General features: G+C 73.2%; 33 protein-coding genes, 1 tRNA gene and 2 pseudogenes. 7 read left to right on the top strand and 29 right to left on the bottom strand.

Annotation, left to right across the window (positions count from 1 at the left end; translation table 11 throughout):
- Window positions 1-27: 27 nt before the first annotated feature.
- From AB0917_RS17080 to AB0917_RS17035, 10 genes are all read right to left on the bottom strand, one after another.
- Window positions 28-1,002: an ABC transporter substrate-binding protein gene (locus AB0917_RS17080; RefSeq protein WP_366820341.1), complete on the bottom strand. Its 975-nt coding sequence runs from the start codon at window positions 1,000-1,002 to the stop codon at window positions 28-30.
- A 1-nt stretch (window position 1,003) separates the two neighbouring features.
- The gene (locus AB0917_RS17075; protein ID WP_366820339.1) at window positions 1,004-2,989 is read right to left on the bottom strand and encodes an ABC transporter permease subunit; all 1,986 of its coding nucleotides are present in this window, start codon (window positions 2,987-2,989) and stop codon (window positions 1,004-1,006) included.
- Window positions 2,989-4,110: a glycine betaine/L-proline ABC transporter ATP-binding protein gene (locus tag AB0917_RS17070; RefSeq protein WP_366820338.1), complete on the bottom strand. Its 1,122-nt coding sequence runs from the start codon at window positions 4,108-4,110 to the stop codon at window positions 2,989-2,991. The genes AB0917_RS17075 and AB0917_RS17070 overlap by 1 nt, the downstream gene beginning before the upstream one ends.
- Window positions 4,107-5,720, bottom strand: a complete 1,614-nt coding sequence (locus tag AB0917_RS17065; protein ID WP_366820337.1) for a GMC oxidoreductase — start codon at window positions 5,718-5,720, stop codon at window positions 4,107-4,109. The genes AB0917_RS17070 and AB0917_RS17065 overlap by 4 nt, the downstream gene beginning before the upstream one ends.
- A 97-nt stretch (window positions 5,721-5,817) precedes the next feature.
- A complete protein-coding gene (locus AB0917_RS17060; RefSeq protein WP_366820336.1) occupies window positions 5,818-7,320 on the bottom strand; it encodes an aldehyde dehydrogenase family protein in 1,503 nt (500 codons plus the stop codon).
- Window positions 7,321-7,530: 210 nt separating this feature from the next.
- Window positions 7,531-7,770, bottom strand: a complete 240-nt coding sequence (locus AB0917_RS17055) for a hypothetical protein (RefSeq protein ID WP_366820335.1) — start codon at window positions 7,768-7,770, stop codon at window positions 7,531-7,533.
- A 230-nt stretch (window positions 7,771-8,000) separates the two neighbouring features.
- Complete coding sequence (locus AB0917_RS17050; RefSeq protein ID WP_366820334.1) at window positions 8,001-9,254, bottom strand: cytochrome P450; 1,254 nt, start codon at window positions 9,252-9,254, stop codon at window positions 8,001-8,003.
- A complete protein-coding gene (locus tag AB0917_RS17045; protein ID WP_366820333.1) occupies window positions 9,251-10,552 on the bottom strand; it encodes a cytochrome P450 in 1,302 nt (433 codons plus the stop codon). Before AB0917_RS17045 ends, AB0917_RS17050 begins: the two co-directional genes overlap by 4 nt.
- Window positions 10,553-10,759: 207 nt before the next feature.
- A complete protein-coding gene (locus AB0917_RS17040; RefSeq protein WP_366820332.1) occupies window positions 10,760-12,514 on the bottom strand; it encodes a hypothetical protein in 1,755 nt (584 codons plus the stop codon).
- Between the two features lie 144 nt (window positions 12,515-12,658).
- Window positions 12,659-14,845 carry a regulator gene (locus AB0917_RS17035; RefSeq protein ID WP_366820331.1) on the bottom strand — a complete coding sequence of 729 codons (2,187 nt, stop codon included), beginning with the start codon at window positions 14,843-14,845 and terminating at the stop codon, window positions 12,659-12,661.
- Between the two features lie 120 nt (window positions 14,846-14,965).
- Here AB0917_RS17035 and AB0917_RS17030 point away from each other — a divergent pair, with 120 nt between their 5' ends.
- The 6 genes and pseudogenes from AB0917_RS17030 to AB0917_RS17005 form a co-directional block, all read left to right on the top strand.
- Entirely contained in the window at window positions 14,966-15,688 is a 723-nt protein-coding gene (locus tag AB0917_RS17030; RefSeq protein WP_366820330.1) for a response regulator transcription factor, read from the top strand.
- Complete coding sequence (locus tag AB0917_RS17025; protein ID WP_366820329.1) at window positions 15,681-17,738, top strand: HAMP domain-containing sensor histidine kinase; 2,058 nt, start codon at window positions 15,681-15,683, stop codon at window positions 17,736-17,738. The genes AB0917_RS17030 and AB0917_RS17025 overlap by 8 nt, the downstream gene beginning before the upstream one ends.
- A 113-nt stretch (window positions 17,739-17,851) precedes the next feature.
- Window positions 17,852-18,280, top strand: coding sequence for a hypothetical protein (locus tag AB0917_RS17020; protein ID WP_366820344.1), 429 nt, complete (start codon window positions 17,852-17,854; stop codon window positions 18,278-18,280).
- A gap of 89 nt (window positions 18,281-18,369) precedes the next feature.
- Window positions 18,370-19,005, top strand: coding sequence for a class F sortase (locus tag AB0917_RS17015; protein ID WP_366820328.1), 636 nt, complete (start codon window positions 18,370-18,372; stop codon window positions 19,003-19,005).
- A gap of 136 nt (window positions 19,006-19,141) precedes the next feature.
- Window positions 19,142-20,131 carry a sphingomyelin phosphodiesterase gene (gene sph, locus AB0917_RS17010; protein ID WP_366820327.1) on the top strand — a complete coding sequence of 330 codons (990 nt, stop codon included), beginning with the start codon at window positions 19,142-19,144 and terminating at the stop codon, window positions 20,129-20,131.
- A 77-nt stretch (window positions 20,132-20,208) separates the two neighbouring features.
- Window positions 20,209-20,787: pseudogene (locus tag AB0917_RS17005) on the top strand (N-formylglutamate amidohydrolase); the annotation flags it as partial.
- 67 nt (window positions 20,788-20,854) lie between these two features.
- Here AB0917_RS17005 and AB0917_RS17000 read toward each other — a convergent pair.
- The 12 genes from AB0917_RS17000 to AB0917_RS16945 all read right to left on the bottom strand — a co-directional run bounded on the left by AB0917_RS17000 (window position 20,855) and on the right by AB0917_RS16945 (window position 33,768).
- On the bottom strand, window positions 20,855-22,099 hold the full coding sequence (locus AB0917_RS17000; RefSeq protein WP_366820343.1) for a VWA-like domain-containing protein: 1,245 nt from the start codon (window positions 22,097-22,099) through the stop codon (window positions 20,855-20,857).
- Window positions 22,100-22,143: 44 nt separating this feature from the next.
- Window positions 22,144-23,379, bottom strand: a complete 1,236-nt coding sequence (locus tag AB0917_RS16995; RefSeq protein ID WP_366820326.1) for a MoxR family ATPase — start codon at window positions 23,377-23,379, stop codon at window positions 22,144-22,146.
- A gap of 64 nt (window positions 23,380-23,443) precedes the next feature.
- Window positions 23,444-24,922 (bottom strand): hypothetical protein, encoded by a 1,479-nt coding sequence (locus AB0917_RS16990; protein ID WP_366820325.1) that lies wholly within the window; start codon window positions 24,920-24,922, stop codon window positions 23,444-23,446.
- A gap of 167 nt (window positions 24,923-25,089) precedes the next feature.
- Window positions 25,090-25,479: a D-ribose pyranase gene (rbsD, locus tag AB0917_RS16985; protein WP_366820324.1), complete on the bottom strand. Its 390-nt coding sequence runs from the start codon at window positions 25,477-25,479 to the stop codon at window positions 25,090-25,092.
- On the bottom strand, window positions 25,476-26,402 hold the full coding sequence (locus tag AB0917_RS16980; RefSeq protein ID WP_366820323.1) for a ribokinase: 927 nt from the start codon (window positions 26,400-26,402) through the stop codon (window positions 25,476-25,478). The genes rbsD and AB0917_RS16980 overlap by 4 nt, the downstream gene beginning before the upstream one ends.
- Window positions 26,403-26,562: 160 nt before the next feature.
- Window positions 26,563-28,518 carry a substrate-binding domain-containing protein gene (locus AB0917_RS16975; RefSeq protein ID WP_366820322.1) on the bottom strand — a complete coding sequence of 652 codons (1,956 nt, stop codon included), beginning with the start codon at window positions 28,516-28,518 and terminating at the stop codon, window positions 26,563-26,565.
- The gene (locus AB0917_RS16970) at window positions 28,508-30,085 is read right to left on the bottom strand and encodes a sugar ABC transporter ATP-binding protein (RefSeq protein WP_366820321.1); all 1,578 of its coding nucleotides are present in this window, start codon (window positions 30,083-30,085) and stop codon (window positions 28,508-28,510) included. The genes AB0917_RS16975 and AB0917_RS16970 overlap by 11 nt, the downstream gene beginning before the upstream one ends.
- Entirely contained in the window at window positions 30,082-31,098 is a 1,017-nt protein-coding gene (locus tag AB0917_RS16965; RefSeq protein ID WP_366820320.1) for a LacI family DNA-binding transcriptional regulator, read from the bottom strand. The genes AB0917_RS16970 and AB0917_RS16965 overlap by 4 nt, the downstream gene beginning before the upstream one ends.
- A gap of 312 nt (window positions 31,099-31,410) precedes the next feature.
- Window positions 31,411-32,130 carry a GDSL-type esterase/lipase family protein gene (locus AB0917_RS16960; protein WP_366820319.1) on the bottom strand — a complete coding sequence of 240 codons (720 nt, stop codon included), beginning with the start codon at window positions 32,128-32,130 and terminating at the stop codon, window positions 31,411-31,413.
- Window positions 32,127-32,594: a cupin domain-containing protein gene (locus AB0917_RS16955; RefSeq protein ID WP_366820318.1), complete on the bottom strand. Its 468-nt coding sequence runs from the start codon at window positions 32,592-32,594 to the stop codon at window positions 32,127-32,129. The genes AB0917_RS16960 and AB0917_RS16955 overlap by 4 nt, the downstream gene beginning before the upstream one ends.
- 128 nt (window positions 32,595-32,722) lie before the next feature.
- Complete coding sequence (locus tag AB0917_RS16950) at window positions 32,723-33,556, bottom strand: helix-turn-helix domain-containing protein (protein WP_366820317.1); 834 nt, start codon at window positions 33,554-33,556, stop codon at window positions 32,723-32,725.
- A 124-nt stretch (window positions 33,557-33,680) separates the two neighbouring features.
- Window positions 33,681-33,768, bottom strand: a tRNA-Leu gene (locus tag AB0917_RS16945).
- 240 nt (window positions 33,769-34,008) lie between these two features.
- Between AB0917_RS16945 and AB0917_RS16940 the strand changes: the two are divergent.
- Window positions 34,009-34,218, top strand: a pseudogene (locus tag AB0917_RS16940) (DUF2254 domain-containing protein); the annotation flags it as partial.
- A 29-nt stretch (window positions 34,219-34,247) separates the two neighbouring features.
- Here AB0917_RS16940 and AB0917_RS16935 read toward each other — a convergent pair.
- From AB0917_RS16935 to AB0917_RS16905, 7 genes are all read right to left on the bottom strand, one after another.
- Window positions 34,248-35,330, bottom strand: coding sequence for a sugar phosphate isomerase/epimerase (locus tag AB0917_RS16935; RefSeq protein WP_366820316.1), 1,083 nt, complete (start codon window positions 35,328-35,330; stop codon window positions 34,248-34,250).
- Window positions 35,331-35,414: 84 nt separating this feature from the next.
- Window positions 35,415-36,842, bottom strand: coding sequence for a nucleotide pyrophosphatase/phosphodiesterase family protein (locus AB0917_RS16930; protein ID WP_366820315.1), 1,428 nt, complete (start codon window positions 36,840-36,842; stop codon window positions 35,415-35,417).
- The gene (eboE, locus tag AB0917_RS16925) at window positions 36,839-38,014 is read right to left on the bottom strand and encodes a metabolite traffic protein EboE (RefSeq protein WP_366820314.1); all 1,176 of its coding nucleotides are present in this window, start codon (window positions 38,012-38,014) and stop codon (window positions 36,839-36,841) included. The genes AB0917_RS16930 and eboE overlap by 4 nt, the downstream gene beginning before the upstream one ends.
- A 4-nt stretch (window positions 38,015-38,018) precedes the next feature.
- Window positions 38,019-38,867: a TatD family hydrolase gene (locus tag AB0917_RS16920; RefSeq protein ID WP_366820313.1), complete on the bottom strand. Its 849-nt coding sequence runs from the start codon at window positions 38,865-38,867 to the stop codon at window positions 38,019-38,021.
- Between the two features lie 80 nt (window positions 38,868-38,947).
- Complete coding sequence (locus tag AB0917_RS16915; protein ID WP_366820312.1) at window positions 38,948-39,679, bottom strand: EboA domain-containing protein; 732 nt, start codon at window positions 39,677-39,679, stop codon at window positions 38,948-38,950.
- On the bottom strand, window positions 39,673-40,533 hold the full coding sequence (locus AB0917_RS16910; protein ID WP_366820311.1) for a sugar phosphate isomerase/epimerase family protein: 861 nt from the start codon (window positions 40,531-40,533) through the stop codon (window positions 39,673-39,675). The genes AB0917_RS16915 and AB0917_RS16910 overlap by 7 nt, the downstream gene beginning before the upstream one ends.
- Entirely contained in the window at window positions 40,530-41,783 is a 1,254-nt protein-coding gene (locus tag AB0917_RS16905) for a UbiA family prenyltransferase (protein WP_366820342.1), read from the bottom strand. Before AB0917_RS16905 ends, AB0917_RS16910 begins: the two co-directional genes overlap by 4 nt.
- Between the last annotated feature and the right edge of the window lie 5 nt (window positions 41,784-41,788).

Genomic DNA, 41,788 nt, shown 5'->3' with positions numbered 1-41,788 from the left:
GTGCGCGCGCACGGCGGCGCCCCTCCCTCACTCCTTGTCCAGCCACTTCTTCCAGACGTCCGGGTGGCGCTCGATCCAGCGCTTCGCCGCCTCCTGCGGGGTGAGCCGCTGCTGGGCGATCATCTCGGAGACCTCGTTCTGGTCCTGCTCCGACCAGTGGAACTTCTTCAGGAACGAGGCCGCCTCACCGCCGCGCTCGACGAAGTCGGCGTTGAGGAACTTCTGCAACGGTGTCGTCGGGTAGGCGCAGTCGATGTCCTCGGGGTCCTTGGCCGCGCACTCGTCGGTGTACTCCGGGAGCTTCACCTCGACCATCGGGACCTCGTTGAACAGCCACTGCGGCTGGTACCAGTAGCTGAGGAAGGGCTTCTTCTCCTTGGCGAACTGCTGGATCTGGGTGATCTGGGCCGCCTCCGAGCCGGCGAAGACCACCTTGTAGTCCAGGTCCAGGTTCTTCACCAGGGCCACGTCGTTGGTGACGTAGGAGGGCGAGCCGTCCATGAGCTGGCCCTTGCCGCCGCTCTCTGCGGTCCTCAGCTCGTCCGCGTACTTGTCGAGGTTCTTCCAGTCGGTGACGTCGGGGTGCTTGTCGGCCCAGTATTTCGGGACGTACCAGCCGATGTGGCCGGTGACCCCGAGGTCGCCGCCCCGGACGATGGTCTTCTTCTCCTCGACGTACAGCTTCTCCTGGTCCGGGTGGCCCCAGTCCTCCAGGATCGCGTCGACGCGGCCCTGGCTGAGGGCGTCCCAGGCGGGCACCTCGTCGGTCTGCACCAGGTCGACGCGGTAGCCCAGCTCCTCCTTGAGGAGTTGTTCCGCCACGGCGACGTTCGCCTGGGCGCCGACCCAGGACTGGACGGAGAGCGTGACCGTCCTGACCCCGGCGGGGGCGGCGAACGGGGAGGACTGCTTGGTCATGTCGGCGGCGCCGCAGCCCGCCGTGGTGAGCAGGGCGGTGGCCGAGGCGAGCGCCACGAGCAGGCGTGTGCGGGAACGGTTCATCTCAGCTCTCCTGTCGCTGGCGGCGGGCGGTGGGCTGGGTGACCCGGTCGAGCATCAGGCCGAGACAGACGATCGCCGCTCCGGCGACGAGCCCGGTGGCCAGGTCGCCCTGGGCGAGGCCGAAGACGACGTCGTAACCGAGCGCGCCCGATCCGACGAGTCCGCCGATGATGACGACGGCGAGGACCAGCACGACAGCCTGGTTGACGGCGAGCAGCAACGAGGGCCTGGCCAGGGGAAGTTGGACCTGGCGCAGTTGCTGGCCGGGGGTGGCGCCGAGCGAGCGGGCGCACTCCATCGCGGCCGGGTCGACGCCCCGCAGCCCCTGGGTGGTGATGCGGACGACGGCGGGCAGCGCGTAGACGACGGCCGCCGCTGCGGCGGGGGCACGGCCGACGCCGAAGAGGGCGACGACGGGGATCAGGTAGACGAACTGCGGCATGGTCTGGAAGACGTCCAGGACCGGTCGCAGCAGCTTCTCCAGCCGCTCGCTGCGGGCCGCGCCGATCGCGACGGCGAAGCCCAGGACCAGGGTGACCGCCACCGCGGCGAGGACCTGGCTGAGGGTGTCCATCGACGGCTCCCACACGCCCAGGACCCCGATCGCGGCCATGGCGAGGACGGCGGTGGCGGCGGTGCGCCAGGTGCCGATGGTCCAGGCGAGGGCGGCGACGATCAGGAGCACCGACCACCAGGGCAGGCCGGTGAGTCCGCTGCGCAGCGGGTTGAGGACGCCGCTGGTGAAGTGGGAGGCCAGGTCGGCGGTGCCGCCGACGACGGGCACCCCGGTGTAGAGGTGGTCGACCATCCAGTCCTTGGCGGTGTTCACCGGTCCCGCGATGGCCACGGTGACGTCCTCGGGCCAGACCCGGCCGTCGGCGAGCCGTCCGGCGAAGGCGACGGCTGCGGTGACCACGGCGGCCAGGGCCCAGCCGCGCCAGCCCCGCAGGAGGGCCGGGCCGGTGGGCTCGGCGCCGATACGGCGGCCCGCCGCCTCCGTCGTACGGTCCAGGACGACGGCCAGCAGCACGATCGGGATACCGGCGGCGAGGGCGGCGCCCACGTCGACGGAGGACAGCGCCTGGTAGACGCGGTCGCCGAGGCCGCCGGCGCCGATCACGGAGGCGATGACGGCCATGGAGAGCGCCATCATGATGGTCTGGTTGAGGCCGAGGAGCAGCTCCTTGCGCGCCAGCGGCAGCCGGGCGGTGAGCAGCCGCTGCTTGCCGGTCGCGCCGAGCGAGGCGACGGCCTCCATGACGCCGCCGTCCGCGCCGCGCAGCCCGAGTGCGGTGAGCCGGGCCATCGGCGGAGCCGCGTAGACGACGGTGGCGAGGACGGCTCCGGGCACGCCGATGCCGAAGATCAGCACCACGGGGAGCAGATAGGCGAAGGCGGGCAGCACCTGCATGGTGTCGAGCACCGGGCGCAGCACGCGGAACGTGCGGTCGGAGAGCCCGGCGGCGAGGCCGAGGAGGAGTCCCAGCACGACGGAGGCGAGGACCGCGACGACCATCAGGGCGAGCGTCTGCATGGTCGGCACCCACATGCCGAGCAGCCCGCAGACCAGGAACGAGACGGCCGCGGTGAGGGCGAGCCTGAGGCCCGCGGCCCGCCAGGCGACGGCGGCGGCGAGCACGGTGACACCGGCCCAGCCGAGGGCCAGGAGGACCAGGTAGACCCCGCGTACGGAGAGGACGACGGCGTTGCTGATGTGGCCGAAGAAGTAGAGGAAGAGCGGGTGGTTGTCCCGGTTGGAGACGATCCAGTCCGTCACGTCGCCGAGGGGCGCGGAGAGGTCGGCGGTCAGCGCCTGCGGCCAGACTCCGCCGCCCCAGCGGCCGTGCACGAGGGGGACGAGGACGACGGCGGCGAGCGCGAGCAGGACGAGCTTGGCGGCCGCCGGGCGTTCGCGCAGGGCTGCCAGTGGTCCCCGGCGGGTGCCCGCCCGCGCGGGGCGGACCGGGGTGGCCTGGGCGGTGGCCATCAGGCGGTCACCTCGCGGGGGCCGTCCGGAGCGTCGGGGGTCCTCGCCCTGCCGGACCCGGCCGTACCGGCGACGACGTCGAGGAGGCACGCGTGGTCGACGACGCCGACGAGCCGGCCGCCGTCCATCACCCGGGCGGCGGGGCCGCCGGAGCGGGAGACCGCCTCGATGGCCTCGTACACGGTGGCGTCGGGGCGCACGGCCGGGCCGCTCCCGCTCTCCCCGGCGCGTGCGGGGCGCATGGCGGTGGCGACGGTGAGGACCTGCTCGCGCGGCACGTCGCGGACGAACTCGGTGACGTACTCGTCGGCGGGCGAGCCCACGATCTCCTCGGGGGTGCCGAGCTGGACGATGCCGCCGTCGCGCATCAGCGCGATCCGGGTGCCCAGGCGGAGCGCCTCGCTGAGGTCGTGGGTGATGAAGACCATGGTGCGGCCCTCCTCGCGGTGCAGCCGGACCACCTCGTCCTGCATCTCGCGGCGGATCAGCGGGTCCAGCGCGCTGAACGGCTCGTCGAAGAGGAGGACGGAGGGGTCGACGGCGAGTGCGCGGGCGAGGCCGACGCGCTGCTGCTGGCCGCCGGAGAGCTGGGCGGGGCGGCGGTCCTCCAGACCCGCGAGGCCGACCTTCTCCACCAACTGGGCTGCCTTGGCGCGGCGTTCGGCCTTGCTGAGGCCCTGGATCTCCAGGCCGTAGGCAACGTTGTCCAACACGGTGCGGTGCGGCAGCAGTCCGAAGTGCTGGAAGACCATCGCGGCGCGGTGGCGGCGCAGTTCGCGCAGCCGGGCGCGGTCCATCGCCAGGACGTCCTCGCCGTCGATGGCGAGGGTGCCGCTGGTGGGCTCGATGAGCCGGGTCAGACACCGTACGAGGGTCGACTTGCCGGAGCCCGACAGGCCCATGACGACGAAGACCTCGCCCTTGCGGACGTCGAAGGAGACATCGCGGACGGCGGCGGTGCAGCCGGTGGCCTCGCGCAGTTCGGCGGGCGGCAGGGAGGCGTACTCGCTGCCGGGGACGCGGTCGGCCTTGGGGCCGAAGACCTTCCAGAGGTTGCGTACGGAGAACACGGCGTCCTCGGCGGACTCGGCTGTGGCCTCGGTGGCTTTGGTCATGGTCATCGGACATCACCTCCGGTGCTGGTACCGGTGACCGGCACGGCGTCACGCGCCTGGTCCGCGAGGAGTTCGGCGCACTTCTCGCCGACCATGAGGACTCCGATCATCGGGTTGACCGCGGGCATGGTCGGGAAGACGGACGCGTCGGCGATCCGGATGCCCTGAAGGCCACGGATGCGCAACTGCGGGTCGACGACGGCTTCTCGGTCGTCGGCGGCGCCCATCTTGCAGGTGCCCGCCGGGTGGTAGACGGTGTGGGCGACCTTGCGGGCGTACTCGCTGATCTCCTCGTCCGAGGTGACCTCGGGGCCGGGGCAGACCTCGCGCTTCAGCCAGTGGGCCAGCGGCTCGGTGGCGGCGATCTCGCGGGCGAGCCTGATGCCGTCGACCAGGGTGCGGCCGTCGTGGTCGTCCTCGTCGGTGAAGTAGCGGAAGTCCAGGGCGGGCTTGACCTCGGGGTCGGCGCTGGTGAGGTAGAGGCGGCCGCGGCTGCGCGGCTTGGGGATGTTCGGCGTCATCGACACCCCGTGCTCGGGCTTCTCGTAGCCGAGGCGTTCGGGGTTGTCGGTGAACGGGATCTGGTAGAAGTGGAACATCAGGTCCGGGCCCCGGGATCCGGGGTCGCGGCGGACGAAGAGCCCCGCGTCGGAGTCCATCGCGGAGTTCTCCGGGATGGGCCCGTCGGTCTCCCAGACGATGACGGACTCGGGGTGGTCGAGCAGGTTCTCGCCGACGCCCGGAAGGTCGTGGGCGACCTCGATGCCCAGCGCCTCCAGCTCCGCGCGCGGGCCGATCCCGGAGTGCAGCAGCAGGCGCGGGGTGTCCACCGCGCCCGCGCAGACGATGACTTCGCGGGCGGCGCGCAGCAGGATCTCCTCGCCGTCCTTCGTACGGACGTGTACGCCGGTGGCGCGGGTGCCGTCGAACTCCAGCCGGTAGGCCCAGGTCTCCAGCAGGATGCGGAGACCCGGGCGGTCACCGGCCTCGATGTGCGGGTGGAGGTAGGCGACCGAGGCGGAGGAGCGCTTGTTGTTCTCCGGGTGGTAGGCCAGGTCGAAGAAGCCGACGCCCTCGTGGAACGGCTTGCGGTTGAAGCTGTCCACGCGCGGGACCCCGGCCGCCGCCTGGGCGGCGTCGACGAAGTCGCGGGCGATGGCGTTGCGGTCCTTCTCGTCCACGGGGACGATGTTGTTGCGCAGCTTGGCGAAGTACGGGTCCATCGCGGCCGCGTCCCAGCCCTCGGCGCCCGCCTCGGCCCACTCGTCCCAGTCGCCGGGCAGCGGCTTGAAGCTGATGAGGGTGTTGTGCGAGGAGCAGCCGCCCAGGACCCGGGCCCGGCTGTGGCGGATGTGCGAATTGCCGCGCGGCTGCTCGGTGGTGGGGTAGTCGTAGTCGAGGTCGCCGCCGAGCAGGCCGAGCCAGCGGCGCAGGGTCAGCACGTCGTCGCGGTCGATGTCGGTGGGGCCGCCCTCGATGAGGGTGACGGTGGTGTCCGGGTCCTCGGTGAGCCGGGAGGCGATGACCGATCCGGCGGTGCCGCCGCCGACGATCACGTAGTCGGACATGGGGCCCTCGGGGTCGGGAACGGCGGTGCTGCGGGGGGTGGTGGGCATCGGTCACTGCTCCTTCTGCAAAGTTCGTGCGTGTGCGTGGTGCTGCGAACAGCCGGGCGGGACCCGGGTATTGACTGATTCCGGGTCCCCGCAGGTGTCAGCCGGCGAACCAGCGCTGGGGGCGCGGGTTGAGGTTCTGGTAGATGTGCTTGGACTCGCGGTACTCGGCGAGCCCCGTCGGGCCGAGCTCACGGCCCGTGCCGGACTTCCCGAAGCCGCCCCACTCGGCCTGCGGGAGGTAGGGGTGGTAGTCGTTGATCCAGACGGTGCCGTGGCGCAGCCGTCCGGCGACCCGGCGGGCCCGGCCCGCGTCCGCGGTCCAGACGGCGCCCGCGAGGCCGTAGTCGGTGTCGTTGGCCAGCGTGATGGCCTCTTCCTCGGTACGGAAGGTCTCGACGGTGAGGATCGGGCCGAAGGTCTCCTCGCGGACCACCCTCATCTCCCGGTGGCAGCCGTCGAGGACGGTCGGCCGGTAGAAGTAGCCGCCTTCGGGGCGTACGTCGCTGGGCTCGGGGCGGGCGCCGCCGGCCCGGACGACCGCGCCCTCCTCGCGGGCGGAGGCGACGTACGCCTCGACCTTGGCGAGCTGCTGGGCGGAGACGAGGGGGCCGCACTCCACGCCGTCCAGGGTGCCCCGGCCGAGGCGGATGGCGTCGGCGCGGCGGGCCAGCTCGGTGACGAACCGCTCGCTGACGGTGTCCTGGACGATCAGGCGGGCGCCGGCGGAGCAGACCTGGCCGCTGTGGAAGAACGCGGCGTTCAGGGCCTGGTCGACGGCGGTGTCGAAGCCCTCGTCGGTGGCGCAGGCGTCGGCGAAGACCACGTTGGGGTTCTTGCCGCCGAGCTCCAGGGCCACCTTCTTCACGGTGGGGGCGGCGGCCTGGGCCACCTTCGTACCGCTGGCGAGGCCGCCGGTGAAGGAGACCAGGTCGACGTCCGGGTGCTCGGAGAGGCGGGCGCCCACCGGGTCGCCCGCACCGGTGACGAGGTTGGCGGCACCGGCGGGCAGCCCGGCCTCGGCGAGGAGCTTGATCAGGTGGACGGTGGAGAGCGGGGTGACCTCGCTGGGCTTGAGCACGAAGGTGTTGCCGGCGGCGAGGGCCGGGGCGATCTTCCAACTGGCCTGGAGGAGGGGGTAGTTCCAGGGGGCGATCAGGGCGCAGACGCCGACGGGCTCGTGGACGACGATGCTGTGGACGTCGGGGTCACCGGCATCGACCACCCGGCCGCCGCTCTCGTTCATCACAAGGTCCGCGAAGTAGCGGAAGGCGTTCGTCACGTCGTCGACGTCGACCCGGCCCTCTTCGAGGGTCTTGCCGGTGTCGCGGCTCTCGGTGATCGCGATCTCCTCGCGGTCCCGCTGGAGCAGCTCGGCGACCCGGCGCAGCAGGGCGGCCCGCTCCGCGACGGGCTTGTGCGGCCAGGGGCCGTCGTCGAAGGCGCGTCGCGCGGCGGCGATCGCCGCATCGGTGTCCTCCACGCCGCCCTCGGCGACGACGGCCAGGACGGTGGCGTCGGCGGGGTCGAGGATCTCGCGCGTCGCGCCTGATCCGGCGGCCCGCCAGGTGCCGTCGATGTGGATGGTGCTGAGCGCCGACATGTCGTGTTCTGCCTTCCGTACCCGAAATGCCCCCGCCGGTTCGGCCGGGGGCGTCCTGTGCGGTGGACCGGGGTACGGCCGCACCAGCGGTCGGGGCCCCTCCCCCGTTCGGCGGAATGTATGCCAAGAGTTTCACTCTGCGTGACGCACCTCACGCGGGAGGCATACGAGGGAGGTGACCGGGGACGTGGGTACGCGAGGCGCCCGGGGTCACGTTCCGGGCGAGGCCGGTCCGGCCCGCCAGAACGCCCGGCCCCGCTCACGGACCGGGCCTGCCGGGCCCGCTGCTCGGAGCACCACGTCCAGGGCCCGGACCGGGTCGGCGGCGTACACATCGCTGATCCAGGCCCTGTCGGCCTCGACGACGGCCCAGCTCCCGGCCCCGGCTCCCCGGGCCGGTGCCATCCGGCCGACGTCCACGACGACGGCGGACGCAGGATGGTCCCGCACGACGCGGTGAGCCGCCGGGCGACCCGCGTGGCGAAGCGCGGGCCGCCGTAGCCGTGCGCGTCGCCCCGCTCCCGGTGGTGGTCCGGCACCCCGCCCACGGGCAGGACGGTCACCTCCATGGAGCGGCGGCGCGCGGCGTCGGCCAGGAGGGCGGCCGTGGTGGAGCGGTGCGGGGCCAGGGCGAGGAGACCTGCTCGGGACGGCGGCATACGGCCGACGTGCCGCCGTCCTCAGTCCAGCAGGACCGGGAAGGCCGCCATGTCGTTCTGCGTCATCACCGGCAGCTTGGTGATCTCCTCGTCCGGGATCGCGAGCCGCAGGCCGGGGAAGCGGGCGAACAGGGCGGGCAGGGCGATCCCCGCCTCCACGCGGGAGAGGGCGGCGCCGGGGCAGATGTGCGGGCCGTGGCCGAAGGTCATGTGGCGGTTGCGGGTGGAGCGGGTGATGTCGAAGGCGTCGGCGTCACTGCCGTGCTGCTCGGTGTCGCGGCCGATGGCGCGGTAGGAGATGACGACCCCTTCGCCCTCCTTGATCACGGTGTCGCCGACGGTGATGTCCTCGGTAGCGAACCGCATCAGCAGGTGGGTGGTGGGGGTGTCCCAGCGCAGCGTCTCCTCGATCACCGCGTCCCAGCCGACCTCGCCGGAGAGCACCTTCGCCAGCTGGTCGGGGTGGGAGAGCAGGGCGCGTACGGCGTTGAGGATGAGCCCGATCGTCGTCTCGTGCCCGGCGGCGACCATCGCCTTCAGGTTGCCCACCACCTCCTCCTCGGTGAGCGGCTCGCCGCCCTCCTCGGCCAGGATCAGGGCGCTGGTGAGGTCGTCCGTCGGGCGGGCGGTCTTCTCCCGTACGAGGTCGGTGTAGAAGACGTCCAGCTCGGCGAGGAGGGCCAGGCGCTCCTCCTGCGGGGTCAGCATGGAGAAGAACGCCTTGTACTGCCTGGTCAGCATCGCGTGCTGGGACTCGTCGACGCCCATCAGCATGCCGACCACCCGCATCGGGAGCGGCTGGGCGAAGACCGCCTTCAGGTCGACGATCCCGTCCTCGCCCCGCGCCGCGTCGAGGTTGTCCAGCAGCTCGTCGGTGAACCGCTCGATGGCCGGGCGGACCGCTTCGAGCCGCCGCGGGGTGAGCGCCTGCGAGGTCTTGGTGCGCAGCCGCCGGTGCTCGGCCCCGTCGACGGTGAACATGGAACGTCCGGCGTCGACCATGCCGATCAGCGGCCATGCACGTGTCACCACTCCGCTCCGCCACAGGCTCCAGACATCGATGTCCTTCACCAGACGCGGGTCGACCAGGAGCTGACGGGCCTCGGCGTGCCGGGTAACCGTCCAGGCGGGGACCCCGAGCAGCTCGATCCGGGCGAGCACGCCCGCCTCGCGCAGCCGCGCGGTCTCCCCGTCCAGGTCCTGGACCATGGGGTCGATGGTGACGGCCCCCGCGCTCCGGTCGGCTTGTGCGGTTCCAGCGTGCGGACAAGTCACAACGCGTCTCCTGTCGTGCGGACGGGGGTGAAGCGGACGGGGAGTGCGGTCATCCCGCGCAGGAAGGCGGAGGGCCGGCGGACCAGCTCCGTCGGCGGAACGGCCAGTTCGAGGTCGGGCAGCCGGTCCAGCAGCACTTCGATACCGGTACGGGCGATGATCTCGGCGATCTCCTGCGCGGGGAAGGGGCAGCGGTACTCGCCGTGGCTGAACGCCATGTGGGCGCTGTTGCCGCCCTGCCCGGAGCGGACCACCTGGTCCGTGATCTGCCGGCGGATGTGCGGATCGCCGTTGGCGGCGCCGAGGCCCAGGAGCAGCATGTCACCGCGGGCGATGTTCTGCCCGCCGAGCCGGGCGTCGCGCGCCGCCCACCGGCCGGCCAGGATCTGGGTCGGGGCGTCCTCCCAGAGCACCTCGTTCATGGCCTCGGCGACGCTGTGACGGCCGCCGGAGAGGGCGTCGGCGAACTGGTCCTCGGTGAGCATGAGCCGGGTGGAGTTGCTGATCCAGTCGGCGGTGGGCAGGTGCCCGGCGGCCGTGACGGCCATGAGGTCGAGCGCGTACTCCTCGTCGGTGAACGGTTCGGGGTGGGCGAGCATCCGCGAGGTCACGTCGTCCCCGGGGTTCGCCCGCTTGGCCGCGACGAGCTGGTGCATGTACTCGCCGAAGCGCAGGTGCGCCTTCTGCGCGTCGGGCCCGCCGTCGGCCAGGTCCTTGAGCACCTGGGCGATGTCGGCGCCCGCGTCGTCGGGGAAGCCTACGAGCCGGGCGAGGACCAGGACGGGGAGCGGCTCGGCGAACTCGGCGACGAGGTCGGCGGTGCCCCGGCTGCACACGGCGTCGATGAGCCGGTCGGCCAACTGCTCGCAGTGCTGGCGGATTTCGAAGGGGTCGGCCTCTTCGAGGGCCGGTACGACCATGTCGACGTGGCGCCGGTGCTCGGCTCCGGCGGTGAAGTAGATGGACGGCATGGGGCTGCCGACCATCGGCCGCAGCGGCCAGTCGGCGGGGACCTTGTCCCACTGGTTCCACAGGCTCACGTCCCGGGGGAACAACTCCCCGTCGCTGGTGACCTGGTGGAGTTCCCGGTAGCCGATCACCAGCCAGGCGGGGAATCCGCCGGGCAGCTCGACGGGGACGACGGGGCCGTGATCACGGCGCATGGAGCGGTAGAGCACCTGGGGTTCGGTGTGGAAGCCGGGCCCGCTGAGCGGAACGGCTCCCTGGCCGTGGCCCATGGGGCAACCACCGCCCCCACCGGCCGTGGGCGCGGGCGTGGCGGGCGAGGGGTTCGTCATCGTACGGACTCCAGTGGCGACGGCTTCGCGCGTTGCGACCATACGATCAACGCGGCACCACTATAAGGAGGTTCCGTGAACCAGCGGAGCTGAATCGAGCCCTTTTCCGCCTGCTCCTGGCCACTCCTGCTCCCTGCTCCGATCACCCTCGTACGACATCTGCGCAGGTTTGATCACAAGGCCGACACCGGACCCGTTGCCTCCGGTTCAGGGCCAGGTGCCGGGGCCGTCCGACGGCTCGGTGAACGCCACCCGGACCTGCCGTCGGCCCGTGCGCAGTGTCAGACCGTCGGTGAGGTCCTTCGCCCGTTCCGGGTCGGTCATCCAGAGGTTGACGGCCGAGCCCAGCAGGACCGGGTCGAGGAGGGGCCGCCGCGCGCCCCAGGCCCGTTCCGTACGGGCCTCCAGCTGCCGTCCGCCCCGCAGCCGGACCAGACAGCGGCTCTCGTCCAGCCGCGCCACGAGGACGTTGAGGTTCTCGTACCGCACGGCGGCGTCGGCCACCCAGTCCAGGGCGCTCACCTCGGCGTCCGCGACCGTACGGGCCAGCACCTCGGCTGCCTGCGGCCAGTGGGGGTGGCTCTCCTCGGTCGTGACGGCGTAGAAGCCGAGGGGCTCGGTGTGGTGCCCGGCCACCAGGGGCCGGCGCCGCAGATCGACGGTCCCCAGGGCGTCATGGGCCCCGGTCACGTCGTACGCCGTGGCGGCCGCGCGGCGTACGGGCTCGGGGGCCGGTACGGGCAGCGGCTCGGGGGCCGCCTCGGGCACCTCGACCCCGCGCCCGGCGAGGAACGCGTACATCCGGGCCCGGGTCACCTCGCCGGAGGTGTCGACCGAGGCGAGCTGACGGTCCACGACGGGCCGCAGCTCCGCCGGGTCGTGGCCCCGGGCCGCCGCCAGCAACTGCGCGTACACATCGCCCCCGGGATCCAGCCGCCTCGCCCCCCGCCCGAACGCGGCGGCGGGCGAGGCCGGGTCCAGCTCGTCGAGACCGGTGGCGGCGAGCAGGGTGACGCGGTCGGCGGCGGCCGAGTAGAAGGTCGTGCTGCCGTGGTCGCCGACCACCCAGTCACTGGCCACCACGGCGGCCCGCCAGCCCTCCTCCGGCGGGATGATCATGAGCCCCGCGTCCATCTCGGCGCCGAACCGCTCCAGCACGCCCGGACGGGTGTGGCGGGCCCACACGTTGGGGTGGAAGACGGCCGCGACGGCGAACTCGTCCGCCGGGAGCGAGGTCACCAGGCGCAGCGGCAGCTCGGGGTGGCGGCCGAGCAGCGAGTGGCGGCTCCAGGTGGAGTGGACGACCACCAGCCGCCGCCCGTCCACCGCGCCGAGCCGCGAACGGTAGCGGTCGCGGTGCCTCATGCTCGCGGCGATGCGCTGGAAGCACCAGTCGCCGACGGCCAGGGCGTACGGCACTGCCTCGGGGCAGGTCTCGGCGAGCCGGTCGATCTGGGCCTGGTGCGAGACCCCGATCGCCTCCGGGACGACCTTCCCCCGCCACATCAGCTCCCGCCGGGACAGCCCTGCGGGAGACAGCGTGTCGCCCGTCGACTCGCTCACGAGCCGGTTGTACCCCGCGCCGTGCGGCAGCACCATCAGCGGGGCGTCGAGCCGGCGCATCGTCGGGTGGACCGAGCAGCTGACCGCCAGGTCGAAGGAGCGCCGGGTGGCCTCCTTCCAGCTCAGCACCTGGACGCCGAGCCCGGCGAGATAGGAGTCGAGCCCGTCCGCGAACGCCGACCCGGGGTTGACCGTGAAGAACTTGTCGATCCCGTCCTCGGTGCGCAGCAGGTGCATGACGTCCACCAGCCGGGTGGCGGAGGTGAGAGTCCGCGCCACCCCGAGCACCTTCGCCTTCGGCGGGTCCCAGGTGTTCCACCGGTCGTGTCCGGGCCGGGCGGCACGGCGGAACCGGAACCGGGCGGACGAACGGCTGAGCAGCGACGGCACGGAGGACAACGCGGGGCTCCGGGGAGAGGGGACAGGAGGAGACAGGAGGAAACGGGAGGAGGGGAGGGGCGACGGGAGGAGGCGGGAAGGGGGACGAGGGGGCCGGCGGGCTCCTGGACTCCGGTGGCCCCCTCCAGGCGTTCCCCTCGGTGGTCAGGCGGCGGGGTCCGGCGGCTTCAGGCCCATCCCCCGCCGCAGCGCGTGGAGCTTTCTCTCGCAGACGGCCCGCAGCGGCTCGTCCTCGGTCCGTGCGGCCAGTTCCGCCAGCAGCGCGAGCGCCTGGTCGAGCTTGGCGAACTGCTTGAGCACGGCCGCCCGGTCGGCCGCCGCCCCCGCCGCGGACACCGCCCGGTCCAGGTCGCCGAGGCCGGCGAAGGCGGCGGCCCGTACGAGGTCGATCCGGGGCAGCATGGGTTCGTCGCCGGCGGTCCGGGCGGCCTCGGCCGCCTCGTCCAGGACGCCGAGCGCCTCGGTCCACCGCTCCCCCGCCACCAGAGCCTGCGCGACGTTGTAGCTCTGCACGACGACACCGTGCCCGTCGGGGACGGCCCGGTTGGCCGCCAGGGCGCGCTCGAACAACCGCCGCGCCTCCTCGGCCCGTTCACGCACCGCCCGGGGCTCCCCCGTCGACCGGCCGCGCGCCAGCGCGATCAGCCCGCGGCTCTCCCAGACCACACCGCTCAGCCGCGGATCGCCCGCCAGCTCCAGGAGGCCTGCCGCGGCGTCGAGTTGGGACTCCGCGCGGTTCAGGTCGCCGAGCCCGTAGGCCGCACGGGCGACCTGGTTCCGCATCCGGACCTCGACATCGGGGCGGGCCTCGCGCCGGGCCGCCTCGATGCCCAGGAGGCCCGTCCCGACGCAGTCAGCGAAGTGTTTACGGCTGTGGTAGAGCGCCCACAACGACTCGCAGAGCCGCCACACCTCCTCGTGCCACTCCTGCTCGGCGGCGGCACGGATCACGGCCTGGAAATTGACGCGTTCCACGTCCAGCCACTCCAGTGCGTCCCCGCTCCCCGTGAACGGCGCGCCGTGCGCGCCGAGTTCGGCGAGCGGGCGGACCGGCGGCGGCTGGATCCGGAACCGGGCGCCCAGCACCAGCGCGTCGGCGTGGGCCGCCGCGTCGGTGTAGAAGTCCACGACGAGCCGTAGCGTGGCGCGACGCCGCTCCCGGGGCAACGCCCGCGCGTGCAGCCGAGCGTGGGCCCGCACCACGTCGTGCAGCCGGTAGCGCCGGGGCCGGTCCGCCGACTCCACCAGGACCGCGAGCCGGGAGGAGAGCAGCTCACCGAGCGCCTCGTCGACGCGGGTGGCGCCGGCGGCCCGCAGCAGGTCCGTCGTCGCCGTGGTACCGGGCAGGACGCCGAAGAGGTCGTAGAGGTGCCGGGTGTGGTCGGACACCCCGGCGACCACCGAGTCCAGCACCGCGTCGACCGCCTCGCCCACGCCGCCCTCCTGAGGCCCCTCGCCCGCGCCCATGGCCGCCCCCATCGCCTCACGTACGCCGTCGTCGCCCGTTCCGTACCGCCCGGCCGTCAGATCACGCACCACGTCGTCGAGCGTCAGGTGCGGCCGTGCCGCCAGCCACTCCACCGCCGCCCGCAGCGCCAGGGGATGGCCCGCGCACAGCCGTACGACATCGGCGGCCGTCTCCTCGTCCGCGCCGGCGTGCCAGCGGCGTACGAGCTCCGTGCCCGCCGCCTCGTCGAGCGGGGCGACGTCGATCAGTACGGCCCCGTCCATCAGCAGCGACGGCAGCACCCGGCGGCCGGTCACCACGAGCAGCCCCCGCGGCGGCACGAGCGCCCGAGCCTCCGGGGCGTGCTCGGCGCCGTCCACCATCACCAGGAGGCGGCGGCGGGCGGCGACGCTGCGGAAGAGGGCCGTGCACTCGGCGAGTCCGGCGGGCACGTACTCCTTGCTGACCCCGAGGGCGCGCAGGAACCCGCCGAGGACCGCGGTGAGATCGACCACTCCGTCCCGGCGGAGCTCCTCGAGGTCGACGTAGAGCTGACCGTCCGGGAAGAGCTGCCTCAGTTCGCGTGCGACGCACTGGGCGACGAGCTGCGTCTTGCCCACGCCGCCGACGCCGATCACCATCAGCACCCCCGGCCCCGGCTCGGCGGCCAGGGCCACGGCGGCATCCCGCAGACCGGAGAGCTCCTTGGTCCGGTTGACGAACACCCGGCTGGGCGGCGGCCCTTGGCTCGGCGGGACGTCGGGCGGAGCAGGCGGCAGCCGGATGCCCTCGATGTGCTGCGCCATCAGGAGGGGCCCGACGACGACGGCGTCCCCCGACACCGTGTTGTGCGTCGTCCCGCCACCCGTACCGAGGCTGTTCAACCCGTCTCCTTCCGCCGGTGCGGCCACCTCACCGAGGCGCACGCGCCGGTTCCCTTCCCGGCTTCCGTGTTCCGGAACCCGCCCCGGTCCCGCACTGTAGTCCCGCTCTACGATCGGGGGGTGTGCGCAGATGTCATAGTTGCCGAGGACGACGAGAAGCAGGCCGAACTCGTACGCCGCTATCTGGAACGGGAAGGACACGCCGTACGGATCGTGGGCGACGGGCTCGCCGCGCTCGACGCCGTACGGCACCGGGAACCCGACCTGCTCGTTCTCGATGTGATGATGCCTCGGGCGGACGGCCTGGACGTGGTGCGGGTGCTGCGGGCCGAGGCCCGGGAGCTGCCGGTGCTCATGCTGACCGCCCGCACCACCGAGGACGATCTGCTGCTCGGGCTCGACCTCGGTGCGGACGACTACATGACCAAGCCGTACAGCCCGCGCGAGCTGATGGCCCGCGTCCGTACGCTGCTGCGCCGCACCCGGCGGCCGGGCGGTGCGGTACGGGCGGACCAGGACCCGGTCCTGCGGGTGGGCGGGCTCGTGGTCGATCCGGAGCGGCACGAGGTGACGGTGGACGGCGAGCCGGTGGAGTGCACCCGGGGTGAGTTCCGGATCCTGGCCGCGCTGGCGGCCGGTCCCGACCGGGTGTTCAGCCGTCAGCGGCTGCTGGAGGAGCTGCACGGCTTCGACCGCTACATCAGCGACCGGACGGTCGACGTGCACGTCATGAACCTGCGCAAGAAGATCGAACCCGCGCCACGGCGGCCGGTGCGCCTGCTCACCGTCTTCGGGGTCGGCTACAAGCTCACCGACCCGGCGAAGGCCGCCCGGCGTGCGTAGGGGCCGGGCCACGGCCCCGACCCGGTCCCGGGTGCCGCTGCGGCGGAGTCTGCTGGGGCGGCTGCTGGGCGTGTCGGCGCTGGTCGCCGCGTGTTCGGTGGCGGCCACCGCCTGGCTCGCCGTGCAGACCACCTCGGGGGCGATTCTCCAGGAGCAGGGCCAGAACCTCACCGCCGACGCCCGGATCTACGACACCCTGCTCGGCTACGCCGCCCGCAACCCGACCTGGGACGGGGTGGACGCGACCGTGCGGGAGCTGGCCGAGCAGTCGGGGCGCCGCGTGGCGCTGACCACGCAGAGCAGGCGGCCGCTCGCCGACTCCGCCACCACGGCGGATGCGCCCGCGCTGCCGCCGGAGGCCTCCGCGGTGGTCGACCCGCTGTCCGTGGACACCGTGCTGGCCGCCCGGAGCACCGAGGGGCAGGGCACGGCCGCGGACCGGATCGACCCGCGGGCGGTGGGGCCGTTCCTGCTTCCGGCGGCCGAGCGCGCGGCGCTGCGGCGGACCGCCGACCGGCACGCGGTGTGCCTGAACCGGGCGGGGATCGCCGCGGACGTGGTCGTCGGGCCGAGCGGGCGGCCCCGGGTGCAGATGGTGGGCAACGACCCCGAACGGGCGCTGGCCGCCCGGTGCGACGCTTCGGACCTGGACGCGCCCACCCGCGCGGAGGAGAAGGCGCTCGGCGCGCTCAACCGACTGGCAGACGCCTGCCTGAAGCGCCAGGGCCGCGGCGGTGTGCGGCTCAACCAGGACTTGTCATGGGACGAGGTGGCGGCGGTGCCCGTACCGGGCCCCGTGCCCGCTCCCCGGCCGACCGAGGCGGGCGAGGCCGGCCTCGCTCCGGTCGTCGAGGCGCCCCGGGAGCTGACCGGTGAGGACGACCGGGCCATCGCCTCCTGCGTGGGGACCGCGCGCACCGAACAGCTCAGCTCGTACGTGGCCTCCCCCGCGCTCCTGTTCATCGGCGACGGGGGCGGCGCCACGGTGCCGGGCTTCGACCTCTCCCCCGCCAACACCGCGAAGATCGCCGGTGCGGCGGCGCTGGTCCTGGCCCTGACCGTGGGCGCCTCGGTGCTCGCGGGTGCCCGGCTGGTCCGCCCGCTGCACGCGCTGACCGGGGCCGCGCAGCGGATGCGGGACGGTGAGGAGCACGCCGTGGTGCCGGTCCCGGGGGACGACGAGATCGGCCGGCTGGCGACCGCGTTCAACGACATGTCCGCGCACCGGGCGCGCCTGGAGGAGCAGCGCAAGGCCATGGTCAGCGATGTGGCCCATGAACTGCGCACCCCGCTGAGCAACATCCGCGGCTGGCTGGAGGCCGCCCAGGACGGTCTGGCCGACCCGGATCCCGCGTTCGTCTCCTCGCTGCTGGAGGAGGCGGTGCAGCTCCAGCACATCATCGACGACCTCCAGGACCTGGCCGCCGCCGACGCGGGCGTGCTGCGGCTGCACCCCGAACCGGTCGGCGTCGCCGAGCTGCTCGGCCAGGTCGCCGCCGCCCACCAGGCCCGCGCGGAGACGGCGGGCGTGACGCTGACGGTGGTGGCCGCCGCCCCGGCGCCGGCTCTGCACGCGGACCCGGTCAGGCTGCGGCAGGCGGTGGGGAACCTGGTCTCCAACGCCGTACGGCACACGCCGGCGGGCGGGACGGTGACGCTGCGCGCATACGGGGGCGGGGACGGGTCCGGGGACGAGGAGCGGCCCGAGGACGTGGACGGGCCCGGGTCCGGGTGCGGGTCCGGCGACGGGGGCGGGGTGGCGGCAGGAGAGAGGGCCGGTCACGTGGTGGTGATCGAGGTGGCGGACACCGGGAGCGGCATTCCGGCCGGGGACCTTCCGTACGTCTTCGACCGCTTCTGGCGTGCGGAGAAGTCCCGCAGCCGCCGTACGGGAGGCAGTGGCCTCGGCCTCGCGATCGTCCGGAAGCTGGCCGAGGCCCACGGAGGTACGGCGAGCGCGACCAGTACGGAGGGGAAGGGTTCGGCCTTCACGCTCCGCCTTCCAAGCTCCGCGCCGACGGGGCCTGATGGGATGACCACAGCGTCCTGACAGCTTCCTCATAACTTCCGGTCAGCCTGGCTCCACGCCTCGTACCCCGGTGCACACCGGCACCGGGCCCGTCACGGGGCGACGTATGGAATGGAGCCATCCGTATGACCGCTTTGACCGCTCGCCTCACCCTGCGCACCGCCGTGCTCGCCGCCGTGGCGGCCGGCGCGGTGCTGGTCCCGTCGACCGCCGCCTTCGCCGACGCGACGCCGAAGCCCTCCGCGCCCGCCGAGAGCGCCCCCGAGGTGTCGCCGGAGCGGGCGAAGGCCGCCGAAGCCGCCGAGGCCGCCGAGGACGCGCCGAAGGAGGCCCGCCCCTCCGTCGTACCCCGTGGTGGCGTCGCGGCGGGCGACCGCCCGGTGCCCGCGGCGCCGCGGGAGGCCGCTCCCGCCCCGGCGGTCGTGCCGCGCGGTGGCGTGGCGGCCGGTGAGCGCCCGGCCGGCACCGGCGACAACAGCACCACGGCCCTCGCCGGCTCGGTGGCCGGAGCCGCCCTGCTCGCGGGCGCCGGCACCCTCGTGCTGCGCCGCCGCAACGGCTGACCCACCGTCACCACCCACCTCTGACACCGAACGTGGCGCCGTCCCGCACCGGGGCGGCGCCACGCCCGGTGGCCGCCCCTGGAGCCCTCATGCACGCCCCCCGTTCCCCCCGCCTCCCCCGCCGCCCCCGAACGGCCGCCCTGCTGACCGCGCTGGCGACCTGCGCGGCCCTGACGGCCTGCGCGGGACAGACGCCCTCACCGGCCGCGCCCCCGGCGGCATCCGCTCCGGCGTCGCCCGCGCCCGGGACCTCGGCCACACAGCAGCCGGCCTCCGCGGACGCCTCGGCCCCCGCCCAGGTCGCCATCCCCTCCCTCGGCATCCGCAGCTCCCTCATGCGCCTGGGGCTCAACGCGGACGGCACGGTCGAGGTCCCGCCCGCCGAGCAGGGCATGACGGCGGGCTGGTACACCGGCGGAGCCGTACCCGGCCGCCCGGGAGCGGCCGTACTGATCGGCCACAACGACACCCGCTTCGGCCGGGCCGTCTTCCACGACCTCAAGGACATCCGCAAGGGCGCCCAGGTACTCGTCCAGGACGACAGCGGTGCGTCCCTGAGCTTCACGGTCACGGGCAAGGAGACGGTCAGCAAGAAGGCGTTCCCCACCGAGCGGGTCTACGGCGCCACCAAGGGCAGCACGCTGCGGCTGGTCACCTGCGACGGGGCGTTCGACGCGGAGGGGCACCCGGTCGACAACCTGATCGTCTACGCCGAGCGGAGCTGAGCCGAGTCCGCCCAAGGCCGAAGCCTGATGGCATTCGGCCGGACAGACGGACGGCATCCGATGTCTACCCACGAGTAACTGCCGCTGCTTTGATGGGTGCCACCCGGTACGCCCCCACTCATCAGCAGGAGCCCTCGTGCCGCACTCCGCCCTCCCCCGCCTCTCCGCCCTGGCCCTCTGTGCCGTGCTCGCCGCCGTCCCCCTGGCCGTGAACACGCCGCAGGCCCAGGCGGCCACCGGCGCCGACACCCCGTCGCTGCGGGTCCTCTCGTACAACGCGTTCATCTTCAGCAAGACGCTCTACCCCAACTGGGGCCAGGACCACCGGGCGGCAGAGATCCCGAAGGCGTCGTTCTTCCGGGGCAACGACGTGGTCGTGATCCAGGAGGCCTTCGACAACGGGGCCTCCGACGCCCTGCTGCGCAACTCCGCCGCCCAGTACCCGTACCAGACGCCGGTGGTGGGCCGCGGCAAGAGCGGCTGGGACGCCACCGGCGGCTCGTACTCGGCGACGATCCCGGAGGACGGCGGCGTCACGATCCTGAGCAAGTGGCCGATCGTACGCAAGGAGCAGTACGTCTTCAAGGACGCCTGCGGCGGCGACTGGTGGTCCAACAAGGGCTTCGCCTATACGGTGTTGGACGTCAACGGCACCCGGGTCCACGTCGTCGGCACCCACGCCCAGTCGACCGACCCCGGCTGTTCGGCGGGCGAGGCGGCCCAGATGCGCAGCCGCCAGTTCAAGGCGATGGACGCCTTCCTGGACGCCAAGAGGATCCCGGCCTCCGAACAGGTCATCGTGGCGGGCGACTTCAACGTGGACGGGCACTCCGCCGAGTACGCCTCCTTCCTGAACGACGCGGGCCTGAGCCCGGCCGACACCAGGACCGGCCACACCTACTCCTTCGACACCCGCGACAACTCGATCGCCTCCGAGCGCTACCCGAACGACCCCCGCGAGGACCTGGACCACGTCCTGCACCGCGCCGGTCACGTCAAGCCGGAGAACTGGAAGAACGATGTGATCAAGGAGGAGAGCGCCCCCTGGACGGTCTCCAGCTGGGGCAAGAGCTACACCTACACCAACCTCTCCGACCACTACCCGGTGATCGGCTCCGCCAACTGACCCCACGGGTGGGACAATCGGCGCCTTCCCTTCCCTTCCCCGCCCCGCCCCGCCCCGCCCGTGAAGGATCCCGCTCCATGAGCCCTGCCCCCCAACCGTCGTTCCACCTCATCCCCGGAAGCCCGGACTCCCCGGTGCTGCTGCACGTGCCGCACGGGTCCCGGACGATTCCGGACGAGGTCCGCGACGGAATCGTCCTGGACGACGGTGCTCTGGAGCGGGAACTCGACCACATCACCGACTCCCACACGGCCGAACTGGCGGCCAGAGCGGCCACGGCCTCGCCCGTCCACCCCTGGCGCCACGTCAACGCCCTCTCGCGCCTGGTCGTCGACCCCGAACGCTTCCCCGACGACCGCGAGGAGATGCGCGCCGTGGGCATGGGCGCGGTCTACACCCACACCACCCACCGCGAACGGCTGCGCGGCCAGGGCGTCGACGAACACCCGCTGCTGGAGCGGTACTTCCACCCGTACGCGCAGGCGATGACGGAGGCGGTCGACGCCCGGATCGCCGCCACGGGCCGGGCGGTGATCGTCGACGTCCACTCGTACCCGACGACGCCGCTCCCGTACGAACTCCACGCCACGGGCCCGCGCCCGCCCGTCTGCCTGGGCACCGACCCGTTCCACACCCCGCCGGGGCTCGACGCGCTGGCGGGGGCGCTGGCGGAGCTGGTGGGGGCGTGCTGACTCGGCGCACAGCCCCTGGTGGGGGGGGCGGCTACCCGATCTCCACCACCCGCGCCCACGCCGGCGGCCCGGGTGGCACGTAGTCGGGGTCGTCCTCCCGCCAGGAGCGGCGCTTGTGCTCCCTGGGGAACAGACCGATGACCGTGCGGCACGGCGGCTGGGTGTCCGGCCACGGTGTCTGGCCGTCGGTCAGGACCACGATGGCGTCGGGCCGGGGGTGTGCCCGGAGGGCCTTGGCGAAGCCCGTACGCAGATCCGTGCCGCCGCCGCCCAGCAGCGGGATGCCCTCGGCGCGGCACAGGGGGTGCACGACCCGGGTCGCCGCGTCGCACGCGAGGACGGTGACCAGGTCGCGGCGGCCGCCCACGGACCGGGAGATGGCGGCGACTTCCAGGAGGGCGCTGCCCAGTTCGGCGTCGCTGACCGAGCCTGAGGTGTCGATGACCACGGAGACCCGGGGCTGTCTGCGGCGCAGGCTCGGCAGGACGACGCCGGGCAGTCCGGCGGAGCGGCGCGAGGGACGGCCGTAGGTGTAGTCCTCCCCCGCGCCCGGCCCCGACGCGGCCGAGCGGACCGCGGCGCCCAGCAACTCCCTCCAGGGCTGCGGAGGATGGAACGCCTCCTCCGCCCACCGCTGCCACCCCTTCGAGGCGTTGCCCGGACGGCCGGTGATGCCCTGAGCCACCCGGAAGCGGACCGCGTCCCGTTCCTGGGCACTGAGCCCGTGCGCGCCGTCGGGGCCCAACTCCCAGTCCCGCTCCAGTCCGTCGGCGCCGCTTCCGCAGTCGAGCCAGGCGAGGTCCTGGGTGCGTGGACCGAGCCGGAACTGACGAAGGTAGTCCTCCATGAGTTCTCCGGGCGGCAGGTGCAGAGTCGACGGGTACACGATGCCTCCCGGCCAGGCCAGGCCGTCGCCGTACACGTCGTCGTTGATCTCGCAGTCGGCGGCGATGTTCATACGCAGCCGCTCCCCGGGACCGGTCAGCCCGCGCTCCCGGGCGACCCGGTCGCTGCGGCCGTGGTGGTCGCGCAGCAGGTGCGACACCTCGTGGACCCAGACCCCGGCCAGCTCCTCCACCGGGGTCCGGGCCACGAAGGCGGGCGAGACATAGCATCGCCAGTACCGGTCGACGCCCATGGTCGGTACCCGCCGTGACTCCACGGTGTGCAGGGCGAACAGGGCCGTCGCCAGGTAGGGGCGGGCCCGGACGGCCTGGAGCCGGGCGGCGAAGAGCTTGTCCAGGTCGAGCGCGCCCGCTGCGTCCACCACCGCCACCGGCCCGCCTTCCCTCGTCGTCACCGGCCCGTCTTCCCCCACCGTCATCGGTCCGCCTTCGCCGTCGCCGCGACCCGGTCCGCCGCCCGGTCCGCCCGCCGGGACAGGGAGACCACCCCGGCGAGGTGTTCGATGGCCGCCGGAACGTCCCAGTCCTCCTGACGCAGCGTGGCGAGGGTGGTCGCGGGGACGACCACCAGGTCCGGGGCCCCGGTCTCCAGCGCCCGGACGAGCAGCGCCCACGCGGCGTCCCAACGCTCCCGGTCCGGGCGGGTACGGACCGCCGCGACCACACCGTCCAGTGCGGCTTGACGGAGATCGCCGCGCTCGGGCAGGTCGGCACCCGCCGGGTCGGCGAGGAGCTCCTCGGGGTCCGGGAGGTCCATCCGGTCCAGGCTCGCCAGCAGCTCCAGCCCCGGGCCGTCCCCCACCGTGCCCCGGACCAGCAGGGACAGCACGTCCCGGGAGGACCCGGCGGCGGTCGCGAAGGCGACCAGGTTCAGTGTCATGTCCCAGCTGCGCGGCGAGGGCCAGGGTCCTCCCCGGCTCGTCTCCGTGGTGGGCAGCCGGTGGACGAGCGTGGGGCGGGCGGAGAGGAGCCCGCACACCGCACGCCGGGCGAAGTCCACGGCCTCGGGCAGCTTCCCCGGATCGAGCCGCGGCAGCGTCGCGCGCGGCCAGGTGCCGGCAAGGCCGCGCACGACGACCTCGTGGTCGTGGGCCCACCGGAGGTGGACGAAGCGATTGGCGAGCGGCGGGCTCAGCTCCCAGCCGTCGGCCGCCGAGGAGCGCGGGTTGGCGGCGGCCACGATCCTTATGCCGGGCGGGAGTTGGAGGGCTCCGATCCGCCGTTCGAGTACGAGGCGGAGCAGCGCGGCCTGGACGGCCGGCGGTGCGGTGGACAGCTCGTCCAGGAACAGCAGCCCGCGCCCCGCCCGCACGAGGCGGACGGCCCAGTCGGGCGGGGCCATCGGGACCCCCTGCTCGGCGGGGTCGTCCCCCACGATGGGCAGCCCGGAGAAGTCGGACGGCTCGTGCACGCTGGCGATCACCGTGGTGAGCGGCAGGTCCAGGGAGGCCGCGAGCTGCGTGAGGGCCGCGGTCTTGCCGATCCCCGGCTCCCCCCACAGGAGTACGGGCAGGTCGGCGGCGACCGCCAGCGTCAGCGCCTCCAGTTGGATGTCGGGGCGCGGTTCGGTGGTGGTGTCCCGGAGGAGGGCCATCAGGGCGTCGGCGACGGCGAGTTGGGAATCGTCGGAAGGAAGGGTGCCAGTAGGCATGGATGATCACCTGAGGGTGTGAGATGAGGACGAATGAGTACGAGGCCGGGGCCGGAGCCCCGGGTCAGCGGACGGCCGTGGCCCGCGGGCGTGGGCGGCGGTCCCCGGGATGCCACTGGTCCGGGCGGTAGCGGGCGGGGCCGGGCCCCAGCAGGCCCGCCCTGAACAGCCCGTAGACGATCCGCCGTTGGGCGGCAGCCTCCAGCTCGTCCCGCAGGGGGCCGCTGCGCAGCGGCGCCTCGGGCCCCAGCAGCCCTTCGACGACGGCCAGCGCGCCGGCGGTGTCTCCGTGATCCAGACGTTCGCGGACACCGGTCAGGCAGTCGGGCCGCCGGTGCGCCGCGTCGATGGCCTGGAGGCAGGGCAGGGGCGTACCGGTGAGCGCGACCAGAAGCTCTTCACGGCGGATCTCGGCCGGGTCGTGGTCCAGCGGGGCCAGCACCCCGTCGACCAGGCCGACCCGGTGCCGGGCCCCACGGCATTCCACGAGGTGTGGCCGCCCTGCCCGGTCCGCCGTCCCCGGCCGGTCCGCCGCCCCTGGCCGGGGCGGTGCCGGATCGGCCGAGGGGCCATCCGGTACGAGGGCCCGTGCGACCAGCGGGTGGAGTTGACCGACACCGATCGCACCGGTGCGGATCAGCTCCAGGTCGGGCACCACCCAGGTGGCCGCGTCCGGCAGCACCGGTGGTGTGGGCGCACCCGGTTCGGGGGGCGTTGCCGCGATGTGTACGGTGGGGGTGCGGGCGCCGCCCGTCGACGGTGCCCCTGGATCCCCGGCGAGGTCGCGCTCGCCTCCCTCCACGGTCACGTCCAGGAGCAGCCTGCGTCGGCCCCCCAGCCGTACACTCACCGGCCCACCGGCTCCCCGCCCCTCGGCGCGGAGCAGGATCGCCGCCTCCGCCGCCCACCGGTCGACGGCGTACGGACGGCCCGGCGGCAACGCCCCCAGCACCTGCGGATCGATCCCCGAAGGGCGATCGGCGGCCGGACGGTCGCCCCCCGAGCGGCTCCGCAGCTCATCGGCCCTGCGGACATCCCACAGGTGGCGGTGCAGGTCCAGGCGGAAGCGCCGGCTCGGACGGGGATGAGGATGGCGGCGGGCGGCGGGCCCGGTGTGCGACCCGTCCCACAGCGCGAGGCTGATGCGCTGCCTGGCATCCGCCCAGCCGGGCGGGGTCCGGACGACCAGGTGCAGCGGGCCCGGCCCGTCGCGCCCGGAGGTGTCGTAGCGCGCCAGCGCGACGGTCAGCCCCGGGCGGAGCAACCCGTCCGGGGCGGCCCTCGGCATATGCCAGCGCAACAGGTCAGGGGCCAGATGGCGAAGGTCGGTCCGGATACGGGCGGCGAGTTCCCGGCCGTGGGTGCGGGCCACGGAACGCAGCTGGAGATCGACGTCGACGCCTGCGGCGGCGCACGCTCCTGCCCAGTCGCCGGCCCTGCGGCGGGCCGTCGCCGTTGCGATCATCGAGGCCGGCACGGCGAATGCGCGCACGCGCGGCCAGAAGGACGGGTGGGAATCCCTGTTCGCGGCTTGAGTGAGCATCAGCACTCACCTTGCGCGGACGGGACCCCCGATCTGTTCGTCGAGTGATTCATCGCGGGAAGCGTAACTCCCGTCGCCGTGATCGGCCAGAGCTTTTCTCACGGACAGGCCGCGCACCCCCGCCGAAACGCGGCCCCCGTCCGTGACGTCGTCGGCTCAGCCGGCCCTCAGAAGAACACCCCGCACCGCAGCAGCACGTTCGCGTACGGGCGGGCCTCTCCCGTCCGTACGACCAGGCGTGCCGTTGCCGTGCGCGCCTTCAGGTCGTCGTGCGGGATCAGGTCCAGGTCCGGGAAGTGGGTGTCCAGGAGGCTTGTGGCCTCCGGGTTGGTGTCGCGTACCTCCAGGGCCGCCGTCGCGCCCTCCACCACCAGCTCGTCGAGCAGGCCGTCCAGTACCTCGGCGAACGACGGAGTTCCGGCGCGGAAGGCCAGGTCGACCACGCGGGGGCCGGGCGGGATCGGCATGCCCGCGTCGCAGACCAACACGGTGTCGCCGTGGCCCAGTTCGGCGATGGCTCCGGACAGGTGGCGGTTGAGGATGCCGGACTTCTTCACAGCGCGTCGACCTCCTCCAGCGTCGGGAAGGACGCCTGCGCACCCTTCGACGTGACGGCCGCCGCCCCCACCCGTACCGCGAAGGCCGCCGCCTCGCGCAAGTCGTCGCCGCGGCCCAGACGCCAGGCCAGGGCGGCGGTGAACGCGTCCCCGGCCCCCGTCGTGTCGACGGCCTCGACCTTCGGGCTGACCAGGTGGTCCAGGGAGTCCGTGCGGCTGTCGGCCACCAGCGCCCCCGCGGCGCCCAGGGTGATCACGACCGAGCGCGGGCCCAGGGCGAGCAGGGCCGGGACCCAGTCGTGCGGGGTCTCGCCCGCTGCCTCGCCGAGGATGTAGCGCGCCTCGTGCTCGTTGACCACCAGCGGGTCGCAGGCCGCCAGCACCTCGTCGGGCAGCGGGGCGGGCGGGGACGGGTTGAGGACGAGGCGGGCCCCGTCACCCAGACCGCGCGCCGTCTGCGCGACCGTGTCCAGGGGGATCTCCAGCTGTACGGAGACCACCCGCGCGGCGGCGATCAGCGGGGCCGCCGCGGTCACGTCCTCGGGGGTGAGTCGGCCGTTGGCACCCGGGGAGACCACGATGCTGTTGTCGCCCGAGGGGTCCACGGTGATCAGCGCGACCCCGGTCGGGGCCCCGCCGACCAGGACGCCCGCCGTGTCGACGCCCGCGGTGCGCTGCGTCTCCAGGAGGAGGCGGCCGTGGTCGTCGTCGCCGACCCGCGCGAGCAGCGCCGTACGGGCTCCCAACCGGGCTGCGGCGACAGCCTGGTTGGCGCCCTTGCCACCCGGGTGGACGGCCAGGTCGGAGCCGAGCACCGTCTCTCCGGGGGCGGGGCGGCGTTCGACGCCGATCACCAGGTCGGCGTTGGCCGAGCCGACGACCAGGAGGTCGTACCGGTCGTCGCCGGGGGCGTTGTCGTGCATGGGGGTGCTTCCTGCTCTCGTCGGTCGGGGCCTCGTGGGAGGGGGCGTGCGGCGGGCGGGGTTCGGGTCCCGCCCGCCGTGGATACGGCCCGGGGTGCGTGCAGCCGCCGTGGATGCGGCCCGGGGTGCGTGCCCCCCCGGGTTCAGGTTCAGCCTGCCGTCAGGAGAAGTCGGCCACGTTCTCGCGCGTGACCACCTTGACCGGCACCTTCACCGTCTTCTCGACCTGGTCGCCCTCCGCCGCCTTGACGGCGTTCTGCACGGCGATCCTGCCCAGCTCGCGGGGCTGCTGGGCCACCGACGCGTACAGCGTGCCGGCCTCGACCGCCTTGAGACCGTCCGGGGTGCCGTCGAAACCGACCACCGAGACGGACCTGCCCGCCTTGCCGCCCAGCGCCTTGACCGCGCCCAGCGCCATCTCGTCGTTCTCGGCGAAGACGCCGGTGATGCCCGGGTGGGACTGGACCAGGTTGGTCATGACGTCCAGGCCCTTGGTGCGGTCGAAGTCCGCGGGCTGCTTGGCGACCACCTTGATGTCCGGGTACGCCTTGAGGCCCTCGGCGAAGCCCGCTCCGCGCTCGCGGCTGGCGGAGGTGCCCGCCGTGCCCTGAAGGATGACGATGCTGCCCTTGCCGCCGAGCTTGTCGGCCAGCGCGTCGGCGGCGAGCTTGCCGCCCGCCACGTTGTCGGAGGCGACGAGGGTGGCGGTGTCGGCCTTGTTGACACCCCGGTCGGCGGCGATCACCGGGATGTCCGCCTTGTTGGCGCTGCGGACACCCGGTCCGACGGCGTCGGAGTCCACCGGGTTGACGATGATCGAGGAGAACCCCGAACTGGTGAAGTTCTGGAGCTGGTTGGCCTGCTGCGAGGCGTCGTTCTGGGCGTCGGTGACGGTGAGGTCGATGCCGGCCTTCTCCGCCTGAGCCTGCGCGCCTTCCTTCATCTGCACGAAGAAGGGGTTGTTGAGCGTCGAGAGGGACATGCCGACCTTCGTCGTGCCCCCGGACGAACCGGAGTTGACGTAGGACACCCCGCCGACGACGACCGCCACGGCGAGCGCCGCTCCGGCGAACCTGAACGCTCCCCTGCGACCGGAACCCGGTGCGCCGGACGCCGTTCCGGCCGAGGAGGCCGCGCCCGAACCGGCCTTGCGGCGCAGCGTGTCGAGCAGGACGGCGAGTGCGATGACGACGCCGATGACGACCTGCTGCCAGAACGCCGAGACCGACAGGAGGTTGAGGCCGTTGCGGAGCACCGCGAGGATGAGCGCGCCGATCAGGGTGCCGGACGCCTTGCCGACGCCGCCGGCCAGGCTGGCGCCGCCGATGACGACGGCGGCGATGGCGTCCAGTTCGTACCCCTGGGCGGCCTGCGGCTGGGCGGAGACGAGGCGCGAGGCCAGGACGATGCCCGCGACGGCGGCGAAGAGGCCGGAGAGCGCGTAGATGACGATCTTCTGGCGCTTGACCCGCAGACCGGAGAGCCGGGCCGCTTCCTCGTTGCCGCCGATCGCGTACATGGAGCGGCCGATGAAGGTACGGCCGAGGATGAGCGCCGTGATCAGGCCCATCGCGATCATCACGAGGACCGGTACGGGGAGCCAGCCGCCGAGCGTGTCACCGAGCCGTGAGACGGATTCGGGGAACGCGATCGGGCTGCCCTGCGAGATGACGAGGGAGAGGCCTCGGGCGATCGAGAGCATCGCCAACGTGGCGATGAACGGCGGGAGTTTGCCGTACGAGACGAGGGCGCCGTTGACGAAGCCGCAGGCGATGCCCGTGACGATCGCGAGCACCACCGCGAGGACGACCGGTACCCCGGCGGACGTCGCCGACCAGGCCAGGACCGTCGCGGACAGGGCCGCCACCGAGCCGACGGACAGGTCGATGCCCGCCGAGACGATGACGAAGGTGACACCGAACGCGAGGATCGCGGTGACGGCCGCCTGGACGCCGACGTTCAGCAGGTTCTGGGTGGTCAGGAAGTCGCCGGAGAGCAGCGACATCGCCACCACCAGGACGACCAGGGCGCTGAGCGCGCCGTTGTCGAGCAGGACGCGGCGTATCACGGAAGTGCCACCTGCGCCCGTGTCACTCTTGAGTGTCTCAGTGGCCACGGGGGCCCTCCTCTTCTTGCTTCTTCGGTGCGGGGTGGTCGTTCGCGTCCGTCACGGCGGTGGAGACCGCGAGGGCCATGACGGCGTCCTGGGTGGCCTCGGCCGCGGGGAGTTCGCCGGCGATCCGGCCCTGGGCCATGACCAGCACCCGGTCGCTCATGCCGAGGACTTCGGGCAGGTCGCTGGAGATCATCAGGACGGCGTGGCCGGATGCGGTGAGTTCGTTGATGAGCTGGTAGATCTCGACCTTGGCGCCGACGTCGATGCCCCGGGTCGGCTCGTCCAGGATCAGCACCCGGGTGTCGGCCAGCAGCCACTTGCCGATGACGACCTTCTGCTGGTTGCCGCCGGAGAGGGTGCGCACGTGCTGGCCGAGGCCGGACATGCGGACACCGAGCTGCTGGGCGATGCGGGCCGCCGCCGTGCGCTGCCCCTTCAGGTCCACGAGCCCCGAGCGGGTCGCGGAACGCAGGGTGACCAGGCCGAGGTTCTCCTGCACGGAGGCGTCCAGGACCAGGCCCTGGCCCTTGCGGTCCTCCGGTACGAGGCCTATCCCGGCGCCCATCGCCGCGGGCACGTCGTGCCGGGCGATCCGCTCGCCGCGTACGTCGACGGTGCCCGCGTCGTAGGGGTCCGCGCCGAAGACCGCGCGCGCCACCTCCGTACGACCGGCGCCGACCAGTCCGGCCAGGCCCACGACCTCACCGGCGTGCACGTCGAAGCTGATGTCGTGGAAGACCCCGTCCCGGGTCAGCCCTCGCACGGAGAGCAACGCCTCACCCGTGTCGGGGCGTTCGCGCGGGTACTGCTGCTCGATGCTGCGTCCGACCATGAGCTGGACGAGCCCGTCCTCGGGCGTGGAGGCGGGCACCTGGTCGATGCTGCGGCCGTCGCGCAGGACGGTGACGCGGTCACCGAGCGCGGCGATCTCCTCCAAGTGGTGGGTGATGAAGATGATTCCGACACCGTCCGCGCGCAATTGCCGCACGATGGCGAAGAGTTTGTCGACCTCTTCGGAGGTGAGCACGGCGGTCGGCTCGTCCATGATCAGAACGCGGGCCTCCAGGCTGAGCGCCTTGGCGATCTCGACCATCTGGAGCCGGGCGATGCCCAGTTCGCGGACCTTGGCGTCCGGGCGCGCGTCGACGCCGACCCGGCGCAGCAGCTTCTCCGCGTCGGCTCGCATGCGCCGGTGGTCGATGAGACCGAAGCGGCGCGGCTGCCGGCCGAGGAAGATGTTCTCGGCCACCGTCAGATCGGGCACCAGGTTGAACTCCTGGTAGATGGTGGCGATGCCGAGCCGTTCGGCGTCCTGCGCGTTGTCGATGCGCACCTCGCGGCCCTCGGCGAGGATCCGGCCGCGGTCGGGGCGGTAGGCGCCGGAGAGCATCTTGATGAGGGTGCTCTTGCCGGCGCCGTTCTCGCCGAGCAGGACGTGGACCTCGCCTCTGCGGAGGTCGAAGTCGACGTTGTCGAGCGCCACCACGCCGGGGAAGGTCTTGCGCAGACCCTCGATGCGCAGCAACTCGTCCGGTGTGTCCACCAGTTGCTTCTCCGGTGCGGTCACCGGTCGCTCCTCTGGTCGGTCGCGTCCCGGCCGCACGAGCGGCGCGCGACGAGACGGGCGGGCAGGGTGACGGACCGCGGGGTCCGTCCCTCGATCAGGTCGGCCAGCGCGCGTACGGCGGCGCGTGCCAGTTCCGCGGTCGGCTGGGCGATGGCGGTGATCGGCGGGTCGGTGTGGACGAACCACGGGATGTCGTCGAAGGCGGCGAGCGCGATGTCGTCGGGGACCCGCAGCCCCCGGGCCCGGATCGCGTCCAGCGCGCCGAGTGCCATCAGGTTGTCTGCGGCGAACACGACCTCGGGCGGCTCGGCCAGGGCGAGGAACCCCTCGGTGGCGCGCCGGCCGCTGGCGGCCTGGAAGTCGCCCTGCCCGATGTAGGCGTCGGGCAGGGCGAGGCCGAGTTCACGCAGGGCGTCCCGGAAGGCCTCGACGCGCTCGTTGCCGGTGGTGGTGGCCGCGGGCCCGGCGATGATCGCGAGCCTGCGGTGGCCGAGGCCGTGCAGGTGGGCCACCAGGTCCTTGACCGCGCCCGTACCGTCGGCCCGGACGACGGGGACGTCGAGGCCCGGGATCCAGCGGTCCACGAAGACCATCGGCGTACCGCTCAGGGCGACCTCCCGCATCAGCGGGGAGCCCCCGTCGGCGGGCGAGACGAGCAGCCCGTCGATCCTGCGGTCGATGAGCGTGCGGATGTGGTGGTCCTGGAGCGCGGGCCGCTCGTCGGCGTTGCCGATGATGACGCTGTAGCCGAGGGCGCGGGCCTCCTCCTCGACGAAGCGGGCCAGCTCGGTGAAGTACGGATTGAGTACGTCACTGATGACCAGGCCGAGGGTGCGGGTCTGCGCGGTGCGCAACGAGCGGGCCACGGCGTTGGGCCGGTAGCCGAGGGCGTCGACGGCGGCGATGACGCGGGCCCTCGCGTCCGCGCTGACGGACGGATGACTGTTCAGCACCCGCGAGACCGTCGCGACGGAGACACCCGCCGCGGCCGCGACATCCTTGATGCTCGCCATGTCCGGACCACCTCCTTGTGGTTTCCGTACACCTCGAAACCAGGGGGGCGGACCGCTCGCGCGATGCCATGGAATCGATTACAGACACGATTGGAATCGATTCCATGGCTGAAAACAAGACCCCTCTCCGTGTCCGAGACCTGATCGTGACAGGAGGGGTGACCGCTGAAGTGGCCGGAGCACGTAGCTACGTGCCCTCCCTGGAGGGCACGCAACGAGGGGCGAACCGTTCGGCGGCAGCCCCGGTGCGAGGCCGGTGCGCGGCGGCCCCTGTCCCGCGCTACGCCGGACAGGGGCCGCCGCCGGAACCGGCTACGCGCTGCGGGTGGGCAGACAGGTGTCGATGACCTCGGCGACGAGGGCGGCGCCGCGGCTGTTCTGGTGGATGTGGTCGGTCGTGAGCACGAGACCTCGGCGCCTCGAGACCGTGTCGAGGCCGCGGCGCAGTACGGCGTGCCGGAGGAGGGCACCGGCACCGGCTGCGGTCGTCAGTTCCCGGTACGGGATCGGCGGCGGGTCCGCTTCGCGCAGCTCCTCGGTCTGGCGTTCGTGGAGTGGGAGGTAGGTCGCCCCGGTGGTGGTGGCGACCTCGGCGATCATCCGGCTGTAGGCGCGCGATGCCTGGGCCGCCGCTCCGTCGAGTTGTTGGCCGAGGACGGGAAGCGACAGCAGACCGATCGTCGCGTCGGTCTCCCTTCGCAGCCGTTCGACGACGGCGCCCAGGCACTGCTGGAACCGGCCGGCCGACGGGCGCTCGGGGAGGCGTTTACGCTTCATGGCCTGCTCGACGGGGTAACCGGCGAGGCTCGCTCGGGCGTCGTTGGTCCCGATCAGCACGGTGATCACGTCGGGCGGGTCCGCGACGACGGGATCGAGGCGCCGCGAGAGGTTGTGGGCGAAGTCGCCGTTGGCAGCGAAGCGGGCGAGCCGCACGTCGCCGGGAGGGTGGCGTCGTTCGAGAAGGTCCAGGTAGTCGACGCTGAGCTGCGCGCGGGTGAGGCTGTCGCCGAGGCACGCGACGCGTGTCGTCACGGCGCTTGCGTGCCGGGCGGGCCGACGTGCTCGGTCGGGCAGGCGTCGGTCCGGGGACGGTGGTCGGTGCCCAGGCCGGCGGTGACGGCCAGGATGGACGCCGGCCCCGCCATGTCGACCGCGTGCCACGCCCCGGCCGGGTTGACGGTGGCCTCGCCCGGCCCGAGCACGACGCGCTCGGGCACCCCGTCCACGTCGCGGGTGACCGTCACCGACCCGCTGAGGCAGACGACCAGTTCGTCGCCGGCCGGGTGGCGCTCCCAGTGGTCGCCGGGGCCGTCGCCGTCGAAGATGGCCACCATCCGGCCCTCTGCGCCGTCCGCCGCGACGGCGGCGCTGTATGCCTGGAGCAACTCCGGGTCCCAGGCGAAGCCCTCGACGGGTTTCGCCCGCGATCCCAGCCCGAGGTGCACGGGGGTGGTCCGCAGGTCGATGGCGTTGCGTTCGTGGTTGACGAGTCTCATACCGACGATCGTCACAGGACGGCGTCCGGGCGGTCTTGAAGGAAAGGGAAGTAGAGGAAAGGGAAGTAGAGGTAGGGGAATCGAAGGGAAGGGAACGGTAGCCGGCGCGATACGCAGCCGGCCGGTGACTACCCGGTCCCGAGGAGGACTTCGCCGCGACGCCAGGCCGTCGGTGACCGGCCCGTGAACTCGCGCCAGTCCCGTACGAGATGGGCCTGGTCGGCGTAGCCGGAGACGGTCGCCACATCGGCCCACGGGAGGGGATCGTGCGCCGTCGCCAGTTCGTGCGCGTGCTCGAAGCGCAGAACGCGCGCGAAGGTCTTCGGTGACAGGCCCACCTCATCGCGGAACCGCTCGGTGAGGTACCGACGGCTCCAGCCCAGCTCCGTGGCGACCGCCCCGACCTGGACGCGGCCCCGCGCCGCGACGAGGCGGCGCCATGCCTCGGCCACCTCGGGGCGCACCCGGGACAGGGGGTCTCCGTCGCCACGGCCGACGGCTCTCAGGAGCAGCTCGTCCAGCACGGCGAACCGCGCGGCCCAGGTCGGCGCCGCCTTGAGCCGGTCGACCAGTTCGACGCCGAGCACTCCGAGAAGCTCGTCGAGCGGGACCAGCCGGTGGGCGAGCGCGGCGGCGGGCATCCCGTAGACGGCGCGGGCACCGAGGGGTGTCAGCGACACCTGCACGCCGTGCTGGCGCCCGTCGTGGTGGATCGCGACGGACCGGCACATCAGACCGCCGGCCACGCTGCCGAACCGGGTGACCGGTGACCCGTCGTCGACGCCTGCCCCGATCCCCAGGGGGTCGGACAGGCTGATCACCGTGGTGAGCACACGGCCCGGCGGACCGCAGTGCACCCCCGCCGGGAACCCGCGCAGGTCGAACCCGATGTACGAGCGGACGTACCGCCGCAGGGCGGGCGCCGGACGTGCGTCGATCCTGGTAGCCGTATGGTCCTGCACCCTCGTCAGTGTACGAACCGGCGAGCCCGGCGAGATCGACCGCTCGAACACATCCACCATGACAACAAAGCCGGTCAAAGCGACGAAGTGTCGCTTTGACCGGCTTCATTTGACCGTTTGGCCTTGGTGTCCGAGGGGGGACTTGAACCCCCACGCCCGATAAAGGGCACTAGCACCTCAAGCTAGCGCGTCTGCCATTCCGCCACCCGGACAAGGTGTCTGTCGTTCGCGGTGTGTTCCCCGCGGCGACATGGAAAACAATACCAGGGGTTCGACGCGCCTTTCACCTGCATATCCGGTGGTCAGTGCGGTGCGGCGGGCCGGTGCGGGCTCGGCCTCCACGGTCCGCGGAGGTCGCGGGGCCACCTTCGCGTCCATGAGTGATCGCGGCTACCGCCGGCCCGTCCGCTGTCTCCCCTGCGTGAGCACCTGCGCGACACGTTCTGGTGCGCGAGGAGATCCGGTGGTGTGTGGCCGGAAGCCCTCAGGTGTCGCGCCGGCTGCTGGCGGGGCTGGACGATCTGTTGCTGCTCGCGCCCGAGGAGCGGCGGCAGCCGCTGGTACGGCATCGGGCGCTGCTCGTCCAGGTCGTGGAGCGCACCGTGGTGGTGGCCGCCGACCGGGAGTTCGCCCTGCTGCCGGACCGGCAGGGCATCGGGTAGCCCTGCCGGTACCGCATATGCCTCGGGTGTCAGTCGCCGCAGCGGCCCTCGCGCAGGGAGTGCAGGTGTTCGCTCGACTTCCGGGCGAAGGCGAGCGACTCCACCGGGTTGTCGTGCTCGGCCTGCCAGTGGTGGTAGGTCCGGCCGTGGTGGGTCCGGTTGGTCACCTTCGACAGGAACGACTTGTAGTCGATGTCGCCGTCGCCGACGTCCGACATGCGGTAGCCGTCGCGCGTCGTCTCGTCGCGGACGCCGTCCTTGACGTGGAAGAGGGGGTAGCGGTCGGGGTGCTTCAGGACGTACTTCAGCGGGTCGAGCGGGGCCTTGGTGCCGTCCGCGCGCCTGCTGAAGCGGAACTGGGCGCAGTACGCCCAGTAGATGTCCAGCTCCAGGTAGACCAGGTCGGGGTCGGTCTCGGCGAGCAGGACGTCGTACAGGCGCACGTTCGGCTTGTCGGTCGCGAAGGAGAACTCCTCGGCGTGGTTGTGCTGGTAGAACTTCATGCCGCGCTTGCGGGCGGCGGCCCCGTACCGGTTGAAGTCGTCGGCCGCCCGCTTCCAGCCGTCGACCGTGGAGCCGTAGCGGAAGGGGCCCGACGCCGTGCCGATGTGCTTGAGGCCGAGGGCCTGGGCGTCGTCCAGGACCTTCTCCAGGTTCTGGGCGAAGGTGTAGGCGTCGGGGTCGTTGTCGTCGTGGTAGCCGACGTGGCTGCCGATCGGGTTGAGGCCGTGGTCCTTGGCCAGCCGCTTGAGCTGGGCCAGGGTGATGGGGCCGGCCGAGCCCTGGGTGTAGCCCGCGAACTCGATCTCGTCGTAGCCGTACCTCTCCAGCTCGGTGAAGACCGGGCCGAAGCCGAGCGTGGAGACCTGGTCGCGGAGGCTGTAGAGCTGGATGCCGAGGCGGCCGGGCGGCAGAACGGGCTTGCCCTTGTCGTGGCCGTGGCCGTGGTCATGACCGTGGCCGTGGTCATGACCGTGGCCGTGGTCCCGGCCGGCGGCCTGGGCGGTCGCCGTGCCGATGATCGTGGCGGCGGTCGCTCCGGCGGCGACACCGAGGATGTTGCGGCGGCTCAGTCTGCGGGCGAGTTCGGTGTCCTTGGAGGTGCGGCTCATGTTCGCGTGACTCCCTTGGGTGACGTGGGTGTCGTGGGTGACGTGGGTGACGTGGGGTGAGCAGTGCGGGTGCCGGGGGCGTTGTCAGTGCAGTCCGGCAAGCTGGAGGAGCAGGGACTTCACTTCGGTGGCCCTGACCCGGCCGGTGAACGCGTGGGGGGTGGAGCAGAGGATGAGCGGACCTTCGTCGTCGCTCGACGGGAGGCGGCCGTGGCTGCCGCGAATAGGTGAGGGGTCCAGGGGGACGACCGCCATGCGGTAGCGCATCCCGAGCTTCTTGCGGGCGACCGCCGAGACGGCCTTGAGCCGTACGTAGGGGTCCTGGGGGTCCATGAAGAGCTCGACGGGGTCGTAGCCGGGCTTGCGGTGGATCTCGACGAGCTGGGCGAAGTCGGGGGCGCGGGCGTCGTCGAGCCAGTAGTAGTACGTGAACCAGGCGTCCTTCTCCGCCACCGCGACCAGCTCGCCGGAGCGGGGGTGGTCCAGGTGGTGCGCCTTCTTGCCCTCGTCGTCGAGGAGCTGGTCGATGCCGGGCAGGTCGGCCAGGGCCGCCCGGGTCGCCTCCAGGTCCTCGGGGCGGCGTACGTAGACGTGGGCGAGCTGGTGGTCGGCGACGGCGAAGGCGCGTGAGGCCATCGGGTCGAGGTACTCCATGCCGTCCTGCGTGTGCACCTCCAGCAGGCCGGCCCGGCGCAGCGCCCGGTTGATGTCGGCGGGGCGGCTCACACGGGTGATGCCGTACTCGGAGAGCGCGACGACCGTACGGCCTTCGGCGCGGGCGTCGGCCAGCAGCGGGGCCATGGCCCGGTCCAGGTCGGCGGCGGCGCGGTGGGAGCGGGGGTCGTCGGGGCCGTAGCGCTGGAGGTCGTAGTCCAGGTGGGGCAGGTAGCAGAGCGCGAGGTCGGGGGTGCGGGTGGCGATGATGTGGCGGGTGGCGTCGATGATCCACCGGGAGGAGACCAGGTCGGCGCCGGGGCCCCAGAAGTGGAAGAGGGGGAACGTGCCGAGCTTGTCGGTCAGTTCGTCGTGCAGGGCGGGCGGCCGGGTGTAGCAGTCGGGTTCCTTGCGGCCGTCGGCGTAGTAGACGGGGCGCGGGGTGACGGTCCAGTCGGTGTCGGCGCCCATCGCGTACCACCAGCAGATGTTGGCGACGGTGTAGCCGGGGTGGGCGCGGCGGGCCGCGTCCCAGAGCTTGTCGCCTTCGACGAGCCCGTTGTGCTGGCGCCAGAGCAGGACGTCGCCGAGCTCGCGGAAGTACCAGCCGTTGGCGACGATGCCGTGTTCGGCGGGCATGGTGCCGGTGAGGAAGGTGGACTGGGCGGCGCAGGTGACGGCGGGCAGGACAGTGGTGAGGGGGGCCCGCGCGCCCTGCTTGCCGAGCGCCGTGAGGTTCGGCATGTGGGCGAGGAGCTGCGGGGTGAGGCCCACGACGTCGAGGACGAGGAGGGGGGTGGGCCCTGTGCGGCCTGCCCTGCCCCCGGTGGCGGAGGTACCGGGAGTGTCCGTGGTCATGGCAGCTCCTTGAGGCCGAGGTCGACCAGGAGGTCGCGGGCGAGGGTGAGTTCGGCGGCGATGCCGTCGGCGAGCTGGGTGCGGGTGCGGGGCCGCAGTTCGGCGGGCAGGGCCTGCCAGGTGTACGTCTCCACCTCCAGGTGCCGGGTCAGCGGCACCGGTCCCCCGACGAGCCGGGCGAGCGTGGCGCGGAGCACGGGGAGTGTGGAGGTGAGCGGGGGCGCGGGCGGTGCGTGCAGGGGTACGTGGAAATGGGCCCGCCAGGGGGTGGAGTCCGGGAGTGCCCCGCCGGCGACCGCCTCGTCCAAGTCGTCGGTGCCGCGCAGACCGGCCGCCGTGCGCGTCCGGGTCTGGTGCAGGAAGCGCGGCTCGGCGAAGGCCGCCAGCGCGGCGCGGACCTCGGGCAGGTGCGGGTGTTCGGCGTGCAGGGCGGCCGAGAGCTGGCTCTTGACCACCGGGACGCCTGCCGCCGTCAGGGCGTCGAGCGCGGTGTCGGGGTCCTCGAAGGAGGTCGCCAGGTGGCAGGTGTCGACGCAGATGCCGATGCGTTCGTGACCGATGGCGGTGAGCGGGGCGATGGCGTCGGTGGTCGTCTCCACCGTGCAGCCCGGTTCCGGTTCGAGGCCGACGCGGATGGACTTGCCGGTCAGCTCGGCGAGGGCGTCCAGGCGCTGGGCGAGCGTGGTGAGGGCGACGCGGGTGGCGGGTGCGGCCCCGGGGTCGGTGTCGTAGGGGGTGCGCCAGGCCAGCGGGAGGGTGGAGATGGTGCCTTCGGTGACGTCGTCGGGGAGCAGGGCCGCCAGCAGCCGGGAGAGGTCGGTGGTGTGGGCGAGGCGGTCGGGTTCGGTCCAGTCCGGCCGGTAGACCCGGTACTTGACCTCGTCGGCGCCGAACCCCTCGTACGGGAAGCCGTTGAGGGTGACCACTTCGAGGCCCCGGCTGTCGAGTTCGGCGCGCAGGGCGCGGAGTTGGGCGGGGTCGTTGATCAGGGCGCGGGCGGCGTCCCTGGCGAGCCAGAGGCCGATGCCGAGCCGGTCCCGGCCCAGGCGGCGGCGGACCGGTTCGCAGTGGTCGCGGAGCTGTGCGCGGACGCCGTCCAGGGTCTCGGCGGGGTGGACGTTGGTGCAGTAGGAGAGGTGGACGACGGAACCGTCCGGGTGGCGGAAGCGCATGGCCTCACTCCCCGCCGCGCAGGATGGAGTTGCCCTCGTGGAGGGCGTCGGGGGCCGGGACGTCCAGGTGGAGGCGGCCGCTCTGGCCGTAGAAGGCGACGGGGTTGCGCCACAGGACCTGGTCGACGTCGTCCTCGGTGAAGCCGGCCTTCAGCATCGCGTCGGCGACCTTGCGGGTCTTGAGCGGGTCGCTCTTTCCCCAGTCGGCGGCGGAGTTGACGAGGATCTTCTCGGTGCCGTGGTTCTTGAGGACGGTGACCATGCGGTCCTCGTCCATCTTGGTGTCCGGGTAGATGGAGAACCCGGCCCAGCAGCCGCTGTCAGTGGCGGCCTTTACGGTGGTCTCGTTGAGGTGGTCGAGCAGGACGTGCTCCGGGGGGAGGTGCGATTCGCGGATGACGTCGATGGTGCGGTGGAGACCGGCGAGCTTGTCGCGGTGCGGGGTGTGGACGAGGGCGGGCAGCCCGTGGTCGGCGGCGAGCTGGAGCTGGGCGGCGAGGGCGTGGTCCTCGGCCGGGGTCATGGAGTCGTAGCCGATCTCACCGACGGCGACGACGGAGTCCTTGACCAGATAGCGGTCCAGGGCGTCCAGGACGGGGGTGCAGCGGGGGTCGTTCGCCTCCTTGGGGTTGAGGGCGAGCGTGCAGTGGTGCGCGATGCCGTACTGGGAGGCGCGGAAGGGCTCCCAGCCGAGGAGCGCGTCGAAGTAGTCGAAGAAGCTGGCGGGCGAGGTGCGGGGCTGGCCGAGCCAGAAGGAGGGTTCGACGAGGGCGCGGACGCCCGCTTCGTACATCGCCTGATAGTCGTCCGTGGTCCGGGACGTCATGTGGATGTGGGGGTCGAAGATGCGCATCAGGACTCCTCCGTGGGGGCGGCAGGCGTGGTCCGTTCGGGTGCCGGGGTGTGCTCGGGCGAGCCCGGCGGGGCGGTGTGTCACCGAGCCGGCTCGGTGAGGGCGAGGGCGGTGTCCAGGCCGGCCGGGACGTCACGGCCGGCGGCGGTCCGCTCGGCGGCGAAGTCGCGCAGCATGCGGGCGAGTTCGCCGTCCCCTCGGGCCCTCTCCCCGAGCCGGGCGACGGAGCCCACCGGCACCCCGGTGAACAGGCACTTCAGTACGGCGTGGCGCCAGGCGTGCGGATCGAGGTGGGCCGCGGCGTACGGGCCGACGGCGGCGGCCACCAGCCGGGTGTCGTTGGTGCGCAGGGCGTCCTCGACGAGCGGGAGGGCCGTGTCACCGAGGTCGAGGCGGTCCAGGGTGAGCAGGACGGCGCGGCGTTCGGCGGCGGTGCCCTGTTCGTAGAGCCGGGTGACGGAGGGCAGGGGGGCGCGGGCCTCGATGAGGAGGAGGGAGCGTACGGAGTCGGCGTGGGCCTGCCCGCAGTGCCGGCCCGCGGCGGCGTAACGCAGTTCCCAGGGAGCGGAGGTGTGCGGGGAGCCGGTCGCCGCGGACGGGGTGGTTACGGGGCCTGCCTCCGCGAGGGGGGCGTGCGGGGCGGCCCGGACGGCATCGGTACGGGCCGCCTGGGCGGCCTCGGCACGGGCCGCGTCGGTACGGGCTGCGTCGCGGGCGGCTGCGTCGTGCGCGGCTTCGGTCAGGGCCTCGTCGAGCCAGGCGCGGGCGGCGGTGTCGAGGTCCGCGTCGAGTTCCTCGCGGGACTTCAGCACGGTGCTCCCCCCTTGGAGGGCACGGCGTCGCGCAGGAAGGCGATGGAGGCGCGGGCGAGTTCGGGGCCGGCGTGCGAGTGGCGGGGCAGTTCGACGACGGTGAGGCCCCGGTAGTCGGCGGCGGCGAGGGCGGCGAGCACGGGCGGGAAGTGGATCTCCCCTTCGCCGAACGGGAGGTGCTCGTGGACGCCGCGCCGCATGTCCTCGATCTGGACGTGCCGGAGCCAGGGGGCGGAGTCCTGGACGCACTGCGCGGGTGGGGCCTCCTCCAGGCACTGGCAGTGGCCGATGTCGAGCGTGAGGCCGAGGGGGCCCGGGTCGCCGAGGAGGGCGCGGAGGTGGTGGAAGTCGGCGAGGGTGGCCAGGAGGTGACCGGGCTCGGGCTCGATGGCGAGGGGGATGCCGGACCGGTCGGCGGCGTCGAGTACGGGGGCGATCGATTCGGCCAGGCGCTTCCAGGCGGTGTCCGGCGAGGTGTCCGGCGGGGTGATGCCGCTGAAGCAGTGGACGGCGTGCGCGCCGAGTTCGGCGGCCACGTCCACGGCACGGACGAGCAGCGCGGTACGCGTGGACCGGGCGTCGGGGTCCGGGTCGAGAAGGGAGGGGCCGTGCTTGCGGCGCGGGTCCAGGACATAGCGGGCGCCGGTCTCGACGGTGACGCGGAGCCCGAGGGAGGTGAGCCGGCGGCCGGCCTGTCGGGTGCGTTCGGCGAGGTCCGGGGCGAGGGGGTCCAGGTGCATGTGGTCGAGCGTCAGGCCGACGCCGTCGTAGCCGAGGTCGGCGAGGAGCCCGAGGGCGTCGTCGAGACGGAGGTCGGTGAGCCCGTTGGTGCCGTAACCGAGCTGGAGGGTCATGTGGGGCTCACCTTCCGGGAGAGGGCGCGGGCGAGGGGGACGAGCGCCATGACGGCGAGGCCGGAGCCGGGTGCTCCGGCACGGGCGGCGAGCGCCGCCTGGAGCGGGATCATGGCCCGGATCCCGCCGCCGACCGCCCGCTGGGTCAGGGCCGGGGACGGGTTGAGGGCCGCGTGCAGGAGGGGGGGTCCCGCGGTACGGAGATAGGCGCCGGTGAAGGCGGTGAGCAGGAGGGGGGCAAGGGCGGGGGCGGTGGTCCGGTGCGGATGGCGCCCCCGGTGTGCTGCGAGGACCGCCGCGCCGAGCGTCGCCGTCGTGGCGAGCACCGCGAGCGGTACGGCGGTGGACCCGCCCTGCGCCTCGTGACGGGACACGGCGGTGACGCCGTAGGTGTGCGCCCCGAGCACCAGGGCCGCGGGAAGAGCGGCGGCCAGGGCGCCGAGCACGGGCCCGGCTCCTCCGGCAACGGTCTCCCGACCGATGGGCGGCAGGGCCCCGACCCGCGCGGGAGGCGTGGCGTACGGCCCCGTACCGGCGACGTTGTCGCGCGCACCGGTCGCGGTCGTCCCTGCCCCGGCCAGCGCTCCTGTCCACGTCGCCGTGACCGTCCTGGTCGCCGTGCCCGCCCCCGTCCCGGTCGCCGTGCGCGTCCCGGCAGCCGTGACCGTCGCCGTCGCTCCCAGCAGCAGGTCCAGGGAGCGGGCCGCGGCCATCGCCGCCGGGCCCGCCTTCGTGTGCTTCAGGTGGAGGTCGTAGGCCCAGACCGTGGCCGCCAGGCCCGTGGCGACCGCCAGCGCCGGGCGGCCGGCCCGCGCCGCGAGGGCCAGGCCCGCCGCCGTCAGCACCCCGGCCGCGCCCAGGGCCGCCGGCGGGCTGATGCGGCCCGAGGGGATCGGCCGGTGCGGGCGGTCGACGGCGTCCTCCTCGCGGTCCGCCCAGTCGTTGAGCGCCATCCCCGCCTCGTACAGGCAGAGCGAGGCGCCGATCGCGAGCGCGGTACCCCGGCCGGGGCTGCGGCCCACCGCCGCGGCCCCGGCCAGCGCGTCACCCGGCACGGAGAACAGCGCGGAGACCCGGAACAGTTCGGTCCAGGCCCGCACCGTGTCCCCTCTCCCGCGCCCGGGGGACGGTCGGTGCCTGTCCGGTGCGGGCGCAGTCCCGCCCGTACCAGACAGGCCGTCATCGGGGGCGGCGGCCGGCCTCCCGCCCCGTACGGCAGGGCCCTGCGGCCCTGCGGGCGCTCCCCGCAGGCCTG

It is taken from the genome of Streptomyces sp. NPDC007346 (genome assembly GCF_040703535.1).
In the GTDB taxonomy this organism is placed as follows: domain Bacteria; phylum Actinomycetota; class Actinomycetes; order Streptomycetales; family Streptomycetaceae; genus Streptomyces.
The sequence above is the reverse complement of the archived record's forward strand: the minus strand, read 5'-3'. Positions and strand labels throughout refer to the sequence as shown.

Coding starts and splice junctions, on each gene's coding strand:
- AB0917_RS17080 (WP_366820341.1), bottom strand. CDS start 1,002: ATGAACCGTTCCCGCACACGCCTGCTCGTGGCGCTCGCCTCGGCCACC.
- AB0917_RS17075 (WP_366820339.1), bottom strand. CDS start 2,989: ATGGCCACCGCCCAGGCCACCCCGGTCCGCCCCGCGCGGGCGGGCACC.
- AB0917_RS17070 (WP_366820338.1), bottom strand. CDS start 4,110: ATGACCATGACCAAAGCCACCGAGGCCACAGCCGAGTCCGCCGAGGAC.
- AB0917_RS17065 (WP_366820337.1), bottom strand. CDS start 5,720: ATGCCCACCACCCCCCGCAGCACCGCCGTTCCCGACCCCGAGGGCCCC.
- AB0917_RS17060 (WP_366820336.1), bottom strand. CDS start 7,320: ATGTCGGCGCTCAGCACCATCCACATCGACGGCACCTGGCGGGCCGCC.
- AB0917_RS17045 (WP_366820333.1), bottom strand. CDS start 10,552: ATGACGAACCCCTCGCCCGCCACGCCCGCGCCCACGGCCGGTGGGGGC.
- AB0917_RS17015 (WP_366820328.1), top strand. CDS start 18,370: ATGCACGCCCCCCGTTCCCCCCGCCTCCCCCGCCGCCCCCGAACGGCC.
- AB0917_RS16995 (WP_366820326.1), bottom strand. CDS start 23,379: ATGCCTACTGGCACCCTTCCTTCCGACGATTCCCAACTCGCCGTCGCC.
- AB0917_RS16990 (WP_366820325.1), bottom strand. CDS start 24,922: ATGCTCACTCAAGCCGCGAACAGGGATTCCCACCCGTCCTTCTGGCCG.
- AB0917_RS16980 (WP_366820323.1), bottom strand. CDS start 26,402: ATGCACGACAACGCCCCCGGCGACGACCGGTACGACCTCCTGGTCGTC.
- AB0917_RS16965 (WP_366820320.1), bottom strand. CDS start 31,098: ATGGCGAGCATCAAGGATGTCGCGGCCGCGGCGGGTGTCTCCGTCGCG.
- AB0917_RS16955 (WP_366820318.1), bottom strand. CDS start 32,594: ATGAGACTCGTCAACCACGAACGCAACGCCATCGACCTGCGGACCACC.
- AB0917_RS16935 (WP_366820316.1), bottom strand. CDS start 35,330: ATGAGCCGCACCTCCAAGGACACCGAACTCGCCCGCAGACTGAGCCGC.
- AB0917_RS16930 (WP_366820315.1), bottom strand. CDS start 36,842: ATGACCACGGACACTCCCGGTACCTCCGCCACCGGGGGCAGGGCAGGC.
- eboE (WP_366820314.1), bottom strand. CDS start 38,014: ATGCGCTTCCGCCACCCGGACGGTTCCGTCGTCCACCTCTCCTACTGC.
- AB0917_RS16920 (WP_366820313.1), bottom strand. CDS start 38,867: ATGCGCATCTTCGACCCCCACATCCACATGACGTCCCGGACCACGGAC.
- AB0917_RS16910 (WP_366820311.1), bottom strand. CDS start 40,533: ATGACCCTCCAGCTCGGTTACGGCACCAACGGGCTCACCGACCTCCGT.